The 44,465-nt window shown below is 68.5% G+C and carries 39 protein-coding genes and 2 tRNA genes; 19 read left to right on the forward strand and 22 right to left on the reverse strand.

Annotated features, from left to right (window positions below):
- Positions 1-288 precede the first annotated feature (288 nt).
- The 9 genes from ACTHN1_RS17335 (at position 289) to ACTHN1_RS17375 (ending at position 11,019) form a co-directional block, all read left to right on the forward strand.
- Positions 289-365: transfer RNA gene (locus ACTHN1_RS17335), tRNA-Met, on the forward strand.
- A 164-nt stretch (positions 366-529) separates the two neighbouring features.
- Positions 530-1,150, forward strand: coding sequence for a ribosome maturation factor RimP (rimP, locus tag ACTHN1_RS17340; RefSeq protein WP_440472165.1), 621 nt, complete (start codon positions 530-532; stop codon positions 1,148-1,150).
- Between the two features lie 3 nt (positions 1,151-1,153).
- Positions 1,154-2,665: a transcription termination factor NusA gene (gene nusA, locus ACTHN1_RS17345; protein ID WP_440472166.1), complete on the forward strand. Its 1,512-nt coding sequence runs from the start codon at positions 1,154-1,156 to the stop codon at positions 2,663-2,665.
- A 110-nt stretch (positions 2,666-2,775) separates the two neighbouring features.
- Positions 2,776-5,421, forward strand: coding sequence for a translation initiation factor IF-2 (gene infB / locus ACTHN1_RS17350; protein ID WP_440472167.1), 2,646 nt, complete (start codon positions 2,776-2,778; stop codon positions 5,419-5,421).
- Positions 5,422-5,537: 116 nt separating this feature from the next.
- Complete coding sequence (rbfA, locus tag ACTHN1_RS17355; protein WP_440472168.1) at positions 5,538-5,909, forward strand: 30S ribosome-binding factor RbfA; 372 nt, start codon at positions 5,538-5,540, stop codon at positions 5,907-5,909.
- Between the two features lie 143 nt (positions 5,910-6,052).
- The gene (gene truB, locus ACTHN1_RS17360; protein ID WP_440472169.1) at positions 6,053-7,000 is read left to right on the forward strand and encodes a tRNA pseudouridine(55) synthase TruB; all 948 of its coding nucleotides are present in this window, start codon (positions 6,053-6,055) and stop codon (positions 6,998-7,000) included.
- Positions 7,001-7,148: 148 nt separating this feature from the next.
- The gene (gene rpsO, locus ACTHN1_RS17365) at positions 7,149-7,409 is read left to right on the forward strand and encodes a 30S ribosomal protein S15 (RefSeq protein ID WP_440472170.1); all 261 of its coding nucleotides are present in this window, start codon (positions 7,149-7,151) and stop codon (positions 7,407-7,409) included.
- 186 nt (positions 7,410-7,595) lie between these two features.
- A complete protein-coding gene (gene pnp / locus ACTHN1_RS17370) occupies positions 7,596-9,704 on the forward strand; it encodes a polyribonucleotide nucleotidyltransferase (RefSeq protein ID WP_440472171.1) in 2,109 nt (702 codons plus the stop codon).
- 169 nt (positions 9,705-9,873) lie between these two features.
- Positions 9,874-11,019 (forward strand): NAD-dependent epimerase/dehydratase family protein, encoded by a 1,146-nt coding sequence (locus ACTHN1_RS17375; RefSeq protein ID WP_440472172.1) that lies wholly within the window; start codon positions 9,874-9,876, stop codon positions 11,017-11,019.
- A 58-nt stretch (positions 11,020-11,077) separates the two neighbouring features.
- Here the strand turns inward: ACTHN1_RS17375 and ACTHN1_RS17380 are convergent, their stop codons facing one another.
- From ACTHN1_RS17380 to ACTHN1_RS17400, 5 genes are all read right to left on the reverse strand, one after another.
- The gene (locus tag ACTHN1_RS17380) at positions 11,078-12,094 is read right to left on the reverse strand and encodes a hypothetical protein (protein ID WP_440472173.1); all 1,017 of its coding nucleotides are present in this window, start codon (positions 12,092-12,094) and stop codon (positions 11,078-11,080) included.
- Between the two features lie 149 nt (positions 12,095-12,243).
- Positions 12,244-13,218, reverse strand: a complete 975-nt coding sequence (locus tag ACTHN1_RS17385) for a hypothetical protein (protein WP_440472174.1) — start codon at positions 13,216-13,218, stop codon at positions 12,244-12,246.
- A 137-nt stretch (positions 13,219-13,355) separates the two neighbouring features.
- The gene (locus tag ACTHN1_RS17390; RefSeq protein ID WP_440472175.1) at positions 13,356-14,834 is read right to left on the reverse strand and encodes a DUF1501 domain-containing protein; all 1,479 of its coding nucleotides are present in this window, start codon (positions 14,832-14,834) and stop codon (positions 13,356-13,358) included.
- Between the two features lie 9 nt (positions 14,835-14,843).
- Positions 14,844-16,706 (reverse strand): DUF1800 domain-containing protein, encoded by a 1,863-nt coding sequence (locus ACTHN1_RS17395; protein ID WP_440472176.1) that lies wholly within the window; start codon positions 16,704-16,706, stop codon positions 14,844-14,846.
- 189 nt (positions 16,707-16,895) lie between these two features.
- Positions 16,896-18,293 (reverse strand): GntP family permease, encoded by a 1,398-nt coding sequence (locus ACTHN1_RS17400; protein ID WP_440472177.1) that lies wholly within the window; start codon positions 18,291-18,293, stop codon positions 16,896-16,898.
- Positions 18,294-18,483: 190 nt separating this feature from the next.
- On the opposite strand from ACTHN1_RS17400, the gene ACTHN1_RS17405 reads away from it, so the two are divergent.
- From ACTHN1_RS17405 to ACTHN1_RS17415, 3 genes are all read left to right on the forward strand, one after another.
- Positions 18,484-20,706: a TonB-dependent receptor gene (locus tag ACTHN1_RS17405; RefSeq protein WP_440472178.1), complete on the forward strand. Its 2,223-nt coding sequence runs from the start codon at positions 18,484-18,486 to the stop codon at positions 20,704-20,706.
- 157 nt (positions 20,707-20,863) lie between these two features.
- Entirely contained in the window at positions 20,864-24,220 is a 3,357-nt protein-coding gene (locus ACTHN1_RS17410; protein WP_440472179.1) for a hybrid sensor histidine kinase/response regulator, read from the forward strand.
- Between the two features lie 55 nt (positions 24,221-24,275).
- Complete coding sequence (locus tag ACTHN1_RS17415; protein ID WP_440472180.1) at positions 24,276-24,764, forward strand: NUDIX hydrolase; 489 nt, start codon at positions 24,276-24,278, stop codon at positions 24,762-24,764.
- A 182-nt stretch (positions 24,765-24,946) separates the two neighbouring features.
- Here the strand turns inward: ACTHN1_RS17415 and ACTHN1_RS17420 are convergent, their stop codons facing one another.
- The 3 genes from ACTHN1_RS17420 to ACTHN1_RS17430 all read right to left on the reverse strand — a co-directional run bounded on the left by ACTHN1_RS17420 (position 24,947) and on the right by ACTHN1_RS17430 (position 27,219).
- Positions 24,947-25,636 (reverse strand): GNAT family N-acetyltransferase, encoded by a 690-nt coding sequence (locus tag ACTHN1_RS17420; protein ID WP_440472181.1) that lies wholly within the window; start codon positions 25,634-25,636, stop codon positions 24,947-24,949.
- A 34-nt stretch (positions 25,637-25,670) separates the two neighbouring features.
- Positions 25,671-26,336, reverse strand: a complete 666-nt coding sequence (locus ACTHN1_RS17425) for a response regulator (protein WP_440472182.1) — start codon at positions 26,334-26,336, stop codon at positions 25,671-25,673.
- A 118-nt stretch (positions 26,337-26,454) separates the two neighbouring features.
- Positions 26,455-27,219, reverse strand: a complete 765-nt coding sequence (locus tag ACTHN1_RS17430; protein WP_440472183.1) for a 3-hydroxybutyrate dehydrogenase — start codon at positions 27,217-27,219, stop codon at positions 26,455-26,457.
- A gap of 125 nt (positions 27,220-27,344) precedes the next feature.
- Between ACTHN1_RS17430 and ACTHN1_RS17435 the strand changes: the two genes are divergently transcribed.
- From ACTHN1_RS17435 to ACTHN1_RS17465, 7 genes are all read left to right on the forward strand, one after another.
- Positions 27,345-29,165: a 3-hydroxybutyrate oligomer hydrolase family protein gene (locus tag ACTHN1_RS17435; RefSeq protein WP_440472184.1), complete on the forward strand. Its 1,821-nt coding sequence runs from the start codon at positions 27,345-27,347 to the stop codon at positions 29,163-29,165.
- A gap of 122 nt (positions 29,166-29,287) precedes the next feature.
- Positions 29,288-29,884 (forward strand): CDP-alcohol phosphatidyltransferase family protein, encoded by a 597-nt coding sequence (locus ACTHN1_RS17440; protein WP_440472202.1) that lies wholly within the window; start codon positions 29,288-29,290, stop codon positions 29,882-29,884.
- Between the two features lie 60 nt (positions 29,885-29,944).
- Positions 29,945-31,204, forward strand: coding sequence for a class III poly(R)-hydroxyalkanoic acid synthase subunit PhaE (gene phaE / locus ACTHN1_RS17445; protein ID WP_440472185.1), 1,260 nt, complete (start codon positions 29,945-29,947; stop codon positions 31,202-31,204).
- Positions 31,201-32,268, forward strand: a complete 1,068-nt coding sequence (locus ACTHN1_RS17450; RefSeq protein ID WP_440472186.1) for a class III poly(R)-hydroxyalkanoic acid synthase subunit PhaC — start codon at positions 31,201-31,203, stop codon at positions 32,266-32,268. Before phaE ends, ACTHN1_RS17450 begins: the two co-directional genes overlap by 4 nt.
- Positions 32,269-32,366: 98 nt before the next feature.
- On the forward strand, positions 32,367-32,750 hold the full coding sequence (locus ACTHN1_RS17455; protein ID WP_440472187.1) for a DUF5329 domain-containing protein: 384 nt from the start codon (positions 32,367-32,369) through the stop codon (positions 32,748-32,750).
- 41 nt (positions 32,751-32,791) lie between these two features.
- Positions 32,792-32,995 (forward strand): PspC domain-containing protein, encoded by a 204-nt coding sequence (locus ACTHN1_RS17460; RefSeq protein ID WP_440472188.1) that lies wholly within the window; start codon positions 32,792-32,794, stop codon positions 32,993-32,995.
- Complete coding sequence (locus ACTHN1_RS17465; RefSeq protein WP_440472189.1) at positions 32,992-33,465, forward strand: hypothetical protein; 474 nt, start codon at positions 32,992-32,994, stop codon at positions 33,463-33,465. The genes ACTHN1_RS17460 and ACTHN1_RS17465 overlap by 4 nt, the downstream gene beginning before the upstream one ends.
- Positions 33,466-33,583: 118 nt before the next feature.
- Here the strand turns inward: ACTHN1_RS17465 and ACTHN1_RS17470 are convergent, their stop codons facing one another.
- The 14 genes from ACTHN1_RS17470 to ccmB form a co-directional block, all read right to left on the reverse strand.
- Positions 33,584-34,066 carry a hypothetical protein gene (locus tag ACTHN1_RS17470; RefSeq protein ID WP_440472190.1) on the reverse strand — a complete coding sequence of 161 codons (483 nt, stop codon included), beginning with the start codon at positions 34,064-34,066 and terminating at the stop codon, positions 33,584-33,586.
- A 66-nt stretch (positions 34,067-34,132) separates the two neighbouring features.
- On the reverse strand, positions 34,133-35,350 hold the full coding sequence (locus tag ACTHN1_RS17475; RefSeq protein WP_440472191.1) for an NAD(P)/FAD-dependent oxidoreductase: 1,218 nt from the start codon (positions 35,348-35,350) through the stop codon (positions 34,133-34,135).
- Between the two features lie 48 nt (positions 35,351-35,398).
- Positions 35,399-36,091 carry a TetR/AcrR family transcriptional regulator gene (locus tag ACTHN1_RS17480; protein ID WP_440472192.1) on the reverse strand — a complete coding sequence of 231 codons (693 nt, stop codon included), beginning with the start codon at positions 36,089-36,091 and terminating at the stop codon, positions 35,399-35,401.
- A gap of 235 nt (positions 36,092-36,326) precedes the next feature.
- Positions 36,327-36,412 (reverse strand) — tRNA-Leu (locus ACTHN1_RS17485).
- 45 nt (positions 36,413-36,457) lie between these two features.
- Positions 36,458-37,048, reverse strand: a complete 591-nt coding sequence (locus ACTHN1_RS17490) for a cysteine dioxygenase (protein WP_440472193.1) — start codon at positions 37,046-37,048, stop codon at positions 36,458-36,460.
- 88 nt (positions 37,049-37,136) lie between these two features.
- Positions 37,137-38,249, reverse strand: a complete 1,113-nt coding sequence (metX, locus tag ACTHN1_RS17495) for a homoserine O-acetyltransferase MetX (protein ID WP_440472194.1) — start codon at positions 38,247-38,249, stop codon at positions 37,137-37,139.
- A 43-nt stretch (positions 38,250-38,292) separates the two neighbouring features.
- Positions 38,293-39,315, reverse strand: a complete 1,023-nt coding sequence (locus ACTHN1_RS17500) for a tetratricopeptide repeat protein (RefSeq protein ID WP_440472195.1) — start codon at positions 39,313-39,315, stop codon at positions 38,293-38,295.
- Positions 39,315-39,770, reverse strand: coding sequence for a cytochrome c-type biogenesis protein (locus ACTHN1_RS17505; protein ID WP_440472196.1), 456 nt, complete (start codon positions 39,768-39,770; stop codon positions 39,315-39,317). Before ACTHN1_RS17505 ends, ACTHN1_RS17500 begins: the two co-directional genes overlap by 1 nt.
- Positions 39,767-40,360 carry a DsbE family thiol:disulfide interchange protein gene (locus ACTHN1_RS17510; protein WP_440472197.1) on the reverse strand — a complete coding sequence of 198 codons (594 nt, stop codon included), beginning with the start codon at positions 40,358-40,360 and terminating at the stop codon, positions 39,767-39,769. The genes ACTHN1_RS17505 and ACTHN1_RS17510 overlap by 4 nt, the downstream gene beginning before the upstream one ends.
- A complete protein-coding gene (locus tag ACTHN1_RS17515; protein WP_440472198.1) occupies positions 40,357-42,291 on the reverse strand; it encodes a heme lyase CcmF/NrfE family subunit in 1,935 nt (644 codons plus the stop codon). Before ACTHN1_RS17515 ends, ACTHN1_RS17510 begins: the two co-directional genes overlap by 4 nt.
- Before the next feature lie 107 nt (positions 42,292-42,398).
- Positions 42,399-42,866 carry a cytochrome c maturation protein CcmE gene (gene ccmE, locus ACTHN1_RS17520; protein WP_440472199.1) on the reverse strand — a complete coding sequence of 156 codons (468 nt, stop codon included), beginning with the start codon at positions 42,864-42,866 and terminating at the stop codon, positions 42,399-42,401.
- Positions 42,863-43,033, reverse strand: coding sequence for a heme exporter protein CcmD (ccmD, locus tag ACTHN1_RS17525; RefSeq protein WP_141453225.1), 171 nt, complete (start codon positions 43,031-43,033; stop codon positions 42,863-42,865). The genes ccmE and ccmD overlap by 4 nt, the downstream gene beginning before the upstream one ends.
- On the reverse strand, positions 43,030-43,779 hold the full coding sequence (gene ccmC, locus ACTHN1_RS17530) for a heme ABC transporter permease CcmC (protein WP_440472200.1): 750 nt from the start codon (positions 43,777-43,779) through the stop codon (positions 43,030-43,032). The genes ccmD and ccmC overlap by 4 nt, the downstream gene beginning before the upstream one ends.
- 15 nt (positions 43,780-43,794) lie before the next feature.
- Positions 43,795-44,465, reverse strand: a 671-nt coding sequence (ccmB, locus tag ACTHN1_RS17535) for a heme exporter protein CcmB (protein WP_440472201.1), incomplete at its 5' end; no start/stop codon positions are given.

Genomic DNA, 44,465 nt, shown 5'->3' on the forward strand with positions numbered 1-44,465 from the left:
TGCAGAGACGGCGTACGCCCAGGGGGAGGCCGCGCTCAAGCGTGGCGACTTCGCGGCCTACGGGCAGGCCCAGACCAAGCTCAAGGACGCGCTCAAGCGGGCGGTCGACGCATCCCCCAAGTCGGTGCCGACGACGAAGCCCTGACGGGACGTTCCCGGGGCGAGACTGCGGCAGCGCGCGAATCGTGCGCTGCCGCAGTCTTTTCAGGTCGTGGGAATGCGGAGAGTGGGCTTTCGTCTCCTCGATTTGGACCTATCGACGCTTTCGCGTAACGTTGCTCTTGCCGACGCGGGGTGGAGCAGCTCGGTAGCTCGCCGGGCTCATAACCCGGAGGTCGCAGGTTCAAATCCTGCCCCCGCTACCAAGCTTTGCGGTCGAGGAAGCCTCCCAGGCTTCCACGTCCGAAGCTCGGGCTCGTGAAAGCGCATGCTTCCGCTTTTACACCGAAATCCAGCGTTATCGGACAAGGGGCCCATCGGGCCCCTTGTCGTTTCTGCAACCTAGAGTCTTCTGGCAAAAGGTCATTCCGTGAGCGACAAAGCCACTCAAATCTCGGAACTCCTGGCCCCGACGGTCCAGGCGCTCGGGCTCGAGTTGCTGGGCATCGAGTACCTGCCCGCACCCGGCGGCGCCACCCTGCGGCTGTACATCGACGTGCAGGAAGCCGAGCGCGACGGCCGTTCCATCAACATCGACGACTGCGAGGCGGTCAGCCGCGAGGTCTCCGCCCAGCTGGACGTGGAAGACCCGATTTCCGGCAATTACACGCTGGAAGTCTCGTCTCCGGGCGTCGACCGCCCCCTGTTCACCCTGGCCCAGTACGCGCGCCACCAGGGCGAGAGCGCCAAGGTGGTGCTGAAGCTGCCGCAGGACGGCCGCCGCCGCTTCCAGGGCGCCATCACCGGAATCGAGGGCGACCAGGTCGTTTTCACGGTCGACGGCACGGCACTGTCCGTGGCCTTCGATAATATTGACAAGGCCAGGCTGGTCCCCGACTGGGCGGCGCTGGGCCTGGCCCCCGAAAAACCCAAGGGCGGTGGCCGCAAGGCCGGCGCCGCGAGCGGAGCCGCTGCCGGGAAGGGCGCGGCGAAGCAGGCATCCAAGCAACAACCCAACAAGCCGGCGGCTCGCAAGCCGCGTGCGGAGTGAATGATGAGTAAGGAACTTTTGCTGGTGGTGGATGCGGTCGCCAACGAGAAGGGCGTGCCGCGCGAGGTGATCTTCGATGCCATCGAGGCCGCGCTGGCGTCCGCCGCCAAGAAGCGTTACCTGGACCAGGACGTATCGGTGCGCGTGTCGATTGACCACAAGGACGGCAGCTACGAAACCTTCCGCCGCTGGGAAGTCGTGGCCGACGACGTGGTGATGGAGTCGCCGGACCGCCAGATCCGCCTGATGGACGCCGTCGATGAAGCCGAAGGCGTCGAGGTCGGCGACTGGATCGAGGAGCAGATCGAGAACCCGGACTTCGGTCGCATCGCCGCGCAGGCCGCCAAGCAGGTGATCGTGCAGCGCGTGCGCGAAGCCGAGCGCCAGCAGGTGGTGGACGCGTGGAAGGATCGCGTCGGCGAACTGGTCACCGGGGTGGTCAAGCGCGCCGAGCGCGGCAACATCTATGTCGACCTGGGCGGCAACGCCGAAGCCTTCATCCCCAAGGACAAGGGCATTCCGCGCGACGTCCTGCGCGCCGGCGACCGCGTGCGCGGCTACCTGTACGACGTGCGTTCCGAGCCGCGTGGCCCGCAGCTGTTCATCAGCCGCGCCGCGCCGGAATTCATGATCGAGCTGTTCAAGCTGGAAGTGCCGGAAGTGGGCCAGGGACTGGTCGAGATCAAGGCCTGCGCGCGTGATCCGGGCGACCGCGCCAAGATCGCGGTGCTGGCGCACGACAGCCGCACCGATCCCATCGGCGCCTGCATCGGCATGCGTGGTTCGCGCGTGCAGGCGGTGTCGAACGAACTGAACGGCGAGCGCGTCGACATCGTGCTGTGGAACGACAACCCGGCCACCTTCGTCATCAATGCGATGGCGCCGGCCGAAGTGCAGTCGATCATCGTCGACGAGGAAAAGCACTCGATGGATCTGGCGGTGGCCGAGGACCGGCTGGCCCAGGCCATCGGCAAGGGCGGCCAGAACGTGCGCCTGGCCAGCCGCCTGACCGGCTGGCAGCTCAACGTGATGACTCAGGACCAGGTCGCCGCCAAGTCCGAGGCCGAGCAGGCCGTGGCCCGCCAGCTGTTCATGGACAAGCTGGAAGTGGACGAGGAAATCGCCGCCATCCTGGTCAGCGAAGGCTTCAGCACGGTCGAGGAAATCGCCTACGTGCCGGTCGGCGAGCTGCTGGCGGTCGAAGGCTTTGACGAGGACATCGTCGAGGAACTGCGGGCCCGTGCCCGCGACGCCCTGCTGAACGAGGCGCTGGCCGAGGAGGAGGGCCTGGAGGAGAACCAGCCGGCCGCCGACCTGCTGGCGCTGGAGGGCATGGACGAGGAAACCGCCTACGCGCTGGCCGCGCACGGCGTCCGTACCAGCGAGGACCTGTCGGACCTGGCCGCCGACGAAGTGGTGGAATTTGGCATCGAGGGGCTGGACGAGGGACGCGCCGCGGCGCTGATCCTGGCCGCCCGTGCCGAGGAGATCGCCCGCTTGGAGCGCGGCGAATGATCCACCGATGAGCACCGCCCTGGCACCCGCAGGGCTTAGAATCCCCAACCTTGAAATGGGGCGCTCCTTCGCTGACGGCAGAGGGGCGCTACAAAGAAACTAGGATCCGAATGTCGCAGCAAACCACCATTCGCAAGCTGGCTGAACTGGTCAATACGCCGGTCGAGAAACTGCTGGAACAGCTGGCCGAGGCCGGCATGAAGTTCAGCGGTCCCGACCAGGTCGTGACCAGTACCGAGAAGATGAAGCTGCTCGGCTTCCTGCGCCGTACCCACGGCAAGACCGAGAAGCCGGCGGACGAGACCGCCGCGCCGAAGAAGATCACCCTGAACCGCCGCAAGGTGCAGGAAGTGACCGTCGCCGCCGGCCGCAGCAAGACCACGGTGAACGTGGAGGTGCGCCAGAAGCGCACCTACGTGAAGCCGAACGAGGCCGATGCGTCGGCTGTCGCGACCACCTCGCAGACCGAGACCGATCCCGAGCGCGCCGAGATCCTGCGCAAGCTGGAGGAATCCAAGCAGCGCAACCTGCAGGAACAGCAGCGCCTGGCCGAGGACGATCGCCGCCGCGCCGAGGAACTCGAGCGCAAGCGCAAGGAAGAAGAGGCCGCACGCGCGGCCGCCGAAGCCATCGCGCGCGCCGAGGCCGAGGCCAATGCCGCCAATGCGGGTGAATCTTCCGGCGAGGAGCGCCCGGCCCGCGCCGGCGGGCACCATGTGCCCAAGCAGGTGGTCCGCAAGGATCCGCCGCGCGTCGACGATCGCAACGGCGCGGCCGCCGCGGCCAACAAGCACAAGACCCGTGGTTCGCACGCGATGGTCAGCGGCATCGAGGACGACGACGCGGCCAGCCGCTTCGCCGGCCAGTTGCACCTGTCCGCCGCCGAGCGCGCGCGTCGCACCACCTCGCGTGGCAAGCCCAAGCCGCGCCGGCAGATGGAACAGAGCCGCAGCGGCGGCGGTGGCGCGCATGGTTTCGAGCGCCCGACCGCGCCGGTCGTGCGCGAGGTGGCCATCGGCGAAACCATCACCGTGGCCGACCTGGCGCAGAAACTGGCGCTGAAGGGCGGCGACGTGGTGAAGGCGATGTTCAAGATGGGCGTGATGGCGACCATCACCCAGACCATCGATCACGATACCGCCGCGCTGGTCACCGAGGAGCTGGGCCACAAGGCGATCCGTGCCGAGAACAACGACGCCGAGAGCGAACTGCTGGCCCATACCGAGGAGCAGCAGGGCGACAAGGTGTCGCGCCCGCCCGTGGTCACCATCATGGGCCACGTCGATCACGGCAAGACCTCGCTGCTGGATTACATCCGCCGCACCAAGGTCGCCACCGGCGAAGCCGGCGGCATCACCCAGCACATCGGCGCCTACCATGTGGAGACGCCGAAGGGCGTCATCAGCTTCCTGGATACTCCGGGCCACGCCGCGTTCACCGCGATGCGCGCCCGCGGCGCCAGGCTGACCGATATCGTGGTGCTGGTGGTGGCGGCCGACGACGGCGTCATGCCGCAGACCAAGGAAGCCATCCAGCATGCCAAGGCGGCCAAGGTGCCGCTGATCGTCGCGGTCAACAAGATCGACAAGTCCGACGCCGATCCGATGCGGGTCAAGAACGAACTGCTGGCCGAGGAAGTGGTCGCCGAAGATTTCGGCGGCGACACCCAGATGGTCGAGATTTCGGCCAAGACCGGCCAGGGCGTCGACGAACTGCTGGACGCGATTTCGCTGCAGGCCGAAGTGCTGGAACTGAAGGCCGTGCAGGACGGCCGCGCCAGCGGCGTGGTCATCGAATCCTCGCTGGACAAGGGCCGCGGCCCGGTCGCGACGGTGCTGGTGCAGCAGGGCACCCTGAAGAAGGGCGACTACCTGGTGTGCGGCATCCAGTACGGCCGCGTGCGCGCGCTGTTCGACGAGACCGGCGGCCAGCCGGCCTCGGCGGGCCCGTCGATTCCGGTGCAGGTGCTGGGCCTGTCGGGCGTGCCCGACGCCGGCGATGATTTCGTGGTGGTCGAGGACGAGCGCCTGGCCAAGGACGTGGCGCAGCAGCGCGACGCCAAGCGCCGCGAATCGCGCCTGGTCAAGCAGGCCGGCAACCGCATGGAGGACATCCTGGCGCAGATGGGCCAGGGCGAAGGCCAGCAGGTGCTGAACCTGGTGATCAAGGCCGACGTGCAGGGTTCCGTGGAAGCGCTGAAGCAGTCGCTGGTCGGCCTGTCCAACGAGCTGATCCGCATCAACGTGATCACCGCCGGTGTTGGCGGCATCACCGAGTCCGACGCCAACGCCGCGGTCACCGCCAAGGCCACGGTCATCGGCTTCAACGTGCGCGCCGATGCTTCCGCCCGCCGGATCATCGAGGCCAACGGCGTCGACCTGCGTTACTTCTCGATCATCTATGACGTGATCGACCAGGTGAAGCAGGTGGCGTCCGGTCTGCTGGGCAAGGAAATCCGCGAGGAAATCATCGGCATCGCCGAAGTCCGCGACGTGTTCCGCAGCTCCAAGTTCGGCGCGGTCGCCGGCTGCATGGTCGTGGAGGGCGTGGTCAAGCGCAACAAGCCGATCCGCGTGCTGCGCGACAGCACGGTGATCTTCGAGGGCGAACTGGAATCGCTGCGCCGCTTCAAGGAGAACGTCGAAGAGGTCCGCAACGGTACCGAATGCGGTATCGGCGTGAAGGCCTACAACGACATCAAGCCGGGCGACCAGATCGAGTGCTTCGAGCGCATCGAGGTGGCGCGGACGCTGTAGGCGTCCCGCCGGGATCGGGAATCCGGGATGGGAGATTCGTCGAGTCTTCCCCCGGATTCCCGGCCTTCATGACCCCTCTTTCGAATCCCCCATCCCGAATCCGCAATCCCGTTTAGATGCCCACCAAATCCTTCCATCGCACCGACCGCATCTCCGCACAGCTCCGCCGCGAGCTGGGCACGCTGGTGCATGAAGCCGTGCGCGAGTACGGCCTGCCGTCGGTCAGCGTGTCCGACGTCGAGGTCTCGCGCGATCTGGCGCACGCGCAGGTCTACGTGACCGCGCTGATGCCGGAGCGTTCGGCGGACGCGATCAAGGGGCTGCGGGAACTGGCGCGCGAACTGCGCATGGAGCTGGCCCGGCGGGTCAAGCTGCGCCACGTGCCGGAACTGCACTTCCACTACGACGATTCGGTGGATCGCGGCGAGCGCATCGACCAGCTGCTGCGCGACCTGCCCGAGCATGGGCAGGAAGACGGGCAGGACTGATCGCCACGCGGCGGCGCCCCTGGCCGCGCCGCCACCGTTTTTCGTTGATACTGCGCGGGCATGGCCCGCCGGACATCGTCGGCGTACCGGCCGCCGTGCAGGTGCTGGCCGTGCCCGAGGACCCTGAAAGGACCCGGAAAGGGATGCCCCCGAAGATTCGCTTCCGTCCGCTGGATGGCCTGCTGCTGCTGGACAAGCCGCAGGGCCTGAGCTCCAACGCCGCCCTGCAGGCCGCGCGGCGCCTGTTCCGCGCCGAGAAGGGCGGGCATACCGGCAGCCTGGATCCGCTCGCCACCGGCCTGCTGCCGCTGTGTTTCGGCGAGGCCACCAAGATCGCCGGCCTGCTGCTGGGCTCGCGCAAGGCCTACGAAACCACCGCGGTGCTGGGGGTGACCACCGACAGCGACGACGCGGACGGCGCCGTGCTGCGCCGGCGCCCGGTGCCGGCGCTGACACCGGGCGGCCTGGAAGCCGCGCTGGCACCGCTGCGCGGGCCCATCCGCCAGCGCGCGCCCATCTATTCGGCGCTCAAGCAGGGCGGCGAGCCCCTGTACGCCAAAGCCCGCCGGGGCGAGGCCATCGAGGCGCCGGAACGGGATGTCGAGGTGCATGCCATCGAGGTGCTGGCCATCGAGGACGGGCGGGTCCGCCTGCGGATCGAGTGCGGTTCCGGCACCTATGTGCGCAGCCTGGTCCGCGACCTGGGCGAGGCGCTGGGCTGCGGCGCCCATGTGGCCGCGCTGCGCCGGCTGTGGGTGGAGCCGTTCCTGGCTCCGCGCATGTACACCCTGGAGGCGCTGGAAGCGCTGGCCGGGCAGGGCGACGAGGCGCTGCTGGCCGCCCTGTTGCCGGTCGAGACCGGCCTGTCCGGCTTCCCCCGCCGCGACCTGGATGCCGATGGCGTCCGCCGCTTCGGCATGGGCCAGCGCCTGCGCGGGCAGGGCGGAACGGCCGCCACCGTGGCCGTTTTCGGGCCGGACGGGCGGGTGCTGGGCCTGGGCAGCGTGGACCCCGAGGGCGTGCTGGCGCCGCAACGTCTGTTCAGCTGGGCGGTCCTGAACACCCCGGGCGCGGCGCCGCCCAAACATTAAAACCTTGTTTCAAAAGGCTTCGGCGGCTACACTACGCCGCCGGTTTTACACCGGTATTTCCCATCGTTCACGGCGAGCCACGCGGTGCTCCGGTCTACTCCGGTATCTCCCGGCGTTCCTGCAGGCTTCGCATCTCCAGAGAAAACACATGTCCATCGATACCCAGAAGATCATTGAAGAAAACAAGCGCGGCGCCGCCGACACCGGTTCGCCGGAAGTGCAGGTCGCCCTGCTGACCGCCCGCATCGAGCAGCTGAGCGGCCACTTCAAGATCCACAAGAAGGATCACCACAGCCGTCGCGGTCTGCTGCAGCTGGTCAATCGCCGCCGCAGCCTGCTCGACTACCTGAAGAAGAAAGACAACGAGCGCTACAAGACCCTGATCGAAAAGCTCGGTCTGCGTCGTTGATGTAATACCCCACCGCGGCGCAGCAATGCGCCGCGGTTTGCATTTGAGGGAAGGAAACCTCGCGGCATGCCCTTGAACGGCATGTTTCTTTCCCAGCAAGACACCGGCCGGATACCCCGGCCAACCGCCGGCGGCAAGGGCCGCGGGCGGCCCAGAATCCGAACAGGCAATATTCAAGGAAACCACGTGGCAAAAATCACCAAAACCTTCCAGTACGGCAAGCACACCGTCACCCTGGAGACCGGCGAAATCGCACGCCAGGCCAGCGGCGCCGTCATCGTCAACGTCGACGACACCGTACTGCTGGTCACCGCCGTCGCCGCCAAGTCCGCCCGCGAAGGCCAGGACTTCTTCCCGCTGACGGTCGACTACCAGGAGAAGTTCTACGCCGGCGGCCGCATCCCCGGTGGCTTCTTCAAGCGTGAAGGCCGCGCGACCGAGAAGGAAACCCTGATCTCGCGCCTGATCGATCGCCCGATCCGCCCGCTGTTTCCGGAAGACTACAAGAACGAAGTCCAGATCATCGCCACGGTGATGTCGCTGAACCCGGAAGTCGACGGTGACATCCCGGCCCTGATCGGCGCCTCCGCCGCCCTGGCCCTGGCCGGTACCCCGTTCATGGGTCCGATCGGCGCCGCCAAGGTCGGTTACAAGAACGGCGAGTACATCCTCAACCCGACCGCCAGCGAGCTGAAGGAATCGCAGCTGGAGCTGGTCGTCGCCGGTACCGCCAACGCGGTGCTGATGGTCGAGTCCGAAGCCGCCATCCTGTCCGAGGACGTGATGCTGGGCGCGGTGATGTTCGGCCACCGCGAGATGCAGAAGGTCATCAACGCGATCAACGAGCTGACCGTCGAAGCCGGCACCAAGCCGTCCGACTGGACCGCCCCGGCCAAGAACACCGCCCTGATCTCGGCGCTGAAGGAAGCCATCGGCAACCAGCTGGCCGAAGCGTTCCAGGTGCGCGACAAGCTGCAGCGCCGCGACGCCATCGCCGCGATCAAGAAGGACGTGGTGGAGCGCCTGGCCGGTCGCGCCGAGGCCGAAGGCTGGAGCGGCGCCGAGCTGTCGAAGGAATTCGGCGAGCTGGAGTACCGCACCATGCGCGACTCCGTGCTGGCCACCAAGGTCCGCATCGACGGCCGCGCGCTGGACACCGTCCGCCCGATCACCTCCAAGGTCAGCGTGCTGCCGCGTACCCACGGCTCCTCGCTGTTCACCCGCGGCGAGACCCAGGCGATCGTGGTCGCCACCCTCGGCACCGCGCGCGATGGCCAGATCATCGATGCGGTCAGTGGCGAGTACAAGGAAAACTTCCTGTTCCATTACAACTTCCCCCCGTTCTCGGTGGGCGAGTGCGGCCGTTTCGGCGCGCCCAAGCGTCGTGAAATCGGCCACGGCCGCCTGGCCAAGCGCGGCGTGCTGGCGGTGATGCCGACCATCGAGGAATTCCCGTACACCATCCGCGTGGTGTCGGAAATCACCGAATCCAACGGTTCCTCGTCGATGGCCTCGGTCTGCGGCAGCTCGCTGGCGCTGATGGATGCCGGCGTGCCGGTGAAGGCGCCGGTCGCGGGCATCGCGATGGGCCTGGTGAAGGAAGGCGACAACTTCGTCGTGCTGTCGGACATCCTGGGTGACGAAGATCACCTGGGCGACATGGACTTCAAGGTGGCCGGTACCGCCGATGGCGTGTCCGCGCTGCAGATGGACATCAAGATCGAAGGCATCACCGAGGAAATCATGAAGCAGGCGCTGCAGCAGGCCAAGGCCGGCCGCCTGCACATCCTGGGCGAGATGGCCTCGGCCATCACCTCGCCGCGCGCCGAGCTGAGCGACTACGCGCCGCGCCTGCTGACCATCAAGATCCACCCGGACAAGATCCGCGAAGTGATCGGCAAGGGCGGCGCCACCATCCAGGGCATCACCAAGGAAACCGGCACTCAGATCGACATCCAGGATGACGGCACCATCGTCATCGCTTCGGTCAACGCCGCCGCCGCGCAGGCCGCCAAGGCCCGCATCGAGCAGATCACCTCCGACGTCGAGCCGGGCCGCATCTACGAAGGCAAGGTCGCCAAGATCATGGACTTCGGTGCGTTCGTCACCATCCTGCCGGGCAAGGACGGCTTGGTACACGTCTCGCAGATTTCCAGCGAGCGCGTGGAGAAGGTCAGCGACAAGCTGAAGGAAGGCGACGTGGTCAAGGTCAAGGTGCTGGAAGTCGACAAGCAGGGCCGCATCCGCCTGTCGATCAAGGCCGTCGAGGAAGGCGAGGGCGTGCCGGCCGAGTAAGCCGGTCCGCTTCCCTTCACGGACAGCAGAAAGCGGGCTTCGGCCCGCTTTTTGTTTGGGCGCGATGGCGCAATGCGGCAAATATGCCCCGACTTTCGCCATAGGCGCGGCGGCGGCGGCGGGTGGTATTAGTGCGGTTTCCCGGCCACACCACCACCCGGAGCCACCCATGACCAGCCGCCGTGATCTGCTCAAACTCAGTGCGCTTGCCGCCGCCACCGCCGCGATGCCTTCGCTGGCCTGGGCCGCTTCCCAATCCGGCAAGGTCGGCAAGGCGGCCAAGCCGCTCAACATCCTCATCCTCGGCGGGACCGGCTTCACCGGCCCGTTCCAGGTGGCCTATGCGCTGGAGCGTGGCCACAAGGTCACCCTGTTCAATCGCGGCAAGCGTCCCTCGCCGGAGTGGCCGGGCGAGGTCGAACAATTGCACGGCGACCGCAATACCGGCGACCTGAAGTCGCTGGAAGGTCGCAAGTGGGACGTCTGCATCGACAATCCGACCAGCCTGCCGTTCTGGGTGCGCGATGCGGGCAAGGCCCTGAAGGGCAACATTGGTCATTACCTCTTCATTTCCACCATCTCCGTCTACGCCGACGGCAGCAAGCCCGGCATCAGCGAAGGCGACGCGCTCGCGCCGTACAAGGGCAAGGACGCGATGGCCGAGACGCAGGAATCCCTGCGCGCCGACATCGAGGGCCTGTATGGACCGCTGAAGGCGCTCAGCGAGGCCGAGGCGCACAAGCAGTTCGGCGAGCGGGTGACCATCGTGCGTCCCGGCTACATCGTCGGGCCGCGTGACGAGACCGACCGCTTCACCTACTGGCCGCATCGCGTCGCCCAGGGCGGTGAGGTGCTGGTGCCGGGCGACGGCAAGGACCCGGTCCAGGTCATCGATGGCCGCGATCTGGGCGAATGGATGATCCGCCTGGCCGAAGCGCGGACCTATGGCGTGTTCAACGCGGTCGGTCCGAAGGACCTGCTGCCGATGGACGCGATGCTGCAGGCCTGTGCGAAAGCGACCGGTGGCCAGCCCACCTATACCCATGTCACCCCCGAATTCCTGGAAGCGCAGAAGGTCGAGGAACTGCCTATCTGGGTGTCCGCCAAGAGCGGTCCGTACGCCGGCTATGGCCAGGTCAGCAATGCACGCGCGGTCGCGGCCGGGCTGACCTATCGTCCGCTGGACACCACCATCACCGATCTGATGGCCTGGTTCCGCAGCCAGCCGGCCGAACGCCAGGCCAAGCTGCGCGCGGGCATCAGCCGCGAGAAGGAAACCGAGTTGCTGAAGGCCTGGCACGCCGGCAACGGATAAGCGGAACGTCCGGTCGGACGCGAGCCGCCGCGGATCCCGCGGGCGCCTTGGCGGCTCCCTATCCCGCGGTGCGCCCGGCGACGGGCCGCGAACATTCGGCGCGTGCGGCATCGGGTGTGCCGCGCGCACCGGGGGGAGGCATCACGAATGAATCCCGGGGGACGGGCGTCCAGTCGCGCGCGTAGCCGGCGGCCAATTCTCGCGCCCTGGCCTCCGCCGAGGCATCCAGATCCACCAGCAACTCGGCGCTCTGCTGTTCGATCTGGGCGCGCAGGCCGCCGAGCGCTGCGGGCGCCGACTCCAACTGCCGTTTCAGGTGCAGGTACAACGCCAGGGCCTTGACCTTGTCCGGTTGCACCGCCTGCGCCAGGAAGTAGCGCCGCAGTTCATTGCGTCGTGGCGAGAGCGCGGATGCCAGGGCGAGGCCGGTATGCAGATCCCCCGAAGCGGCGCCCCGCCAGGCAAGCGCCTCGGCCTCGCGCCGATAGACGGCCAACGCGTCGAGATTGTCGAGCGTTTCGTTGAGCCGGAAGGCATTGCCGACCGCGTAGTGGCGCAGCGCCGGCGTGCTGCCACCCAGGGCGGACAGGCGCCAGTAGTGCACGCGCTCGGCCGCGGTCGACAGCGGCACGTTCTCGCAGTGCTCGCTTTCCTTGAGCAGGCGCTCGCTGTTGGCGGCCATCATGTCGCGCATGTTCTGGCGCGCTTCCTCGGACAGGCCGGTGGCCGTATCGAACCTCAGCCGCTCCTGCTCCTGCAGCGCCTCCGAGGCCGCGACCAGGCGGTAGCGGATCTGGTGGCAGTATTCGAACTCCGCGGCGAGGCGGCAGGCCGCGGCGGGTTCTCCCGCATCCGCGCGTTGTCGCAGCATCGCCAGGGAATCACGCAACGGTGTTTCCAGCGGAGGCAGCGGAGCGGCGGATGCAATGGACGCGGGCGGCGACGGCGACACGGAGGCATCCGGCGCGGGTGCCGGTCGCGCGCGCGCTTCCGGCGACGCCTGCGCCAGCGGAGGAGCACCGGTGGCGCGCCCCTGCAACCAGCCCAGATACGCCGCGACGGGGACCAGCAGCACGATCAGTCCCCACACTCCATACCGCCACCACCGCCTGTCCTGCATCGCACCGGATCTCCCTGGAAACGCCGGTGCATCATTGCATGGGAGCGACGCCCCGCATCCGTCACGGCGCGAAGCGGAGGGACATCGTCGCCGCGTGAAGACTTTCAGCGGCAATCGTGGCGACGGACCGGTCCGATGCCGCCATTGGGCTGGAACCACAGCGTGGGCAGGGTGCGTGGTCGCGGCCACCGGTTCCAGTAATCGGCGGCCAGTTGCCGCGCGGCGGCGATATCCGCCGGTGCGAGCCGGCTTTCGAGTTCGGCCTGTCTTGCTGCGATCGGAGTGGCGAGAAAATCCGGGACCGACATCCCCTGCATCTGTCGCCGCAACTGCAGATGGAGCGCGAGCGCGCGGATCTCGTCGGGCTTGATGGCCTGGACCAACCACGGCTGCGGACCGGGCGGACGTTCCTGGACGTAGGCGGTCGCCAAGGCCAGTTGGACGGCGATGTCACCGTTGGCGGCGGCTTTCCATGCCAGGTCCTCGGCTTCCCGCCGGTAGACGGCCAGTGCGTCCAGGTTGTCCAGGGTTTCATTTGCGCCGAACGCATTGCCGGCGAGATAGTGGCGCAGCGCCGCGGGATGTCCGGCAAGCGCGCCCTGGCGCCAATAGCGGATACGTTCGCCCGGCCCCGGAAGCGATACGTCCGCGCAGTGGGCGCTCTCCCTGAGCAGCTGTTCGCCATGGCGCAACTGCTCCTGCCGCGCATTCGCCAGGCGTTCCCGCTCCTCGCGGGAGACCGTGGCCGTGGCGCTGTCCGCATCCAGGCGCTGCTGGAGCCGGAGCTGGTAGGCATCGGCCGCAAGTCGCTCGCGCATGCCGGCGCAATACTCGAGTTCCGCCGCCAATCGGCAGGCGGCGACGGCCTCACCCGCATCGGCGCGCCGCCGGAGTTCCGGAAGGACCATGCGCAATGGCTGCCGGAGCGAGGGCAACGGCTGCCTGTCCGGCTTGTCCGTCGTCAGCGCCGCTGGCAGCGTGGGCGCCGATTGGCCGTCGCGAGCGACGGTCGCGATGGCGGGCGTCGTCGCTCCGCCGTCGGTGTGCCAGCGTGTCCATGCCAGCCAGGCCAGTCCCATCACCAATCCCGCCGACAGAACGCGCGCCGGACTCCACCCTCCGCCTGATCGCCGCATTGGACGTCCCCGTATCCCCGATGGACGCCAAGCCCAGCATGGCGATGCCGCCGCTTCAAGCCGCGGCGGCGAGGTGACGCCTAGCGCTCCCGGCGGGTCATGAATCGATCGACTGGACCGCGTCGCCGCCAGTCGGGAACATCGTCTTCGCGTCCGGCGGACGGGTGCGAGGGTGCCGGAGCAGACGAGGTGGCCTGGAGAGCGGCGACGCGCGCCGGAGCCGCCGCCGCCACCGCCAGATCCGTGCCCTGGACAATGCCCAGCGGCGCATAGCCGGCGTAGCCGGGAAAGACCTGCGACAGGTTGGCGTTGCCCATCCGGCGGATCAGGATTTCCGCCATCACCTGGCGATAGTCGGTGGTGACCGGTACGTCGCCGAAGGTCGGCGACAGGGTCTCCGGATTCAGGCCGGGCCAGGTGCCGTAGAAACGGCGCCCGTTGACCGGTCCACCCAGCACCAGCAATGGATTGCCATAGCCATGATCGGTGCCGCCGTTGGCGTTCGCGCGCACCCGCCGGCCGAATTCCGACTGCACCACCACGGTGACCCGCGCCATTTCGCCGCCGGCATTGAGTTCGTTGAAGAACGCCTGCAGCGCGGAGGAGAGTTCGGCGATCTTGTTCTGGTAGTAGTGATAGCCGCTGCCGGCGGTTCCCTGGCCCTCGTGGGTGTCCCAGCCGCCCAGATCCAGGGTGGCGTAGCGGAGCCCGAGGTTGAACCGGATCGACTGCGCGATCGTCCACAGCTGTTGCGCGAACGTGCCGCCTGGCCAGCCCGCCGGCGGCGTGCCGTAGGACTGCTGGGTGATCAGGCGCAGCGAGGCGTCGGCGCGCTGCCCGTTCAACTGCAGGCCGCTGCGACCGCTCCACAGATCCGCCAGGGTCTCGTTGACGCCGCGGAATCCGGCCGGCGAATCGGCGCGGCGTTCCTGCCAGGCATAGGCGCCGGCGTTGAGCCGGAAATCGCCCGCGCTGCCCATGGTCAGCGCCGCGGTGGAACCGAGCAGGCCGGCCGACTGGGTGGTGCCGATGCCCAGGGCCGGCAGCGCCGCCGCGGGCGTGTCGAGCGGACGATGCTCCCAGGCGCGGGTCATCCAGCCGCTGCCGGTGCCGAACTTGCCGGGCGTGCCGAGATCGATCGACAACTGCGCGTCGAAATGGCTGCGGGTGACCGAGGTCGCCATGCCGGCGGCATGCACGATGCCCAGATGGCCGCTGTTCCAGAGATCGCGCAGGCCGGTCGCCGATGGATGCAGGCCGAATCCGGTCGCCGCGCCGCCGGCCAGCGTCAGCGCCAGCGCGGCATAGGCGCCGCTGTTGGGAATCGACAGATCCGGTCGCGCCTGCTCGTAGAAGGTGCGGTCGTCGCCGCTGATCGGCACCACCAGGTTCAGCCCGTCCATGCCGCCGCGCAGGAACAGGTGCACCACGGTGTCGTAGGCGTTGGTGGCCGCGCTGGCATCTTCGGAAAAGGTCAGGATCGAGCCCGCCGCGCCCACCACGGCGGCGCCGCAGCAGCCTTTCACGAATTCACGGCGGGTCAGGGTGAATCGGCTCATGCGGTCACCTCAGCGGGCCATGAATTCGGGGGACATCAGGATCAGCGAGACCAGGCTGCGCAGGCGCTGATGGTTGTAGTGGCGCTTCAGATCATTGATGGCCCACGCGTCGGTGTCGGTGATCAGGTAGCTGGCGGGATCGCCGTTCTGGGCCATGAAGTTGACCAGCACCTGTCGCCGCGCCGGCTCGGGCTGATAGCCCAGCAGGCGATCGCACCAGAACGCCACCAGGGTATTGGCGGTCCACTGCGAGGCGGGAACACCGCTGCGGGTGGTGGCCACGATCGGGCTCAGCGGCACCCCGGCTTCACTGGTTTCGGTCAGCCAGTTCAACAGCTTCCAGGTCATCGCCAGCGAATTGGCGCCGGACCAGGCGACGCCGGTGTCCGGATAGCCGTTGGGCGCGGCCCAGTTGTAGGGCATGTGGCCGGTGAAGCCCATCCGCCATATGAACTCGTCGCTCTTGTCGTGGCCCACCCGCAGCGTCCAGTCCTGGCCGAGCGCGCGCATGGCCGCCACCGTGGCCTCGAACGGACGCCGGTTCTTCCAGCCCCAGCTGTTGATGAAGTCATCGGAATTGAGGATGTGGCGCAGCACGATCTCGATCTGGTCCGGACGCTGCCAATTCGCGCGGAACAGCGCGGCGGCGCTTTCCACCAGCGCCTGCCGCGGCGTGTCGGTGACGAAGCGGCGGATCAGTTTCCGGCAGATGAACTTCGCCACCCGCGGATGGCTGGCCAGGCGATCCAGCACATCGCGGCCGTCCTTCAGCGCCGGCTGTTCCGGATACAGCATCCGTCCGAGCAGGAACTTGGGTCCGGCGTCGTGCCAGGACTGGCGGTAGACGAAGGTCCCGTCGTTCTCGGCGGGAAATTCCCAGTGCCCGTTCTTCGCCGACCAGCCGGTGAAGGCGGCGGCGGTTTCGTACACGTCGATGTCGGTGTAGCCGATGGGATAGGACGGATCCTCCGGGCAGGGCGGCACCTGGAACGGATCGGTGAAACCCAGGTAGTTCTCCGCGCCCAGGGTATGCAGCTCCAGCAGTTCGCGCGCCCAGTTCTCGTTGGGGCCGGAGCGCGAATTGTTGATGTTGTCCAGGAAGTACAGCATCGAGGTGCTGGTGGCGACGGCTTCCAGCAGGGTGCGGAAATTGCCCTTGGCGTTGGCGCGGATCACGTCGCGGGTGTAGTGCGGAAACAGCGGGCCGGCGCTGAACTCGGTGACCAGCACGTTGAAGTGGTCGTGCCAGAAGTTGACCAGCACCTCGCGCAACTGGCGGCGCGAATACACCGCGCGGACGAACGCGGCGCGCTGCACCTCGTTGGCCGGGCGCATGCGGATGGCGTAGTCGGGATCGGGGGCGACGTGATCGGCCCACAACTGCGGCAGCGATTTGCCCAGGGTGGTGTAGCCGGCGCCGGCGAGCCGGTTTTCCACCGCGCTGTCGTCGATCGCGTTCCAGTCCAGCTGCCAGTCGACGTAGTTGGCCAGGCGCTGGCGATCGTCGCCGCCCAGCGCATTGAACTCGGCCAGCGTCGTCGGCGTGGCGCCGTAGCTGAGCCGGTTCAACATCCGCACCGCGAACGGCGGCGCCGGCAGGGTCAGCAGGCGAGGCTCGCTCATGCCCTGGGCGACCTGGCCGCCGCTCGCCTGATCGCGTTCGGTGCCGATCGGAAGTCCGGCGCGCTCGCCGCCGCGCAGGCCGTACAACTGCCGATGGCGCTGGCGCACGGCCGCACGCAGCGACTCGGCGGTGGGCGCGGAAGGGGTGTCGCCGGGATTGTCCTCCGCCACCGGGCGGCCGCGTCGCAGGGCCAGGGGGGCGCGGGTACGGTACTGGGTCCGGCGGACCGTGAGGGTTCGACGCGTCATCGTAGTGGCTGGTTTCCCCGAATCGCCGCCAGTATTCGACAAGCCGGGGGCGTGCGACTGCGACCGGGCGCACAGGCCGGCGCGTCAAGGTGATTCGTCTGTCAATGAGGCGTGGCGGCGGCGTGCATCCGGCTGCGTCGAACCTGTCCTCAGGTCACCTCGATGCGGGCGAGGGCGCTCCCCTCCGCCTCAAATCCAGCCGGTCAGGTAGAACAGGGCGATGATGAAGAACACCGCCATCGTCTTGATCAGGGTGATGGCGAAGATGTCCTTGTAGGACTGGCGATGGCTCAGGCCGGTTACCGCCAGCAGGGTGATGACCGCGCCGTTGTGCGGCAGCGTGTCCATGCCGCCGGACGCCATCGAGGCGACCCGATGCAGGACGTCCATCGGAATGCCGGCGGCATTGGCGTTGGCGATGAAGCTGTCGGCCATCGCCGCCAGCGCGATGCTCATGCCGCCGGACGCCGAACCGGTGATGCCGGCCAGCGCGGTGACCGAGATGGCCTCGTTGACCAGCGGATTGGGGATGGCCTGCAGGGCGTTGGCGACCACCAGGAAGCCCGGCAGGGCGGCGATGACGGCACCGAAACCATATTCGGAGGCGGTGTTCATCGAGGCCAGCAGCGCGCCGCCGATGGCGCTCTTGGTGCCTTCGGCGAAACTGGCGAACACCGGCTTCCAGGCGAACAGCAGCACGCTCACGATGCCCACCAGCAGCGCACCCTGCACGGCCCAGATCGCGGCCACCTTGGATACCTCCTGGACCACCGGCGCCGGATTGCCGATCACCGCCGGCACGAACGACTGGCTCTCGCCGTACCAGCCGGGAATCCAGCGGGTGAACAGGAAATTGGCCACGCCCACCAGCAGCAACGGCAGGATCGCGATCAGCGGATGCGCCAGGCGATCACCGCGGAAGGGTTCGGGTTCGTTGCGCAGATCGCGGCCGTAGCCTTCGCCCGCGCGCAGCGCCACCCGGCGCCGCCATTCCAGGTAGCTGATGCCCAGCGCCAGAATGAACACCGCGCCCAGCGAGCCGAGCACCGGCGCGGCCCAGGCAGTGGTGCCGAAGAACGAGGTGGGGATGATGTTCTGGATCTGCGGCGTCCCGGGCAGCGCGTCCATGGTGAAGGTGAAGGCGCCCAGCGCGATCGTGCCCGGCACCAGCCGCTTGGGGATGTCGCTCTGGCGGAACATCTCGGCCGCGAACGGATACACCGCGAACACCACCACGAACAGCGACACGCCGCCGTAGGTCAGCAGCGCGCACACCAGCACGATCGACAGCATCGCCCGCTGGCGGCCGACCACGCGGATGGTGCCGGCGACGATTGCCTTGGAGAATCCCGATATCTCGATCAGCTTGCCGAACACCGCGCCCAGCAGGAACACCGGGAAGTAGAGCTTGAGAAAGCCGACCATCTTGTCCATGAACAGGCCGGTGAACATCGGCGCCACCAGCGAGGGGTCGGTCAGCAGGACCGCGCCCAGCGCGGCGATCGGCGCGAACAGGATCACGCTGTAGCCCCGGTAGGCCACGAACATCAGGAAACACAGCGCGGCCAGTACGATCAGAAAGGACATCCGTGGCTCCTCGGCGCCGGGGATTGTGGGATCCGCCGCAACCACCGGCAGGTGGCGGGAGTATCGACAGCCCTCCGGCGACGGCCCACTGTACGAAGGTACGATGCCGGTCCGTCCGGTCCGCCTCTAGCCTTCTCCAGCATCGGCGACAACCGTCCGCCGCACGCATTCCCGGGAGGAGGGGACATCCATGAAGCGCAAGCATTTGAGTCTGGCGATCGGCACCGTGTTGCTGGCATCGGCACCCTGCGCGTTCGCGCAGGACACGGGGGCGGATGGCGGCGGCCAGCCGGCCAGCCGCGCGACCACGCTGGATTCGGTCACGGTGACCGCGCGCAAGCGCGAGGAGACCCTGCAGGACGTGCCGGTGGCGGTCACCGCGTTCACCTCCGAAAGCCTGGACAAGCTCAATGTCCGCGACATCGGCGATCTCGACGCGCAGGTGCCCAACCTGACCATCTACGCCGCGCGCGGCTCGACCAGCACGGTCACCGCCTACATCCGCGGCATCGGCCAGGCGGATCCGCTGTGGGGCGTGGACCCGGGCGTGGGCATCTACCTGGACGACGTCTATATCGCCCGTCCGCAGGGGGCGCTGCTGGATGTGTTCGACGTCGAGCGCATCGAGGTGCTGCGCGGCCCGCAGGGCACGCTGTACGGCAAGAACACCATCGGCGGCGCGATCAAGTACGTGTCGCGCGGCCTGCCGACCGAAACCCAGGGCTTCGCCTCGATCACCGTCGGCAACTACAACCAGCTCGATGCCAAGGCCGCCATCGGCGGCTCCATCGGCGGCGCCGACAGCGGCCTGCGTGGGCGGGTGGCGGTGGCCAGCATGAACCGCGACGGCTACGGCGAGAACACCTATACCCACCAGGACGTCAGCGACAAGGAAATCAACGCCGCGCGCCTGCAACTGGGCGCCTATGCCGGCGACAACTTCGACATCCAGTTCGCGTTCGACTGGATGGACGACCAGTCGGGCGTGCGCGGCGCCAAGATGCTGGCGCGCAATCCGCTGGCGCCGGCCTATCCGCCGACCTCGGACCGCTACGACATCCGCAGCGCGATGCGCAACGTCAACGACACCACCATGAAGGGCGCCTCGGCCACCTTCAACTGGCGGGTCAACGAGGACTGGACGCTGAAGTACGTGGTCGCCAAGCGCGAGTCCGACACCGAGACCAACATCGATTTCGACACCACGCCGCTGACCCTGGTGGACGTGCGCGCGTTCTACAACGACAGCCAGGTCAGCCACGAGGTGCAGGCCAACTACGACGGCGGCGGCCGCGCCCGCGGCGTGATGGGCATCTACGCGTTTGATGGCGATGCCGGTGGCCAGGTGCTCAATCATTTCTGGAACCCGGCCCTGCCGACCGCGCTGACCAATCCCCTGTTCGGCGACACCCAGGGCGTGGTCAACACCCAGAGCATCGCCGTCTACGCGGACTGGACCTTCGATCTGACCGACCGCTTGAAGCTGGATGTCGGCGCGCGCTACACCGACGAGGACAAGCACGCGATCGCGCTCAACCGTTTCTACACCGGCCTGGATTACGCCACGTCCTGGGGCACGGCGGCCAACTTCAACAAGACCGTCAACTTCAAGAACTTCTCGCCCAAGGTCTCGCTGGACTACCAGATCGCGCCCGACATCATGGTCTACGGCCTGGCGTCGCGCGGCTTCAAGTCCGGCGGCTACAACATCCGCGCCAACACCACCGCGGTGCCGCGTTCGGGCGAGCCGTTCGACGACGAGAAGGTCGACAGCTTCGAGGTCGGCAGCAAGATGTCGCTGCTGGATCAGCGGCTGTTCCTGAACTTCGCCTACTTCTACAACAAGTACGAGGACATCCAGTTGTCGGTGTTCACCTCGTACACGCTGCCCAACGGCGCGCAGAGCTTCTTCGGCGACTTCACCAACGCCGGCAAGGGCACCGTGCAGGGCCTGGAAGTGGAATACCAGTGGCTGCCGACCGCGCACTGGCTGATCAGCGGCAACCTGGCCTGGCTGGACGCCAAGTACGACGAGTTCATGGATCGCGGCGTCAACGTGGCCAAGCAGCAGAAGTTCACCAACGCCCCGGAATTCTCCGGCGCGCTGAACGTGGAGTACCGCACCGAACTGGCCCATGGCGGCAACCTGTCCGCGCGGGTGGGGTATGCCTACCAGAGCGAGGTCTGGCCGACCACCGACCTGAGCCCGCTGATCCGGCAGGACGGCTACGGGCTGCTCAACGCGGGCGTGATCTGGAAGGCAAACGACGCCTGGTCGTTCTCGTTGCAGGGCAGCAACCTGGCCGACAAGGAATACCGCACGACCGGTTACAACATCGGCGCCTATGGCGTGCTGACCGGGTTCTACGGTCCGCCGCGCCAGTATTCGCTGACCGCGCGCTACGACTTCTGAGGTCGATGGCGGTCAATCGCGGGACCTTGGCGGCGGCGGGCGGAAGCCCGCCGCCGCTGCGTTATGCTCCGCCGATGCCGCCGCTTCCTCCATCGCGCAGGGTGTTTTTTGCCGGCCCGGGCGCCGCCCCGGGCGGCGATGACGGCGGGACGGCGACATGCTGAGCCTGTGGGTGGTGGCGCTGGCCGGACTGGCCTGGCTGGCGCTGATGTTCGGCACCGCGCTGTACGGCGAGCGGCGTCCGACCGTGTTCGCCCGGCATTGGCAGCACATCTACGCGCTGTCGCTGGCGGTGCACTGCACCTCGTGGACCTTCTACGGCACCGTCACCCAGGCCGCCCGCTACGGCTGGCCGCTGCCGCCGACCTTCCTCGGCGCCATCCTGTTCTACGCGCTGGCGGTCGCGTTCCTGATGCGGCTGGTCCGGCTGGCCCGCGAGACCAACGCCACCTCGCTGGCGGATCTGATCGCGAGCCGCCTGGGCCGCGACGCCTGGCTGGCCGGCACGGTCACCCTGGTCGCCGCGCTCGGCCTGATTCCCTACATCGCGCTGCAGCTGAAGGCGGTGGCGATGAGTTTCGCCACCCTCACCCTGGATGCGGGCGAAGCCGACAGGACATTGCCATTCTGGCGCGACAGCGGCCTGTACGTGGCGCTGGCGATGGCGCTGTTCGCGATGCTGTTCGGCACCCGCCGGGCCAGCGCGGCCGAGCACAATCGCGGGCTGGTGCTGGCGATGGCGTTCGAATCGATCTTCAAGCTGGCGGCGATGCTGGCGCTGGGCGCGTTTGTCTGGCTCGGCCTGCGCGAGTTGCCGGCGCTGCCGGCCACGCCGTTGCCGCCGCAACCCTCGGGCGGCTTCGCGCCGCTGATGCTGCTGGGCGGGCTGGCGATGTTCATCCTGCCGCACCAGTTCCATGTCGCGGTGGTCGAGTGCCGCGACGAGCGCCACGTGCGCACCGCGCGCTGGCTGTTCCCGCTGTACCTGGTGCTGATCGCGTTGCCGGGCCTGCCGCTGGCGCGGGCCGGCATGGCCCTGCTGGGCGGCGCCGTGCCGTCGGACATGTACGCGCTGGCGCTGCCGTTCTCGCAGGGCCACGAGGGACTGGCGCTGTTCGCCTTCCTCGGCGGGCTGAGCGCGGCCACCGGCATGGTGGTGGTCAGCACGCTGACCCTGAGCCTGATGATCGGCAACCACTGGTTTGCGCCGGGCCTGCTGCGCGGCGCGTGGTCGCGCCGCGACGGCGGCGATCAGCGCGGCGCGTTGCTGGCGCTGCGGCGCACCGGCATCGCCGTGATCATGTTGTTGTCCTGGGCCTATGGCCGGCTGGTGACCGGCAGCGACGCGCTGGCCGACGTCGGCGCGGTGTCGTTCTCGGCACTGGCCACGCTGGCGCCGGTGCTGGCCTTCGCGGTCTGGCGGCCACAGACGCCGCCGCGCGCGGCGATTGCCGGCGTGGTGGCGGGCTTCCTGGCCTGGGCCTGGGTGCTGTTGCTGCCGACCCTGCTGTCCGCTTCCGGCAGCGCGCCGGAATGGTTGCGGGAAGGGCCGCTCGGACAGGCCTGGCTGTCGCCCCAGGGCCTGTTCGGGCTGACCGGCTGGAGTCCGCTGGGACGCGCGGTGGGCGTGAGCCTGTTCGTCGGCACCGTGGCCACCCTGCTGGCGATGGCGTGGCGGCGCGAGACGCCGCACCAACGCCAGCGCAATCTGGACCGGCAGACCCTGGGCCAGGCCGGCCGGCGCTTCCTGTCGCGCGAACGGGTGGAGGAACTGCTCGCCGACGCGCCGCGCCACGGGCCGGTGCCGGCGGCGATGGAAGCGCGGCTGGAGCGCGAACTCTCGGCGGTGCTCGGCTCGGCGTCGGCGCGCCTGCTGCTGGACGCGGCGCGCCGCGAAAGTCGCGACCTCGACACGGTTGCGGCGATCGTCGGCGAAGCCTCGCAGGATCTGCGGTTCAACCAGCAGGTGCTGGAAGCCGCGCTGCAGAACATGAGCCAGGGCATCAGCGTGGTCGATCGCGAACAGCGCCTGGTGGCCTGGAATCGCCGTTACGAGCAGATGTTCGGCTTCCCGCCGGAACTGCTGCAGGTGGGCCGGCCGATCATCGATCTGACCCGCTGGGCGCTGCTGCGCATGCCGCATCGCGGTCACGACGAGCGCGCGTTGCAGCGGCGCATCGCTTTCATGCGCGCGGGCACGCCGCACCTGACCGAGCGCGTGTTCCCGGATGGCAGCATCGTCGAGATTCGCGGCAATCCGATGCCGGGCGGCGGCTTTGTCGCCACCTACACCGACGTCACCGCCTCGCGCCACGCCGAACGCGATCTCAAGCGCGCCAACGAAACCCTGGAACAGCGCGTGGCCGAGCGCACCGCGCTGCTGGAGACCGCCAAGCGCGAGGCCGAGCACGCCAACGACGCCAAGAGCCGCTTCCTCACCGCGATCGGCCACGACCTGCTGCAACCGCTGCATGCGGCGCACCTGTTCACCGACGCGCTCGCGCAGCAGCTGCCCGATGACGATGCGCGCCAGTCGGCGCGGCAGATCCGGGGCGCGCTGGACTCCACCACCGATCTGCTGACCGGCCTGCTCGACATGTCGCGGCTGGAAGCCGGCGGGCTGGTGCCCGAGCCACGCGACTTTCCCTTGGCCGAAGTGCTGGAACCGCTGGCGTCGGAGTTCGGCGTGCTGGCCGCCGAGCGCGGCCTGCGCTTCCGCTACCGGCCGACGCGGGCCTGGGTGCACAGCGATCCGCAACTGCTGCGGCGGATCCTGCAGAACTTCCTCGCCAATGCGGTTCGCTACACCACGCGGGGCGGGGTGCTGCTGGGGGTCCGCCATGCCGGATCCGGGCGACTGCGCATCGAGGTGCTGGATACTGGGCCTGGCATCCCCGAACCGGAACGCCGGTTGATCTTCGACGAATTCCGGCGCGGCGAGGACGCGGCGGGGCAGGGACTGGGCCTTGGCCTGTCCATCGCCGACCGCATCGCCGCGCTGCTGGAAGCCCCGCTGGGCCTGCGCAGCCGCAGCGGGCAGGGTTCGGCCTTCACCGTCGAACTGGCGCGAATCGCCGCGCCGGCCATCGCGCATCCGTTCATCGGTGGATCGCGCAGCGGGCTGGCCGGCCTGCGCATCCTGGCGGTGGACAATGATCCAATCGCGCTCGATGCGCTGCGGCAGACCCTGGCCGGGTGGGGGTGCGAGGTCGCGTGCGCCGCCGATGGCGCGGGCGCCGAGTGGCAGCTCGCGCGCGGTCCGGCGGACGCGTGGCTGTTCGATTTCCATCTCGACGCGGGCGATACCGGCGTGGCGCTGTGGCAGCGCCTGTCGGCGCGGTTCGGCGCGCGCCCCTGCCTGCTGCTGTCGGCCGATCAGACCGAAGCGGTTCGCCGCGCGATGCGCGAGGCGGACCTGTCGCTGCTGGCCAAGCCGGTGCGTCCGCTGGCGCTGAAATCGGTGCTGGATCGCCTGCTCGCGGCGCGCGCGGGGCGGGCGGTGGCGGTGTCGTGAGCGGACACGCTGGGCCGCACGGCTAGAATGTCGGCTTTCCGCCCGACGCACCGCCATGCCCTACACCCCCATCGTCGCCACCCTCGGTTATGTCCTCTCGCCGGATCGTTCGCAGGTGCTGTTGATCCACCGCAACGCGCGTCCCGACGACCAGCACCTGGGCAAGTACAACGGGCTTGGTGGGAAGGTCGAGGCGGACGAGGACGTGGTGGCCGGCATGCGCCGCGAGATCCGCGAGGAGGCCGGCATCGACTGCGACGAGATGCTGCTGCGCGGCACCATCAGCTGGCCGGGCTTCGGCAAACAGGGCGAGGACTGGCTGGGATTCGTGTTCCTGATCACCGCGTACTCCGGCACGCCGCACGAGCGCAATCCCGAAGGCGCGCTGGAATGGGTGCCGGTGGAACGGATCCTCGAACTGCCGCTGTGGGATGGTGACCGCCATTTCCTGCCGCTGGTGTTCGACGCGGATCCGCGCGGGTTCCACGGCGTCATGCCGTACCGCGACGGGCGCATGGTGTCCTGGCAGTACTCGCGCATCTGAGCTGGCCGGAGGCGTCGCGTCATGCGCATTACGCGCGTCGCCGCGCACGCGTTGTCCACAACCGGTGTGGACCGATTCCGGAGAAACATGTGGATAAGCGCCGGCGCGCCTTGCGGCTCAAGGCTGTCAAGCAGGTTGGCGAAAAAATGACCATTGCGTTTCACGTCCGTGAAACGAAGGTTTCAGGTTTTCCACAAGTGGTGTGGATGGTTCGCGCACAAACATGTGGATAAGCCCGTGCGGCCCTTGCGCCACGGACCTGTCAAGGTGGATGGCGAAAAAATGACCACGGCACGGGCCTTGGCGGATTGAAGGATTTCATGCCGATGGATTCCGGCGTTCGCCGGAATGGCGACGAGGGGCGGGGAGAGTTCCCCGGTTCGATCCCCGCATGGAAACAAAGCCCCGTCATTCCACCGCAAGCCGGCGCCACGCTGGAGATCACGCCGGTAAACGTGCTGGCTCTTGGTGCGGATGAAACCCAGCCGTTCATAGAACGGATGCGATTCCGCGCGCACCACATTGGAGCGCACGACCAGCCGGGAATCGCCGTGCGCCCGGGCCCAGTCCGCGACCGCGGCGACCAGCGTCGAACCGATGCCGCCGCGGTGCGCGGCCTGATCCACCACCAGGCCCACGATCTCGACGCTGTCGCCGGTTTCCAGCGACAGGCGTCGCTCGGCGGCGATCCAGCCGAGCAGGCGTGGACCCTCGGCGACGACCTGGATGAAATGATCAGCGCGCGACGCCAGTCGAGCCAGCCGCGCCGCCATCGTGGCGGTGTCGACCGGGTAACCCAACTGGGTGGACAGGCGGGCGATCTCGGCGGCGTCGTCGGGCGACGCGGCGCGCGATACGGGATCAATATTCATTCAAGGCATCCGGGCACGGGATGCCGCCATCCTCTCACGCCTCGATCTGGCGGGCCGGATCGCTCAATTCCAGTTCGCGCAGGATCACGCTGGCCTGGGTGCGGTTGCGAACCCCGAGGCGATCGAAGATGGCCGACAGATGCGCCTTGATGGTGCGCTCCTGCACGTCCAGCCGGTCGGCGATCTGCTTGTTGAGCAGGCCCTCGGCGACCAGGGTCAGCACCCGGAACTGCTGCGGCGACAGACTGGCCAGGCGTGCGGCGAGTTCGGCGTCATGGCGGGACGACTGCGCGCGCGCCACCGAGGCGCGCAGCGCCGGCGGCAGCCACTGCTCGCAGGCAAGCACGCTGCGGATGGCGTCGCGCAGATCCTCCAGCCCGGCGCTCTTGGGCAGATAGCCGGCGGCGCCATGATCCAGCGCGCGCCGGACCACGCGCGGATCGTCGTTGGCCGACACCACGATCACCGCCACCGCCGGAAACTGCGCGCGGATCGCGGCCAGTCCGGCCAGCCCGTGGTTGCCGGGCATGTGCAGATCCAGCAGCACCAGATCGACATCGTCATGCGCTTCCAGCGCGGCGATCACGCCGTCCAGCGATTCCGCCTCCAGCACCGACATGCGTGCCACCGCATCGGCCGCCGCGCCGCGCAGCGCGGCCCGGAACAGCGGATGGTCATCGGCAATCAGCAAGGTGGGCATGGGGCTGCCGGCTATCGGGAAGGAAGAATCGGGAATCGTAAGAGCGCAGGGTCACGGGCGGGAAACAAGGCGGGCAGGGCGCGTCGCTCTTCCGAGTCCCCATGCCAGACTCCCGCCGTCACTGGACCGTCCAGCCGCCGTCAACGACCAGGGTCTGGCCGGTCATGTTGCGGGCGGCGGGCGAACACAGGAACGCGGTGATGCCGGCCAGTTCGTCCATTTCGATGAAGACGCCCTTGGGCATTGGCTTGAGCATGATCTGGCTGACCACTTCCGCTTCCGGAATGCCGCGCGTGCGCGCCTGGTCGGCGATCTGCTTGTCCACCAGCGGGGTCTTCACGTAGCTGGGGCAGATGGTGTTGATGGTGATGTCGGTGTCGGCGGTTTCCAGCGCGATGACCTTGGAGAAGCCGACCAGGCCGTGCTTGGCGGCGACATAGGCGCTCTTGTACGGGCTGGCCACCAGCGCGTGGATGCTGCCGATGTTGACGATGCGGCCGAAGCCGCGCTGGCGCATGCCGGGCAGCACCGCGCGGGTCAGCCGCGCCACCCCGACCAGCATCACCTGGATCAGGAAATCCCACTTGCCCAGCGGAAACTCTTCCAGCGGCGAAACGTGCTGCAGGCCCGCGTTGTTGACCAGCACGTCGACCGGTCGCGAGATCGCGGCCAGCGCGGCGGCGACGCTGTCGTCGGAGGTCACATCCAGCGCCACCGCCTCGGCGGAGCCCCCGGCCGCGCGGATGCCGGCGGCGACCGTTTCGGCGGCGGCCGGATCCAGGTCGCTGATGATGAGGTGATGGCCGGATTCGGCCAGGCGGGCGGCGACGCCGGCGCCGATGCCGCTGGCCGCGCCGGTGACGAGGATCGAAAGGTTCTGCATGGGGGCGCCTCCTGAAAGTGCTAGGTTAGCAGCCGCCGCCCGCACCCTCGTGGTACCAAAGTACGATGACGGCCTCCGCCGCCGCGATTAGCTTGGTGGCCTCACCCGGACCCTGGATCATCCCGATGGCGCGAATCGCACTGGCCGCCGCCCTCACGGTGGCGCTGGCCGCCTGCGGCAGTTCCCCGACCCGACCCAAGAGCCATGACACCGTGATTGAACCGCAGCGCGTCACCGAACATCGCGGCAGCGACGATCTGTTGACCGCGGGGCTGGGACTGGCGGGATTGCAGGCGATGACGCCGCCGGCGTTTGCCGACACCACCCGTCCGACCTCGCAGGAACTGCGCCGGCGCGCGCTGTGGAACAACTGGCGCGGCATCGCCGACCTGTCGGCCACCGGCGGCTATGGCGAGGTCTATGGCAGCGTGGCCGCGGTGCCCGGGCGCGAATACAGCGCGCTGGCGAAGCTGCCGGGCGCGAAACAGCCGCACCGCGTGCTGGTGCAGGTGCCCGACGATTTCGATCTCAAGCGGCGTTGCGTGGTGGTCACCGCTTCCTCCGGTTCGCGCGGCGTCTACGGCGCCATCGCGGTGGCCGGCGCCTGGGGATTGCCCAAGGGCTGCGCCGTGGCCTACACCGACAAGGGCGCGGGCACCGACTACTTCGATCTGGACACGCGGACCGGCATGCGCGAGGACGGCGCCGCCGGTGCGTCCGGCGAAGCGCTCGCCTTCGCCCCCGACGCCCCGGCGGGCGCCACCGGCGTGGCGGTGAAGCACGCCCATTCGCAGGACAACCCCGAGGCGGACTGGGGCCGGCACGTGAAGCAGGCCGCGGAGTTCGCCCTGGCCGCGCTGGAGCGGGCGTTCCCGCAGGCGGCGCCGTTCCGTTTCGACAACACCCGCGTGATCGCGGTGGGCATTTCCAATGGCGGCGGCGCGGTGCTGCGCGCGGCCGAACTGGAAGGCGACTGGCTGGACGCGGTGGTGGCCGGGGAACCCAATATCCAGGTCGAAGGCAACGGCGCGCGTTCGCTGTACGACTACACCACCGAGGCGGCGTTGCTGATGCCGTGCGCGCTGCTCGCGTTGCCGGCCGACAGCCTGCCGCAACCGCCGCTGCGCGCGCAGGCAGAACCGCTGTGGCAGGCGCGCTGCGCATCGCTGAAGGCGGCCGGTTTGATCGAAGGCGCCGACGTGGCCGCACAGGCGCGTTCGGCGCACGCCCGGTTGCGTGCGCACGGCTGGACCGACCAGGCGCTGACCGCCGGCGCGCTGAGCGTCGGCTTCGATCTGTGGCGGGCGATCGCGGTCACCTACGCTTCGGCCTATGGCCGTTACGGGGTGGGCGCGCATCCCTGTGGCTACGGGTTCGCCGCGCTCAATCCGGATTTCAGCGCGCGTGCCGCGACTCCGGCCGAACGTGCGGCCTGGTGGTCCGACGGCAGCGGCATTCCGCCGGGCGCCGGCGTCGGCATCGTCGATACCCGCGTTGCGGCTCCCGATGTCACCCTGCCGGGTCTGCGCTGCCTGCGTGCGCTCAATGACGGACAGGACGAGGCGGCCCGGCGCGTGCAGCGCGGCATCGCCGAGGTCCGCGCGCGGCCGCCGCGCGCGGGCCTGCCGGTGATCGTGGTGCACGGCAGCGATGACGGGCTGGTGCCGCCGGCGTTCAGCAGCGCGCCGTACGTCGCGCAGGCGAAGGCGGCCGGCCGCGAAGTCGCGTACTGGCAGGTGCGCAACGCGCAGCATTTCGATGGTTTCCTGGCGCTGCCGGCGTATGCCGCCCGCTACGCGCCGTTGCTGCCGCATGTGTACGCGGCGCTGGATCGGGTATCGGCGCAACTGGACGGGCGGGCCGGGCAGGCCGGGGATCAGGTCATCGACGCCCGCGGCCGTGGCGCCGGCAAGCTGGAAGCCGGCCAGCTGGCATTGCCGCGCTGAACCCCGCCACCGGCGCCACGGCCTGAATCCGGGCGCCGGATTCTGGTTGCTCCGTGGCGGCGCGGTTGGGCTAACCTGTGGGCTGGTCATCGCCGGGTGTTTCCGTGTCACGCCATTTCTCGATGCTTCGCGATTTCCAGCTGGCCGACTGGTTCACGCTGGGCAACGCCTTCTGCGGCACCGGCGCGATCTTCGCCGCGATGCGCTTCCTGCAGGAGGGCGTGATCCGCGATCTGATGATCGGCATGGCCCTGATTCCGCTGGCTTTCATCTTCGATGCGCTGGACGGCCGGGTGGCGCGGTGGCGCAAGCAGGCTTCGGTGCTGGGGCGCGAGCTGGACTCGCTGGCCGACGTGATCTCCTTCGGCGTCGCGCCGGCCGCGCTCGCCTACGCCTGCGGCATGCAGGGGGGCTGGGACTGGCTGGTGCTGTCCTATTTCGTCGCCTGCGGTGTCAGCCGGCTGGCGCGCTACAACGTCACCGCCGAATCGCTGGCCGAAGGCGGCGACAAGGTGAAGTTCTTCGAAGGCACGCCGATTCCGACCAGCCTGCTGCTGGTGGTGGTGCTGGCCGTGGCCGCTTATCTGGGGCGCATCGGCGACGCGCTGTGGCTGGGCAATGTGCGCGTCGGACCGTGGCTGCTGCATCCGCTGGTGCTGCTGTACGCCCTGTCGGGCACGCTGATGATCAGCAAGACCCTGCGCATCCCCAAGCCCTGAGCCGCCCCCGTCACCCGCGCGTCCCGGAGCGCGGCTAGAATCGGGGCGACAGGAGGATTTATGGCCGAGCATGTACCACCGGGCGCGGGCGAATTCGAGGCGATGGCCCGCCAGTTCTGGAATCTCTGGGGCGACGCCCTGCGTCAGGCCTCCGGCGCGACCGCCGCGCCTGCACCCGCCTGGCCGCAGGCGCTGGACTGGTGGAGCCGGCTGATGCCCGGTGGCGGGCGCGGACCGGCCGAGGACGTGCTCCAGCGGTTCCGCCAGCAGAGCGGTGACTGGTACGGCCTGATGCAGCAGGTGGCCGCGCGCTTCGCCGGCCAGGACACGGCCGCGGGCGACGTCACCGCGGCCTGGAAGCAGGCGCTGGGGGTGGAAGCCGGGCGCGGCCCGTGGATGGATTTCTTCCGTGGCCTGCAGGGCGGCGGCGGCGGTGGTTTCGAGCACTGGTACCGGCAGGTGTCGCCCTACATGGACAACCTGCGCCGTGAGAACGAGCGCTGGCTGCATCTGCCCGCGTTCGGGCCGGCGCGCGAGCACCAGGAGCGCTGGCAGGCGCTGGCGCAGGCCCAGCAGGACTACCAGCAGGCACTGGGCGAGTACGAGCGGCTGATGCTGAAGGTCGCGACGCTGGCGTTCGAACGCTTCCAATCGCTGCTCGAGGCGCGCGCCGAACCGGGCCAGCAGATCACCAGCGCGCGCGCGCTGTTCGATCTGTGGATCGACGCAGCCGAGCAGGCCTATGCGGAAGTGGCGCTGTCGCCGGAGTTCCGCCACGTCTATGGCCATCTCACCAACACCCAGATGCGCCTGCGTCTGGGCGTGCAGAAGGAAATCGAACAGATCTGCGTGGCCTTCGGCATGCCCAGCCGCACCGAGGTCGATTCGGCGCACCGCAAGATCGCCGAACTGGAACGGCAGCTGCGCCGGGTGACCCGTGGCGGCGACGCCCTGGATCCACGCGATGACGCCGACGCCAGCGGTCGGCGGCGGCCGCCCCGCGCCCGCGACGACAACCGCGAGGCGGAGCGCGACCGGGAGGCGCCGGCCGGCCGCGCCGCGCGTCCGCCGAAACCGCGCGGTGGCGCGAAGAAATCGCCCGCCGCCGCGAAGGCGGCGAAGCGCGCGTCGCGGAACACATCGCGTGACACCCCGCGTGCCAAGCCCGCCAAGGCGACGCCGGTCGCACGCGCCACGCGGGCGGCGGCGGGCGAGGGCGACGTCGTCTCGATGAAGGACTGGGTCGCGCGCTATGCCGGTGACGCGCCCGCCGGCGCGGGCCGCGGCAAGGGCAAGCGTGGGCAGGGAGGACGCAAGTGAACGGTCCGGTCGACATCAGTGTGGATGAACTCGCCCAGGAAACCCTGCGGGCGCAACAGAAACTCGCGGCCGGCCTGAAGACCCTGCCGGAAGTGGAGGACGTCGACTACGGCGCCACCCCGCGCCAGGAGGTCTGGCGCGATGGCCGGGTGGTGCTGTACCGGTTCATCGGTGAAAAGGCCCCGACCGCGCGGGTGCCGCTGCTGATCGTCTACGCGCTGGTCAACCGCCCGTACATGGTCGATCTGCAGGACGACCGTTCGCTGGTGAAGGGCCTGCTCGCGCAGGGCGAGGACGTCTACGTGCTGGACTGGGGCTATCCGGATCGCTCGGACCGCTTCCTGACGCTGGGCGACTACATCAACCGCTTCATCGACGGCGCGGTCGAGCACCTGTGCCGCCAGCATGGGCAGACCGCGATCAACGTGCTCGGGATCTGCCAGGGCGGCGCGTTCTCGCTGTGCTACTCGGCGTTGCATCCGGAGCGGGTGCGCAACCTCATCACCATGGTCACGCCGGTGGATTTCCATACTCCGGACAACATGCTCTCGCACTGGACCCGCGAGATGGACGTGGACCTGTTCGTCGACGCCATCGGCAACGTGCCGGCCGACATGATGAACGCGTGTTACCTGATGCTGAAGCCGTTCCGGCTCAACCTGCAGAAGTACGTCGGCCTGGTCGACGTGCTCGATGATCGCAAGGGCATCGAGGATTTCCTGCGCATGGAGAAGTGGATCTTCGATTCGCCGGATCTGGCTGGCGAGGCGTTCCGCCAGTTCATCAAGCAGTTCTACCAGGGCAACGGCTTCGTCAACGGCGGCATCGACATCGACGGCGAGGAAGTGCACCTGGGCGATGTCGACATGCCGGTGCTGAACATCTTCGCCGAGCAGGATCACCTGGTGCCGCCGAACGCCTCGCGCGCGCTGCGGGATCTGGTCGGTACCGAGGACTACACCGAACTGAGCTTCAAGGGCGGGCACATCGGCATCTATGTCTCCAGTCGCGCGCAGCGCGAGGTGCCGGGCGCGATTCACCAGTGGCTGGCGCAGCGCCAGTGAGAACGCCGGGCGCGGATGCCCGCGGATGGGCGGTTGCGTCCGGTTAACCCGGCGACGCTTAGGCTGCGCGACTCGATTGAATCGCTGGGGGTTTCGATATGCTCAAGGGAATGTTGCTGACGCTGGCGTGCGGGCTGGGAACGCTGGCGATGACCGCTTCGGCGGCGCCTTCCGAGCAGGCCAGGCGCGAAATCGCGCAGCTGATGGAGGGATTGTCCAACTCGCGGTGCGAGTTCCAGCGCAACGGAAAGTGGTACGGGCAGGTCGATGCGCGCGCGCATCTGCAGCGCAAGTACGATTACCTGCTCAAGCGCGATCTGGTGGATACCGCCGAGCAGTTCATCGAGCGCGCGGCGAGCAAGAGCAGCCTGAGCGGGCGCGCCTACCGGGTGCGTTGTCCGGGCCAGCCGGAACTGGACGCCGGCGCGTGGTTCCGGGAGCGGTTGAAGACGCTGCGTGGTTCAGGCGCGACGCCGCGCTGAGCGCTAGACTTGCCCGGACGACCGTGGGGAAGCCGATCATCATGAGCACCGCGTCCAAGCCGCTGGCCCGTTCCCTGAACGACCGGATGATCGCCGGCGTGATGGGCGGCATCGCGCATCGATTCGGCTGGAACGCCACGCTGCTGCGGGCGATCTTCGTGATCGTGTCGATCGCCTCGGCGGCTTTTCCCGGCATCCTGGTCTACCTGATTCTCTGGCTGCTGATGCCCAACGAGGCGGATTGAACGCCTTCGCGCGCCGACGTCCCGCGTGGTGGATCGCGGCGGGCGCGCTCGGCGCGCTCTGGACCTTGCCGAATACGCTGGTGGGCCTGCTGGCCGGCAGCGTGGGACTCGCCTTTGGCGCGCGCGCGCACTGGAGCCGGCGCGACTGCGCGCTGGTGTTCCATCACTGGCCTTGGGGACCGGGCGGCGCCATTACCTTCGGCAACACCATCCTGCATACCGGCGACACCCTGGATTCGGCCTGCATCACCTACGAGCAGCGCGCCGGCCATTGCCAGCATCCGCCGATCCGGCTGGGTGATCACGAACGCGCGCACGTATTCCAGTACATGGTGCTGGGGCCGCTGTTCCTGCCGGTCTACCTGTTGAGTGGGGGTGTCAGCGTCCGCAATCCCTTTGAACGCGCCGCGGACCGCTACGCGTTGACCGGGAGCGGCTGGTGGCCGGGCGAGGGCCCCGCAAAGGTGTAGCGTTCGCCCCGACCACGGCCACGGTTGGCCTTGCGCGGCCTTTCGGGAACAGGACCACGGCAAACCGGCGCGCTTGTCCGGCTCATGCGATTGCCGGTGGCGTATCCGCGCAAGCGGCCTAGCTGTCGCGGGTGCGCCCGTTGGAGGTTCCGGCCGCCTTTCCGGCGGCCTTGCGCGGGGTCTTGCGCGCGCGCTTTGTCGCCGACTTTTTCGAGGCTTTCTTCGCGGTTTTCTTCGTTGTCTTCCTTGCGGCCTTTTTCGCGGTTTTCCTTGCCGCCTTGCGTGGTGTCTTCCGGGCGGCCTTCTTCGCGGTTTTCTTCGCCGCCTTGCGCGGTGCCTTGCGGGCGGCCTTTTTGGCCGTCTTCTTCGTGCTCTTCTTCGCGGTCCTGCCGGCCGCCTTTTTGGCCGTCTTCCTGCTGCTCTTCCGCGCCGTCTTCCGGGCGCCTTTCCTGGCGCCGCCACCCTCCTGCTTGTTCACGGTCGCCCAGGCGATACGTTCGGCGTCCACTTCTGAGCGGCCCTGCTCCCGCTCGCTTTCCTCGATGTGTTCGGCCTTGCGCTTCTGCCGATCGCTGTAGGCGCTTTTTTCTCCACGTGGCATCGGAATGCTCCCGGGACGGGAGGCCCGAACCTACGCGCAGTCATGTCTGCGTGGCATGAAATCGGATCAGGCGCGTTTCAATCGCTCGAAGGAAAACAATCCGGCCAGTGGATGGCGACGACGCTCGATGCGCGCCAGCAGCAGTTCGGCGCCGATCCGGCTGTAGGTGATGCCGTTGCCGCCGTAGGCCATGGCGAAATGCACGCGTCCGCCGTGTTGCGGATGCGGGCCGAAGAAGGGCAGGCCATCCTCGGTCTCGGCGAAGGTGCCCGCCCAGGCGAAGGCCGGCGTACACGGTAGATGCGGCAGCAGCCTGGCCAGTTTGCGGTTGAGCGCATGGGCTTTCTTCATCACCCGCGCATCGCGCCGGGCGGGAATGTCGACGCGGTCGTCCTCGCCGCCGACGATGAGCCGGTGATCCGGTGTCGTGCGCAGGTAGAGATAGGGGCGGGCGGTTTCCCACAGCATCGTGCGACGGAGGAATCCCAGCGATTCCGGCGCGATCGGATCGCTCACGAACGCGTAGCTGCTGTGGTTGCGTGCCACCCGCCGACGCAGCCATTGCTGCGCCGCGTAGCCGGTGGCGAGGACGACGTGGCGGGCCTGGATCCGGGCGCCGTCCACGGTCCGCAGCAGCACCGAGCGCGCGCCCGGCAGGATTTCCGCGATGGTGGTCCGGTCGTGGACGCGGGCGCCGCGCGTCGCCACGCGATGGAGCAGGCGATGGGTCATCCGATACGGATCCACGCACGCGGCCTGTCGGCTCAGCAGGGCGGCCGGTCGCGTCAGGCCGAAGCGTTCGGTCAGCTCGCCGGCCTCCAGGTATTCGACCTCCAGACCCAGCCGGCGGCGCGCCACGGCTTCCTGGGCGAGTCCGGCGCGCTCCTTCCATCGCGTGGCCAGGTACAGGCTGTCCCGCCAGGCGAATCCGACATCACGGATTTCCCGGGCCAGTTCGCGGAGCCGGTCCAGCGCCTCGGCACAGGCGCGATAGGCCAGCGCGGCGTTCCGCTCGCCCAGCCGGCGGGCCAGGTCCAGCAGATGGGTATCGATTTCGTACTGCAACAAGGCGGTGCTGGCGGCGGTGCTGCCCCAGCCGATGTCACGCTGTTCGAGGACGGCGACCTCGTGTCCCGCGGTCTGCAGATGATCGGCGATCAGCGCACCGGTGATGCCGCCGCCGATCACCGCGACTTCGCAGCGCAGATCCCCCTCCAGCGCCGGAAAGGGATGCATCAGACCGTTCTTGATGGCCCAGTAGGGATAGCCGCTCTTCAGATCCATGACGGGGAAGAGGCTGACGTCATCCGGTCCGCCCGGGCGGGGGCCGCGTCACCCGCGTGGCAGCGCGCCCTGCAGGAACAGCTCGACATTGGCCAGCGCCTGCTCGCGCAACGCGGTCGGATCCAGCTTGTCCAGGTAGCCGCTGGCGACCCGGATGATCAGGTTGCCGAACATCATCATGTAGAACTGGGTGGCGGCGGCCTCGGCCGAATTCAGTTTCAGGTGCCCGTTGTCCATTTCCTGCTGGAAATAGCGGGTCAGGATGCCTCGGGTCTCGGCCACGGCATGTTCGAAGAACCAGTCGCGCAGGGCCGGGAACGACTCGCCCTCGCCAATCACGATGCGGTAGACCACCCGGGACTCGGCCTTGAGCATCGAGTCGGCGATGCGGATCGCAACCTCGCGCAGGGCCCGTTCCGGCAGGTCCGAGAAATTCATGTCGTTCAGGATGCCGACGTGGTTTTCCAGGCGCCGCTCCAGGATGGCGTAGGCCAGCCCTTCCTTGTCGCCGAAGATCCGGTATAGGGTAGCCAGCGAGCCGCCGGCCCGGGCCACGATTTCGCTCAGCTTGGCGTGCTGGTAGCCCTTCTCGGCGAAAACCTCGGTGGCGGCGTCCAGGAAGCGTTCGGCCCGCATCTCGCCCCGTTTGCACAGTTCGACGTTGCGGCGGGTGCGCAGGAATGCGCTGGAATTCACGGTGCGGGGAGAAGCGGTGCCACGAAAATCGGTCGAGTTGCTCACTGGCGGTACCGGCAGGTTGGCTGGGCGTCCCGAAGGGCTGATTGAATTGGGCTTCACCTGGATGCGCTCCCCATTTGTCAACTGCCATTTGGCACGAATGACACGCATCTTCTTTCGCTCGTACTGTGACGATTCAGGTATAGCACACCTTTGGCACTTTCCCAACATCAATTTTCTAACGGTCCAAAATCGGCAAAAAAAAGAGGCCCGACGTTCGTCGGGCCTCTTCCGGGTCTGGTGCCGAAGGTGGGACTCGAACCCACACGCTTTTAAGGGCGGCGGATTTTGAGTCCGCTGCGTCTACCATTCCGCCACTTCGGCAAGGGGACGGAGTATAGCTGAGCCGCCGGGGTACCCGACAGCCCTTCAGACCACGCGATCGGTGCCCAGCAGGCGCTCACCGCGGCGCTGCCAGCCTTCCGCGCCGCTGGTGTCGGCTTCCGGGGTGTAGATGCCGCAGCGGACCATGGTGCGCTGGTAGACGTGCAGCGACACGGCGATGGCGTCGTCGCTGGGGTTGCGGATGGTGTGGTACTCGTGGGGCGGGATCAGGCTGCCGGCCGAGCCGGTGCCGGCCTCGATCGTGCCCGCGGCGACGAAGCGGTAGCGCTCGGCGTCGTGTTCGGCCAGCTCGTACTGGGTGATTTCCAGGCGCCCGCGCCAGACCCCTTCCACGCACCACATGCCGGAATGGTCGTGGATCTTGGTCCCCTGGCCCGGGCCCCAGGTCATGGCGATGACGCTGTAGCCGAACTCCGGGCTGGTATACAGCTCGCGGCGCGCGTAGTGGTCGGAAATGGGTTCCAGCACGCAGGTCGGCAGCGCGACCGATTCGTCGCGGATCAATTCGCACAGCGACTTGCGCAGCGCATCGGTGATGGCGCGGTCGTCACCCAGGGCGACGGCCGCGTCGAGCGAGGCGATCAGCTTGTCGTGGCCGGGAAAGTCGAGGGACATGGAAAGGCACCCGCTGAATAAGTAGTGCCGCCATTCTAGTTCGGGGCGGGTGCCGGTCGCGAGGGTATGGCGGCCGGCCGGCCCTGGCTCAGAGGCTGTCCAGGAAACCCGCCACCGCCGGACCGAAGCGGGCGAAATCGACCAGGAAGGCGTCATGCCCCTGCGGGGATTCCAACGGCATGAACTCGGCCCGGGCGCCGCCCAGGGCCAGGCCCTGGGCGACCTGCTCCTGCTGCTGGAGCGGGAACAGGATGTCGGTCACCGCGCCGATCGCCAGCGCCCGCTCCACCCGGATCCGGGCCAGTCCCCGCACCACGTCGCCGTTGGCGTACTCGGCCAGGTCGAACCAGTCCATTGAACGGCTCAGGTAGAGGTAGCTGTTGGGATCGAAGCGGCGCACGAACCGGCGGGCATGGCCTTCGAGGTAGCTTTCCACCTGGAATTCGAGCCCGAACGGATCCTCGTCCGGCCGGTCCGATTCCAGCCGCACCCGGCCGAAGCGCCCATCCCACTCCAGCGCCGAGCGGTAGGTGATCACGCCCAGCTTGCGCGCCATGCGCATGCCGGATTCGGGGTAGTGATCGTCGTCGTAGTGGCCCTGGTTCCAGGAAGGATCCAGGCGGATCGCCTCGCGCTGCAGGGAGCGGATGGCGATGGAGAACGGCAATGCCTGGGCGCTGCCGGAAATATTGATGTGGGTGCGCGCGGCGCCGGGATGCAGCAGCAGGTAGGCCAGCGCGGTCATGCCGCCCATCGAGTTGCCGATGATGCAGGCCAGCTGTTCGATGCCCAGCGCCTGCACGACGACGTGGGCGGCGCGGGCGCCGTCCTCGATGGCAAGTTCGGGAAAATCCAGGCGGTAGGGTTCGCCGCTGGCGGGATTGATCGAAGCCGGGCCGGTCGAGCCCTTGCAGCTTCCCAGCGAATTCACGCAGATGACGAACCAGCGATCGGTGTCGATCGGCTTGCCCGGTCCGAGCATCGCTTCCCACCAGCCATCCTCGCCGTTGCCTTCGTTGCGGGCGGCGTGCGCGTCCGGGGACAGGCCGGTGACGATCAGGACGGCGTTGTCGCGGGCGGTGTTGAGCGTGCCCCAGGTTTCATAGGCGACACGCGCGCCGTGCAGCGCGCCACCGCGTTTCATCGGAAAGGGCGAGGGCAACGCGTGGAAGCGCGTGCCGGGTGGGATGAATTCGGTCATCCCGCAAGTTTAGCCTGCGGCCGCCGGCCGGAGCCGGCCGCGCTCATTCCACCACGCGCTGGATCCGCAGCGAATAGGCCTGGGCCGACCCCACCTCGGCGGGCACCACGACGGCCTCCAGGTCGCCGGCCTTGGCCATCACGTCGCCGGCGCGGGAGACGCGCGCACCCAGTTCGACCTTGGGCACCTGCGACAGCTTGAGCGTAGGCATGGGGCTATCGCCGTCGCCCAGTTCCAGGGTGATCGGGAAGGACGAGGCGGGCACCCGCTTGGCGGCCACCGGCATCGGCGGTCCGCCGGCCTGGCGGGCGAACACGAACAGGGTCTCGCCGCCGCTCAGGCGCGCCTTCAGTTCCGGCGCGATGTCCACGCTGACCTTCAGCAGCGGCTTCGCGCTGGCAACCGCCGGCGGCGCGGCTTCGGGCAACGGCTCCAGGCCGGCTTCGGCGCGGGCCTGGTTGATCTGCGTGCGCAGGGTGGCGGCGGTACCGCCGTCGACCTGCGCCAGCAGGGGTTCCCAGGTGCGCGCGGCTTCCGCCGGCTGGCCCCGCTGGCGCTGCGATACGCCAAGGAACCAGCGCGCGCGCTGGTGCTGGGGCTCGATGGTCAACGCGCGCTGCAACAGGCCCACGGCCTGGGCGTCGAGCTGCTTGTCCGGCGCCGCGTACAGCCGCGCCTGCGCGTTCTCGACCAGCAGATTGGCGTCGTCCGGCGCCAGCTTCAGCGCGGTCTCGAAGGCGGTGCGCGCCTCGGCGTAACGCTCCATGCTCAGGTAGGAACGTCCGAGCAGGCGCCAGCCTTCGGGTTCGTTGGGATTGCGCTTGAGTTCGGCTTCCAGCTGCTTGACCGCCTCGTCGAGGCTGGCGGGCATCGCCGAGGCCGGCATCGCGGGGGGCATTTCGATGGCGGCCGGCGTGCCGAGCAACCGGTACAGCGCCAGCGTGCCGATGCCCAGGGTGGTCACGGCGCCAATGAACAGACGACGCGAGGAGTGCCACAGGGGCCACAGCACGCCCACCAGGACGAGCAGGGTCAACAACGCCGCGATGGCGGAAAAGGCGGTCATCACCACTCCTGGTTGTCGTCGGCTTCGGCGATGTCGCGTCCGCCGTTCCTGCGCCGGACGATGCGCAGGACGATCACGCCACCGGCCAGCACCAGCGCGGCCGGGCCGAACCACAGCAGCCAGGTGCCCGGTGCGACCTCGGGCTTGTACAGCACGAATTCGCCGTAGCGGTCCACCAGGAACCGCTTGATCTCCGGATCCGACTTGCCCTGGCGCATCAGGTCCAGCACCTCGCGGCGCAGATCGTGGGCGATCTGCGCGTTGGAATCGGCCAGCGACTGGTTCTGGCACATGACGCAGCGCAGTTCGGTGGTCAGGTGGTGGAAACGCGCTTCCTCGGCCTCGTCGCTGAACTGCAACGGGGTCGGATCGCTGGCCTGGGCGAACGTCGGGCCGGCCACGCCCAGCAGCAGCGCCAGCACGAACATGCGCAGGTGGCGGGTCAGCGCGCTCATCGCTGCGCTTCCGCCTTTTCCAGCGCGGGCAGCAGTTCGTTGGCGATGATCTCGTCGGTCACCGCGCCCACGTGTTTCCAGCGCACGACGCCCTTGCCGTCGACCAGGAAGGTTTCCGGCGCGCCGTAGATGCCCCAGTCGATCGCGGCCCGTCCATCCTCGTCGGCGATCACCAGCATGTACGGATTGCCGAACTGCTCCAGCCAGCGCAGCGCTTCGCCGCGCTCGTCCTTCAGGTTGTAGCCGATGAAACGCACGCGCTTGGTCAACGCGAACTTGGTCAGCACCGGATGTTCGACCCGGCATTCCGGGCACCAGCTGCCCCACACGTTCATCACGTAGGGCGCGCCGGCCAGATCGGCGTTGTCGATCCGGGTCGCCGGATCGTGCAGCAGCGGCAGGTCGAAGGCGGGCGCCGGCTTGCCGATCAGCGGCGAGGGAAGGGCTTCCCGATCCGCGCGGCCGGACTGCTTGACGCCGTAGGCCAACAGGCCCATCAGGCCGACGAAGAACAGGCCGATGATGACCGCGGCGAACACCAGCGCGCCGCGCGACTTGTTCTGGCCGGGAGTGTCGGAGGGGGTATTCATGCCGGTTGTGCCTCGGGTTTGGGCGCTTCGGGTTTGCGGCGGAAACGCCGGTCGGTGGCGGTGACGAAGGCGCCCAGCGCCATCAGCAGCGCGCCCAGCCAGATCCAGCGCACGAAGGGTTTGATGTGCACGCGCACCGCCCAGGCGCCATCGCCCAGGGATTCACCCAGGGCCACATAGACGTCGCCGAACAGGCTGGGACGGATGCCGGCCTCGGTCATCACCTGGCCGCCGCTGGCGTAGGCGCGCTTTTCCGGATTCAGTCGCACCAGCGGCGTGTCGCCGCGCAGCACCTGCACATGGCCGAGATCGGACAGATAGTTCGGACCGCGGGTTTCCTCCACGCCCTCGAAGCGGAAACCGTAGCCGCCCAACTCGACGGTCTGGCCCGGCTTCATCGCCAGTTCGCGCTGCACGTTCTGGGCTTCCACCAGCAGGGCGCCGATCAGGAACACGGCGATGCCGAAGTGGGCCAGCACCATGCCCAGCATTTCCGGGGTGAACCTGCCGTTGGCGCGCAGCCGCGTCCATACGAAGCGCAGCGTGCCCAGCGCCACCCACGCGCCGGCGGCGACGCCCGCTGCGGTCTTCAGCGGCCCCTGCGGCGCCAGGAAGTAGGCGACCGCGCCCAGCACCAGGGCCGCCACCAGCCACGGCATCAGCATCGCCAGCGGCTTGCGCGGCTGATCCTTCTGCCATTTGGTCAATGGACCGAACGGCAGCAGCATCACCAGCGGCGTCATCAGCACCACGAACAGCAGGCCAAAGTACGGCGGGCCCACCGAAATCTTGCCCAGTTCCAGCGCGTCGGCGAGCAAGGGATACAGGGTGCCCAGCATGACCATGCCGCAGGCCGCGGCCAGCAGCACGTTGTTGGCCAGCAGCAGCGTCTGGCGCGAGTTGGCTACTAACGCGCCGCCGGGGGCGCGCGGCGCGCGCAGCACGTACAGGACCAGCGAGCCACCGACCACCGCGCCGAGGAAAATCAGGATGAACAGGCCGCGCGAGGGATCCGCGGCGAAGGCGTGCACGCTGGTCAATACGCCCGAACGGACCAGGAAGGTACCCAGCAGCGACATCGAGAAGGTGGCGATCGCCAGCAGCAGGGTCCAGCCGCCGAAGCTGCCGCGCTTCTCAGTGACCGCCTGCGAATGCAGCAGCGCCGCGCCGGCCAGCCACGGCATGAAGCTGGCGTTCTCGACCGGATCCCAGAACCACCAGCCGCCCCAGCCCAGTTCGTAGTAGGCCCACCAGCTGCCCAGCGCGATGCCCAGGGTCAGGAACGCCCAGGCCACGTTGGTCCAGGGGCGGGTCCAGCGCAGCCAGCGCGCGTCGATATGCCCATCCAGCAGCGCGGCGATGGCGAACGCGAACGGCACCACGAAGCCGACGTAGCCGGTGTAGAGCATCGGCGGATGGATGATCAGGCCCGGGTCCTGCAGCAGCGGGTTCAGGTCGCGGCCTTCCAGTGGCGCGGGCAGCAGCCGCGCGAACGGATTGGAGGTGAAGATCAGGAAGGCCAGGAAGCCCACGCTGATCACGCCCATCACGCCCAGCACCCGCGCGACCACCGTTTCCGGCAGGTGGCGGGAGAATTCGGCGACCGCAGCGGTCCAGATGCCCAGCACCAGCACCCACAGCAGCAGCGAGCCCTCGTGCGCACCCCACACCGCGGAATAGCGGTACATCATCGGCAGCAGCGAATTGGAGTTCTCGGCCACGTACTTGACCGAGAAATCCTGGGTGACGAAGGCCACGGTGAGGATGACGAACGCCGCCAGCAGCAGGAACAGCTGGCCGTAGGCCGCCGGTCGCGCCACGGCCATCCAGACGGCCTTGCCGCGATGCGCGCCGGCCAGCGGCAGGATCGCCTGCAGCAGGGACACCAGCAGCGCCAGGATCAGGGTGATTTGACCGAGTTCAGGCAGCATGGCTCAGCGGCGTCCGGAAAAGGAGGGGGAGATGCCCGCAGCCACGGCTGCAACGCGATGATCGAAATGCGCGCGGAGAGGCGCGGCCTGGGCAGGCGCGCGTGGGCTCAATTCGCCAACCCCGTCGCGGGGGCGGTCGGCACGTCGTGCTTCTGGTGCGCCTTGCCCATCTTGTCGGCCACTTCCTTGGGCATGTAGGTCTCGTCGTGCTTGGCCAGCACGTCCTCGGCCACGAACACGCCATCCTTCATCGAGCCGGTCGCCACCACCGCCTGGCCCTCGCGGAACAGGTCCGGGAGGATGCGGTCGTAGACCACCGGCAACTGCGCGTCGCCGTCGGTGACCCGGAAATGCGCCTGCAGGGAACCCGTCTCGCGCCGGAACGAACCCTTCTCGACCATGCCGCCCAGGCGGAAGCGCGCGTGTTCGCCCGCTTCGCCGCGCAGCACTTCGGCCGGCGTGTACAGATAGGCGACGTTGCGCTGCAGGGCCATCGCGATCAGCGAGGCGGCGACGCCGGCGGCGAGCACCAGCAGCAGCACCCAGATCAGGCGGCGGCGGCGGACGGGATTCATCGGTTCAACTCCATCGGCGAGGGCGCGGCGGCGCGGGCTTCGCGCGCGGCGCGCAGGCGGGCGGCGCGCAGTTCGCGGCGGATCTGCAGGCGCGGGGCGATGAAGTCCCACAGCAGCACGATGGCGAACACGGCGTAGGCGCCGACGACATAGGACAGGTAGTTCATGGTTTTGTTCCGGCCAGTCGCGCGACCCAGTCCTTGCCCGCCTCGCGGCGGAGGTTGTCCGCGCGGGCCCGGGCCAGCAGCGAGCCGGCGAACCAGAATTTGGTGGCGGCCACCATCAGCCACAACGGCGGCAGCATGCTCGGATCCATCCGCGAGCCGCCCATCAGGCTGATGGTCTGGCCCTGGTGCAGCGAGTTCCACCACACCACCGAGTAACGGATGATCGGCAGCAGCGCCACGCCGACGATCGACAGCAGGCCGGCGGCGCGCGCGGCGGCGCGGCGATCATCGATGGCGTTGTACAGGCCCATCACGCCCAGGTACAGGAACAGCAGGAGCAGCTCGGTGGTCAGGCGCGGGTCCCAGTCCCACCACGTGCCCCACATGGGCTTGCCCCAGATGCTGCCGGTGGCCAGGGTGATGACGGTGAACGCCGCGCCGGTGGGCGCGCACGCCATCGCCAGGATTTCGCACAGCTTGATCCGCCAGACCAGCGCGATGGCCGCGTAGAACGCCATCAGGCCGAACACGAACATGCTCATCCACGCGCTGGGCACGTGGATGTAGAGGATGCGGAAGCTGTCGCCCTGCTGGTAGTCGGCCGGGGCCACGAACAGCGCCTGCCACAGGCCCACGCCCAGCAGCACGATCGCGGCCAGATAGCACCACGGCGTCCAGCGCGCCGCGAAGCGGTCGAAGTAGGGGGGCGAACCGAGTTGGTGGAACCAGCGGACGAGTGGATTCATGCGCAGCGTCGGTCTTCAGGTCAGGGCGATGCGGATCGCCGCGGCGGCGGCCAGCGGGGCGAGCAGCAGCGACAGCAGCAGGCCGGCGGCCAGCCAGAGGAGGGCGCCGGAGGCATCCAGCCCTTGCGCGCTGGCGGCCACGGCGCCGGCGCCGAACACCAGCACGGGCACGTAAAGCGGCAGCGCCAGCAGGGCCACAAGGATACCAGAGCGCCTCATGCCGACCGTCAGGGCGGCGACCACCGCGCCCAGCAAGCTCAGCAGCGGCGTGCCCAGCGCCAGCGTGGCCAGCAGCATCGGCAGTTCGCTGCGCGGCAGGTGCAGCATCTCGCCCAGTAGCGGCGCCGCCAGCACCAGCGGCAGGGCGGTGGTGGCCCAGTGGATCAGCACGCGCACCAGCACCAGCCAGGCCAGCGGCACCGGGGCCAGGATCCACTGCTCCAGCGAGCCGTCCTCGGCATCGCCGCGGAACAGCGTGTCCAGCGACAGCAGGCCGGCCAGCAGCACGGCGACCCACAGCACGGCGGGCGCGACCTTCGACAAGGCCTGCGGCGAGGTGCCGAGGCCGAGGGCGAACAGCACGACGACCAGCAGCGCGAACAGCGCCGGTTGCAGCGCATCGCCACGGCGGCGCCACAGCAACTGCACGTCGCGCACGATCAGCGCACGGGCGGTCTGGAGGAGCG

The organism is Pseudoxanthomonas sp., from assembly GCF_051953815.1.
In the GTDB taxonomy this organism is placed as follows: Bacteria; Pseudomonadota; Gammaproteobacteria; order Xanthomonadales; family Xanthomonadaceae; genus Pseudoxanthomonas_A.

What these genes read in the sequence shown, in the direction of transcription:
- infB (WP_440472167.1), top strand. Translation starts at nt 2,776, where the DNA reads ATGTCGCAGCAAACCACCATTCGCAAGCTGGCTGAACTGGTCAATACG.
- ACTHN1_RS17440 (WP_440472202.1), top strand. Translation starts at nt 29,288, where the DNA reads ATGCTTCGCGATTTCCAGCTGGCCGACTGGTTCACGCTGGGCAACGCC.
- ACTHN1_RS17515 (WP_440472198.1), bottom strand. Translation starts at nt 42,291, where the DNA reads ATGCTGCCTGAACTCGGTCAAATCACCCTGATCCTGGCGCTGCTGGTG.
- ACTHN1_RS17375 (WP_440472172.1), top strand. Translation starts at nt 9,874, where the DNA reads ATGACCAGCCGCCGTGATCTGCTCAAACTCAGTGCGCTTGCCGCCGCC.
- ACTHN1_RS17415 (WP_440472180.1), top strand. Translation starts at nt 24,276, where the DNA reads ATGCCCTACACCCCCATCGTCGCCACCCTCGGTTATGTCCTCTCGCCG.
- ACTHN1_RS17400 (WP_440472177.1), bottom strand. Translation starts at nt 18,293, where the DNA reads ATGTCCTTTCTGATCGTACTGGCCGCGCTGTGTTTCCTGATGTTCGTG.
- truB (WP_440472169.1), top strand. Translation starts at nt 6,053, where the DNA reads ATGCCCCCGAAGATTCGCTTCCGTCCGCTGGATGGCCTGCTGCTGCTG.
- ACTHN1_RS17490 (WP_440472193.1), bottom strand. Translation starts at nt 37,048, where the DNA reads ATGTCCCTCGACTTTCCCGGCCACGACAAGCTGATCGCCTCGCTCGAC.
- ACTHN1_RS17470 (WP_440472190.1), bottom strand. Translation starts at nt 34,066, where the DNA reads ATGCCACGTGGAGAAAAAAGCGCCTACAGCGATCGGCAGAAGCGCAAG.
- metX (WP_440472194.1), bottom strand. Translation starts at nt 38,249, where the DNA reads ATGACCGAATTCATCCCACCCGGCACGCGCTTCCACGCGTTGCCCTCG.
- ACTHN1_RS17405 (WP_440472178.1), top strand. Translation starts at nt 18,484, where the DNA reads ATGAAGCGCAAGCATTTGAGTCTGGCGATCGGCACCGTGTTGCTGGCA.
- ACTHN1_RS17390 (WP_440472175.1), bottom strand. Translation starts at nt 14,834, where the DNA reads ATGAGCCGATTCACCCTGACCCGCCGTGAATTCGTGAAAGGCTGCTGC.
- phaE (WP_440472185.1), top strand. Translation starts at nt 29,945, where the DNA reads ATGGCCGAGCATGTACCACCGGGCGCGGGCGAATTCGAGGCGATGGCC.
- ACTHN1_RS17510 (WP_440472197.1), bottom strand. Translation starts at nt 40,360, where the DNA reads ATGAATACCCCCTCCGACACTCCCGGCCAGAACAAGTCGCGCGGCGCG.
- ACTHN1_RS17425 (WP_440472182.1), bottom strand. Translation starts at nt 26,336, where the DNA reads ATGCCCACCTTGCTGATTGCCGATGACCATCCGCTGTTCCGGGCCGCG.
- ACTHN1_RS17430 (WP_440472183.1), bottom strand. Translation starts at nt 27,219, where the DNA reads ATGCAGAACCTTTCGATCCTCGTCACCGGCGCGGCCAGCGGCATCGGC.
- ACTHN1_RS17505 (WP_440472196.1), bottom strand. Translation starts at nt 39,770, where the DNA reads ATGAGCGCGCTGACCCGCCACCTGCGCATGTTCGTGCTGGCGCTGCTG.
- ccmD (WP_141453225.1), bottom strand. Translation starts at nt 43,033, where the DNA reads ATGAACTACCTGTCCTATGTCGTCGGCGCCTACGCCGTGTTCGCCATC.
- ACTHN1_RS17500 (WP_440472195.1), bottom strand. Translation starts at nt 39,315, where the DNA reads ATGACCGCCTTTTCCGCCATCGCGGCGTTGTTGACCCTGCTCGTCCTG.
- ccmE (WP_440472199.1), bottom strand. Translation starts at nt 42,866, where the DNA reads ATGAATCCCGTCCGCCGCCGCCGCCTGATCTGGGTGCTGCTGCTGGTG.
- nusA (WP_440472166.1), top strand. Translation starts at nt 1,154, where the DNA reads ATGAGTAAGGAACTTTTGCTGGTGGTGGATGCGGTCGCCAACGAGAAG.
- ACTHN1_RS17455 (WP_440472187.1), top strand. Translation starts at nt 32,367, where the DNA reads ATGCTCAAGGGAATGTTGCTGACGCTGGCGTGCGGGCTGGGAACGCTG.
- rbfA (WP_440472168.1), top strand. Translation starts at nt 5,538, where the DNA reads ATGCCCACCAAATCCTTCCATCGCACCGACCGCATCTCCGCACAGCTC.
- ACTHN1_RS17460 (WP_440472188.1), top strand. Translation starts at nt 32,792, where the DNA reads ATGAGCACCGCGTCCAAGCCGCTGGCCCGTTCCCTGAACGACCGGATG.
- ACTHN1_RS17420 (WP_440472181.1), bottom strand. Translation starts at nt 25,636, where the DNA reads ATGAATATTGATCCCGTATCGCGCGCCGCGTCGCCCGACGACGCCGCC.
- ACTHN1_RS17475 (WP_440472191.1), bottom strand. Translation starts at nt 35,350, where the DNA reads ATGGATCTGAAGAGCGGCTATCCCTACTGGGCCATCAAGAACGGTCTG.
- ACTHN1_RS17395 (WP_440472176.1), bottom strand. Translation starts at nt 16,706, where the DNA reads ATGACGCGTCGAACCCTCACGGTCCGCCGGACCCAGTACCGTACCCGC.
- ACTHN1_RS17410 (WP_440472179.1), top strand. Translation starts at nt 20,864, where the DNA reads ATGCTGAGCCTGTGGGTGGTGGCGCTGGCCGGACTGGCCTGGCTGGCG.
- ACTHN1_RS17435 (WP_440472184.1), top strand. Translation starts at nt 27,345, where the DNA reads ATGGCGCGAATCGCACTGGCCGCCGCCCTCACGGTGGCGCTGGCCGCC.
- ACTHN1_RS17385 (WP_440472174.1), bottom strand. Translation starts at nt 13,218, where the DNA reads ATGGGACTGGCCTGGCTGGCATGGACACGCTGGCACACCGACGGCGGA.
- rpsO (WP_440472170.1), top strand. Translation starts at nt 7,149, where the DNA reads ATGTCCATCGATACCCAGAAGATCATTGAAGAAAACAAGCGCGGCGCC.
- ccmC (WP_440472200.1), bottom strand. Translation starts at nt 43,779, where the DNA reads ATGAATCCACTCGTCCGCTGGTTCCACCAACTCGGTTCGCCCCCCTAC.